A 57,671-nucleotide genomic window follows, 5' to 3' on the forward strand; every position below is an offset into this window, starting at 1 on the left:
GCATCCGGGTCCTCAGCATTGACGATGCCGTCGCCATCCTTATCACCCTTCGGACCATCCTCATCATCCTTATCGATGATGTCCGGGATACCGTCGCCATCCTTATCGGAGGTCGCATCCTCATCCGTGTTGGACTCGTCCTTATTCAGCTTGCCGTCACCATCGGCATCCTCGTCACCATCATCGGTGCCATCACCATCGGTATCCGGGTTGTACGGATCGGTGCCAGCAGCCTTCTCATCAGAGTTATTGACACCATCACCATCGATATCCGGATCCTCAGAATCCGGGATACCGTCACCATCAGTGTCCGGGGCTTCGATCATGCGCTCGGTGACAGTCAGCTTGAAGGTGACGGCGTCGGTAGCATCACCGTTCTTAGCCGTGACCTTGATATCCTCCCAGGTCTTCAGCTCAGCATCCGCAGGAACAGTGCCAACAATTGCCTTCTTAGCATCGTCGTACTTCAAGAAGTCCGGCAGATTCTCTGCAGAAACCTCAGCACCCTCAGAAGCCTTGACCGGGATGTTGATCTCTTCACCGCGCTGAACACTCTTATCCGGAACAGCATCAACGCTCACGTCAGCCGGAGGAACCGCCGGCTTGTCAGCCTCTTCAACCGTGACAGTAACGTCAACGGTGTCCTTGGAACCATCCGGGTAGGTCACCTCAACCGGAACAGTGATCTTGTCACCCGGCTTCGCATCCTCCGAAACCGGAACAGTGATCTCACCGGTGTTCGGATCAACCGTCACACCATCCCGAGCATTCTCACCCTTCTCGAACTTGGTGCCCTCCGGAGCCTTGGTCTCCTTGCCGTCCTTGTCCTTGAACGTCGGAGCCGGAACCGTCACATCCTCACCCGGCTTACCGGAACCGTCCTCGTAACCAGGCTCGAACTTATCCTTATCCTTCTCGGCAGGAGCCGGCGTATCCGGCTTGTCAGCCTCGTCAACCGTGACAGTAACGTCAACGGTGTCCGTAGAACCATCCGGGTAGGTCACATCAACCGGAACCGTGATCTTGTCACCCGGCTTCGCGTCCTCCGGAACCGGAACAGTGACCTCACCGGTGTTCTTATCAACCTTCACACCCTCCGGAGCACCCTCACCCGGGGTGAACTTCGTGCCCTTAGGCGCCTTGGTCTCCTTGCCGTCCTTGTCCTTAAACTCAGGAGCGTCAACCGTTACATCCTCACCCGGCTTACCGGAACCGTCCTCGTAACCAGGCTCGAACTTATCCTTATCCTTCTCGGCAGGAGCCGGCGCCTCGACGGTCACCTTGGCCTCGATGGTCTCACGGGAACCGTCCGGGTAGGTCACAACAACCGGGATCGTGTAGTCACCGGGCTTGGCATCCTTCGGCGGCGCAACCTCGATCGAACCATCGGGATTAACCGTGATCCACTCGGGCTTGTCGACCTTGTTGCCCTCCGGATCAGTCACCTGACCGCCCGGCTCGAAGCTGGTTCCTGCCGGAATCTCCTTGCCATCTTTGTCCTTCGGAGCTTCCACGGTGGTCTTCTCACCGGCAGGAGCAGTAGCGTCCTCATACTGCGGCTCAAATTCACCATTCTGACGAACCTCGTTCACCGCAATGAAGGAGTCCTGACCAACGACAACGTCGTAAGCATTGACCAGCTGCGCGACATAGGTGCCCGGGTTCTTGAAATCTTCAGGAGCCAGAGAGCAATTTGCAGCGTCCGCCAGGGTATCGACCGCGCAATCGTCGCCAATCTGCTTTCCATCCGGACCGATCCAACGGATCTTGTTATCACCAGAAAACGGCAGCGCACCCGTCAACTTGACCTTCGCCGGCTCAAGGTTGTTGATGCCTTCCGGAAGGTCTGCCGGGTTGAGGTAGGAATCGTAATTAACGATGTCCAAATTCGCGATGTCAGCCTGAACCTCAGCAAAGTTGATGTTGTACCAACGCTGGTTGGTGTAGCTCGGAATACCGACTGCGCCGCCCCAGTTCGGGTTCTCACCCGCATTGCCGTTCACCTTCTGGAAAACCGGCGTCGGGAAGCCACTGAAGGAGTTGAGAACCTTGCCATCATTCTCAGCCCAAATGTAGGTGTAGTTCTTCATGCGGTCGCCGACATCCTCACCCATGCGGATGGTGTAACGGCCTTCCGCATCGGTTACAGCGCCAACGGTCTTAAGGATCGGCTCCTTGCCGTTCGCCCGCATATTTTCAATCATGGCCTTGGTAGCAGCCGCCTGCTCACGGTACGGCTTATCGGCAATTTTTAGGCGCTTGTATTCAGCGATACCGTCGTCGGAAAGAACAGAGGCGTAGACCTTCGCACCCTCGATCGGCTGATCGCCGTCCCACTTGTAGAGCGGGCCGGTCTCGTTACGGTCCAGACCACCTTCCGCATCAGCCCACACCCTGCCGAAGTAGGAGTAGCGTGGCGCAGCCGTACCCTCAGGCTTGTGCCAGCCTTCCTCGTCCATGGAAAACTTCGGGCTCACCATGTAGGAGTTTTCCGAAACGCTCGGCGCGCGCTCCTCCAAGAACACACCGGTGCGCTGCATGTTGTAGTTCTCGAAGTAGAACGCACCGTTTGCGGTGCCCTGCGTAACAGGCGCCCAAGCGCCTGGGACACCGCCACCTGCCTGACGGACGTAGGTAAGGTCATTGCCCGTTTCCGCATTCTTCAGCGGCGAATCAACCCAAATGCGGTACTCCTGCCCACGAAGACCACGAAAAAGGTGCGGCTTGCCGTTCGCATCGACGAAAGAGAACTCACCACGCGGAACCTCACTGTCCGGGTGAGAAAGCACATTGCCGTCCTCGTCCTTCGCACGAAGATCGAAGGCGTAGCTGCCGGAGTCACCGCGAAGCTGGTGTGACTTCGTAGAGTAAATCGGAGAAATCGTGCCGTCACGGTCCTTAAACCGCATGTAAACCGTAACGTCATTGAGGCCCATGGTTCCCTCGAGGGAACTCGACGCACTGGTTTCCTTCAGGCCGACGAAACCAGAAAGCGTCGCCAGCGCGTTGGTCATGTCAACTGGCTTTTTGATGTAACCGTTGGCGATACCATCCGCTTCAATAATCTTGGTCGGATCAGTGACCGGGGTAGCAGCAACCGTGCCGGAGGTTTGAGCATTTGCAAGTGCCCCGAACTGAGGTGCTCCCACCGGTTGCACAGCCGGAGCAACAAGCGCCATCGACAAAGCCGCAGCCGCGATCGTCGTACCGCGGCGGCGGGTGATGTTCTTGAAGTTCATGACTTCCTTTCAGAAAAACAGTGAACACATATGAAGTTGCGGCTCGTGACTGAGGTTTTAAGCAAGGCGACACGGGCCGTACATGAGATGGAACGGTCTCACTCAGGACGAGTTACGAGCACCATACGTTTTCTCACAGTTATAAAAACTATCAGCGTCAAGAAACTGTCTCCACTCAAAAAGTTTTGACACGTCCAAAAGAAGTCACAACTCCAGTCACATCAACACCAAATAGCAGGTTGTTCGGCGGATATTTGTATTGATAGATTCTTCCGCGCGTCCACCGTTTAGGGGGAGCGAAGAAAAAGGGAGGCGTCGACAAGCACGCAATTGCTTATCGACGCCTCCCCTGCCCCCAACACAAAAATCACCGCCGACCCACTACCCATTCAGGTAGGGATCGGCGGTGATTCATTTCAACTCACCAGCCAGAGCCAGCGAGGACCGCTCACTCTTCACTGAGCGTTCTTGCCCTCAGCCGGAGTCTCAGCCTCAGCGCCCTTTCCGGAGCCATCCTTGCCCTCAGACCCGGAAGAACCCTTGTCCCCCTTGGGCTTGGAGGAAGAGCTGCTGTCCTCATCCTTGCCCTTGGAAGAAGAGCTGCTGTTCTCATCCTTGCCCTTCGAGGAAGAACCCTTGCCGAAGATGCTGGACACCTCGACATTGGTCTCGGTCTTGGTATTGCCCGGACCACACTTGGTAGCAATCGTCGTGATCGCAGCGATGCCGTAAGCAAGCACCGCCAGTCCGCCGAGAACCTGGTTCAGGTTCGTACCCGCACCCTTCAGCTGCGCGTCGAAGTCAGCGGCAGCCTTAGCCAAACGCGGATCCATAATGCCCAACTGATTCTGCAGAGCGGAGTTCGCATCCTGGATCTGACGACCAACCTGAGCCTGGATATCCTGCAGGCCCGGGATCGCAGTCTGGGATGCGATACCCAGCGGGATCAGAGCCAGCAACGGAAGACCGAAGCCAATCAGGGACTCGGTGCAACCCTCACGCTCAGAGGAACTGATCTTCTTCTCACCGACGGTCACGGTCTTGGCCTTGTTACGGGCACCGTCGCGGACCTCGATCTTGTCGCCCCGCGAGAGCGGCTTGTCCTCCGGAACCTTAACGGTCCAGTTGCCGTCCTTATCGGTCGTCGTCTTGATCTCTGTGCTATCCGGCAGGGTCACGATGATCCTCTCATCCGGACGATCACCCCTACCAGTGATCTCCTTATCACCCTCCTTCACCGGGTTCACGGTCGGAGCAGTCTCGTCCTTGATCTCAACCTCAATACGGTCGATCTCGTTACCCTTCGGATCCTTCACCACAACGACAACCTTGTCGCCAGGCTTCGCGTCCTCAGACGGGGTCACCGTGATGGTGCCGTCCTCGCCGATCTCAGCCTTACCCGGACCATCGGTCACATCAACCTTGGAACCCTCCGGAACATCACCAGAGCCATCCTTCTTCGGGATGTCAACCGGCTTGTTCGGAGTAGTCGAAGCATCATCCCAATCCGGACGCTTCGTACCCGGCTCCAGCGGCGTAGCCGGAATCTCGCCCTTGTCCTTCGGGTTGGAACCCTTCTCGATCTCCTCCTTATCGGAGATGCCATCGTTGTCGTCGTCATCATCCTCGGAATCCGGAATACCGTCACCATCGGTATCCAGCTCGAACTTCGCCTTAGCGTCATCCTTCGAGCCATCCGGGTACTCAACAGTCACCGGAACCTCGAACTCCTCGACGGTGTCCTTATCAAGCTTCTCCGGATCAGCCTCAACCGTGACCACACCGGTAGTCTTATCAACCTCTACCGTGTAACCCTCCGGAGCCTTGAAGGAATCCGGAATCGAGAACTCCGAGCCCTCCGGTGCATCAACCGTCTCGTCAGTGACATTGCCGTCTTTGTCCTGCTTCTTGAACACCGGCTTCGACTCCGCCGGGGTACCCGGAACAACCTTCTGATCCTCATAGATCGGCTCAAGATTCTGCGCGGAGCTCGGATCAATGGTCACCTCGATGGTGTCGAGCTCGTTGCCGTCCTTGTCCTTGACAACAACCGTGATGGTGTCGTCCGGCTTCGCGTCCTCAGACGGGGTCACCGTGATGGTGCCGTCCTCGCCGATCTCAGCCTTACCCGGACCATCGGTCACATCAACCTTGGAACCCTCCGGAACATCACCAGAGCCATCCTTCTTCGGGATGTCAACCGGCTTGTTCGGAGTAGTCGAAGCATCATCCCAATCCGGACGCTTCGTACCCGGCTCCAGCGGCGTAGCCGGAATCTCGCCCTTGTCCTTCGGGTTGGAACCCTTCTCGATCTCCTCCTTATCGGAGATGCCATCGTTGTCGTCGTCATCATCCTCGGAATCCGGAATACCGTCACCATCGGTATCCAGCTCGAACTTCGCCTTAGCGTGATCCTTCGAGCCATCCGGGTACTCAACAGTCACCGGAACCTCGAACTCCTCGACGGTGTCCTTATCAAGCTTCTCCGGATCAGCCTCAACCGTGACCACACCGGTAGTCTTATCAACCTCTACCGTGTAACCCTCCGGAGCCTTGAAGGAATCCGGAATCGAGAACTCCGAGCCCTCCGGTGCATCAACCGTCTCGTCAGTGACATTGCCGTCTTTGTCCTGCTTCTTGAACACCGGCTTCGACTCCGCCGGGGTACCCGGCTCGACAAGCTTGTCCTCGTACTCCGGCTCGACGGTGGTATCAGTATCAACTGCGACTTCAAACGGAGCGGAACCAACCGTCCTGGTGCCATCTTCCAGGACTGCAACAACCGGAACCTCAAACTTCGTGCCCGGCTTTGCATCCTTCGGGAAGGTCAGAGTCACTTCACCTGTGCTCTCGTCCAGGTCAACGGTGTAGCCTTCCGGCGCCTGGACGGTTTCCGGGATCTCAAACTTGGAAACCGGCGACGGAAGGTCACTGCCCTTCTCCGACTCCACTTCATCGGTGGTGGTGTTATCGAACGTCGGGACTCCAGACTTCAGCGGCTCACCGGCCTTTCCCTTCTTCTCCTCGTAGATGGGGGCCCAGCCCACGAGAACGGTGAAGGAATCAGCGGCAATGCGGCTTCCACGTGCATTACCCTCGGCGATGTCAATCGGGTAGAGGTCAGCACGGAAAGTCGTGGTCTTATCGATACCGTTCGGGAACAGATCTTCATCGCCAGTGTTCAACGGGAAGGACGGGAGCTCGCCGTTCGAACCAGCCTCCAACGGTTCACTCGTGGTAACAACTTCACCGGTGTCAGCGTTAACCCACTCGATCTCGTACTTGAGATTATTAGCGAACTTCGTCGGTACACCGTTGGTGTTCGTCTCAGCCACATCCCCCGGCTTCGCCCAGTTCTCAGCGGAGTCGTACGGGGTCACATCGAACGTCACGTAATCCGCGTACAGCGAAATGAACGAGGTGTTCAGGTGTTCACCCACCCTCACAACATTCCAACCATCGTTGGTGTTGTAGGAGCCCACATCGAGGTAGCCGTTAGTCTGCCACGGAGTCTGCACACCAAAGCCCGGAACATCCTCGGTGGAGACGAACAGCCAATCCCAGTTGACGTGCTTCGGCATCTTGTCACTGGAGTTGCCGAGGGCGCCCTTACGGAAGGTGCCGTAGTTCGGATCCGGCGCGACAGTACCAAGCAGGTCCCATGCAACATGCTCGGAGCCGTCCGGGAACGTGACCTTAGTGCCGTCGTTACGCGTCAGCGGGTTACCCTTGGAACCGCCGGTACCACGATCACCCTTTTCATCTTCGCCGAAAGTACCGTTGAACTGCAGCGTGTAGTTGTTGTCTGCACCTACCGTCGCCATGACAGTTTCGGCGATCCAGCGGTCCTTGCCGAACTTGCCGGTCACCGGATCCTTCTCGGTGTCCGTGGCCATCTCGCGCTTGATCCAGTTCTGCAGCGCAGCTTCGTCGTCACGCGACCATGCGCGACGGGTTCCCTTACGGATCTCGTCCACACCGAGGTCGGCGGGCGCCTCATTCATGATCTTGTTGATTGCGTAATCAGACAGGTAGGAACCGTAAATCTTCAAACCCTCAGCGGCAACGTCACCGCTGTTGAGGGTGTTCATCAGGTTCCAAGTGAATGCACCCTGGGTGTGGTCCTGCTCCCAGAACGCCTTGCCCTGCACCTGGCCACCCTGGCCAGAAGACTTCACCGGGTTCTCCACCGCCTGGTCCATCTTATGCATTACGTCATTCTGAGGCTTCTCGCCGTAGAAGAAGCTCACGTTGCTTACACGGTTCGAGCTGACCAGCCAGTGAGTGTTGGAACCTTGGGTATCAATCGTAGCTTCCTGAGGCCCCAAGAAACCGTTGTTATATCCGTAGACCTGCTGGAATGTTTCACCATCCGGGTTTTCTGCCCAGACCCGGATCTTCTCGTACTGCGGACCGTTGGGATCTGCATCAAACTCATGCAGACCGCCAAGGGCATCGAAGAACGGACGCATCTTAATCGCGAATCGCCCATCCGGACCGGTCACCGTGGTGTAGGTCGGCGAGGTGTAACCGTCCTTGTCCACCCACTCGGCGTAGACACGGACACCCTCCATCGGGATTGGACGGTAGTTCTTGGTGCCCGGGTGAACAGCCATGTTGCCGTTACGGGTGTTCAGCACGAAGCCCTGGATGGACTCAGTGTCACCCTGCGTGGTGCCGGACTCTACAGTGCCAGCCTTCTTTTTCGGCGGTTGGAAGGTGTAGCGCGGCTCACCAACAGATGTCTGGTAGATTCCGTCCGCATTCACACCCGGGTACTTGACACCGTTGCTATTTGCATTGGGCTGGCCAGCCTCATCCTTGGTGGAGGCGAATGCCGCCGGAACGGCACCCGGATTTGCCACCGGCTGCACAGCCGGCGCCACCAGCGCCAGGGACAAAGCCGCAGCTGCGATCGTCGTACCGCGACGGCGGGCAATATTTGTTTTCCGCATGAGTTTCCTTTCAAGAAACGTCAGTAGGTATTAGGAATTACAACTGGGACGCGCGCGTCTCGATCTATCTGCGCAAAGCGTCCTTCGATGAGATGCCTCGGCGCCACTCAGGACTAACTACGAGCACCATACGGTTTCTCACAGCCTTGAAAGTATCAGCGGAATGTTTTTAAATCGAGCTACTTTTCCGGAAACTAAGAGAACAACTCTTTTTAAATGTAACGACAATTAAAATAGCCAAAGGTCAGGACATGAGTAGCTTCACAAACATAAGATAAAAATAATTCGCATCTTAAGAAAGAAAATCCGCTGGTGCACCCATGAACACAATCAGGGGTGCACCAGCGAACCTCAAGGATCCTGGGGGACGCCAATATGCATGTAAGTATGCTGGTAGAGAACTGTTCCACCCTTCCACACCCCTTCACTATCGACGAAGGGCAGCGGGAGCGACGGGGGCAAGGAAGGGGAAACGACCGGTGAATCCGCCCTTCTACGACGTTTTATTGGCCTTATTCCTTCAAGTCGCCTCTATTCGGTACAAACCTCACTGAAACAGACATGACCGCACCGTTGCCATTTTTGCTTGCTTTGGAAATTACTCACACAAGCGATAGTGGACGGCCGAGACGTCGCAAAGCAAAAAGCGCCTCCTTCCAGAAGCGGAAGGGGCGCGCTGAACCGTGAGGTGCGGCGGGCGTGCGCGGTTAGCGCTCCATGACGTCATGGCGGACGATCGTCTGGTCGCGGCCGGGGCCGACGCCGATGTAGGAAATGGGTGCGCCGGAGAGTTCCTCGAGGCGCAGGACGTAATCCTGGGCGCGCTGCGGGAGTTCCTCGAAGGTGGTGCAGCCGGTGATGTCCTCGCCCCAGGCGGGCATGGTCTCGAAAATGGGCTCGGCGTGGTGGAACTGGGACTGAGTGAGCGGCATTTCGTCGAAGCGTTCGCCGTCGACGTCGTAGGCGACGCAGATCGGGATTTCGCCGATGCCGGTGAGGACGTCCAGTTTGGTCAGGAAGTAGTCGGTGAAGCCGTTGACGCGCGCGGCGTAGCGGGCGATCACGGAGTCGTACCAGCCACAGCGGCGCTTGCGGCCGGTGTTCACGCCGACCTCGCCGCCGGTCTCTTGGAGGTAGTCGCCCCACTTGTCGAAGAGCTCGGTCGGGAACGGGCCCGCGCCGACGCGGGTGGTGTAGGCCTTGACGATGCCCAAGCACGCAGTGATCTTGGTCGGGCCGATGCCGGAACCGACGCAGGCGCCGCCGGACGTCGGGTTAGAGGAGGTCACGAACGGGTAGGTGCCGTGATCGACATCCAGCATGGTGGCCTGGCCGCCTTCCATGAGGACGTGCTCGCCGCGGTCGAGTGCGGCGTTGAGCACCTGCTCCGCGTCGATCACCATCGGCTTGACGCGGTCGGCGTAGCCGAGGAAATAGTCCATGATTTCTTCGACTTCGATCGCCTTGCGGTTGTACATCTTCACCAGCATCTGGTTTTTGACGTCCAAGGCGGACTCGATCTTCTGGCGGAGGATCGATTCGTCGAAGAGGTCCTGCACGCGGATGCCCACGCGGGCGACCTTGTCCGCGTACGTCGGGCCGATGCCGCGGCCGGTGGTGCCGATCGCGCGCTTGCCCAAGAAGCGTTCCTGCACGCGGTCCAACGTCTGGTGGTACGGCGTGACCAAGTGCGCGTTGGAGGAAATGCGCAAGCGCGACGCGTTGGCGCCGCGGGCTTCCAGACCGTCGATCTCCTCGAAGAGCGCCTCAAGGTTCACCACAACGCCGTTGCCGAGCACCGGAGTGGCGTTCTCGCTGAGCACGCCAGCGGGAAGGAGCTTCAGCTCGTACTTCTCGCCGCCGACGACCACCGTGTGGCCGGCATTGTTGCCGCCGTTCGGCTTCACAACATAATCGACCTGGCCACCGAGAATGTCCGTGGCCTTTCCCTTGCCCTCGTCGCCCCACTGGGCACCGACAATGATGATGGCCGCCATAAAACGCTCCCTAATTCGCGCTGCGCGTCGCAGCTGTCGTGTGCGTGCTCATTGCGGGTTATCGCGCGCCGCTAACGACGAACACATCCCCGCAAAAGTCCAGCGTCATTGTAGCGCCAACGCACCTCGGACTTCGAAGTGAGCGTCAGGAACGGTGTTTTGGAGGCACGGCTCTTCCACAGGGAGCGAAAGGCGCTGAGTTGCCGGCGAGCTTTGGCGGGGATGTGCAGCGAAGGATGCGCGGGTATATGCGTAAAACGGATTGAGGGCCTTCGTGACCGTATCAACTGCTCGGTGGGCGGTTGCCTGCACAAATGTCGCGACACAATGGGGACTGTGGCCGCAGCATGCGTAGTACGTGGGACGCATACAAGCAGTGCCCTCAATGTCGGTCAGCGTGTTGGCAGGTCAACCAATATGAGAAAACCCCCGAGGGCAACCATGTTGAACATGGAACCCTTCACCGGGGGACTCCATGACTAATCGTAAGGGAAATCCTCACGTTCTTGCCCGCGACCCACGCGCTACTTTCTAATCCGCTTAAACCAACGCCGGGAAGACCTTCGTCTCCAGCAGAGGAGCCAGATCAACACCGGCGTCAGCGGGGTTGCGGGGGTCGACCCAGCTGAGCTCCTCGATCTCGGCGGCCGGCTGCGGGTCCACGGGATCGTCGCACATAAAGATCGTGCCTTCCACCTCGCGGCCTGGCTCGTTGGCGGCTGGGGCGCGGAAGGTGGCTAGAGGGGTCAGCGACGCGGCGTCGATAAGCACGCCGATTTCTTCGCGCACTTCGCGCACGGCGGTGTCTAGCGGTGCTTCCCCTGGTTCCGGTTTGCCGCCGGGGAGCATGAAGCGGCTTGTGCCTCGTTTACGTACGGCGAGAACGCGGCCGTCGGCGTCGCGGAAGACGACGGCGCACACACGGATCAGTTCGGTATCGGCAGACATGGGCCTCAATATACAAAGCACCACGCGCGGCTTGTAGCGTGAGCTTCATGCGGCTCATTCACTGCGCGTGCGGCACAGACACGGTTATTAAAGGCGCCGAGCACCACATTCTCCCACCCGTTCCCTCGCGGCGGGATCTGAAATTCTTGGACGCGATTGCCCACGAGGTCCTGCCCGTCGACCCCACGCCGTCACTGCAGGACATCGCCGCTTCGCCCAATGTCTCCCACCTCGGCGAACCCGCGCTCGCGCCGCAACAACCCAACGAGCGTCTGCGCATCATCGTCTCCGGCACCGACGCCGCGCTGTCCGCTGTACTCACGCGCATGATGCGCGCCGACTACCTGTGGGCCGAAATCGCGTACGTGCCCAGCGACCCCACCTCGCCCGCCGCAGTCGTGTGGGGCACCTCCGTGCCACTCGCGGTGGATGGTCCCGTGCACCCCATCCCGTGCATCCGCAACGACGCAGGACTCGTTGTCGCCGGCGCCGCCACGCTCACCCACGTCGATGGTGCCCCATATATAGGAGAGATCGTCGTCGACAACGACGTCCTTGTCCGCAGCGACGGCCGCGGCCGCGTATTCGGCGCGCGCCTTGTGCCCACCACACACGCGCCAGGACTCGCCGCAGCAGCCATCCGCAAGCCGCGTTTCCGCAGGCAAACGCTTATCGACGCCACCTTCACTCCCTCCGGACGCGCCCTCCAATCCGGCGGCCGCTCCATCCTCGTCACCGTCGACGGCATTCCCGCGAAACGACCCGTCGAGCGCGTCACCTTCTACCGTCACCTGCGCGATATCCAGGCCGTGCGGGAGTTGTGATCGGTGCGTGGGGGCGGTGTTCGGGCGCGGTTGGTTCGCCGTTGCTTCGCCTTTCGGGCACCGTTTTATCGCCCCGAAAACGACAGGCTTGAGGGGCATGTTCCCTGGCTTGCGGAAACGTGATTTATCTCACATTTTGCCGATTTCATGCGCGTCGTGGCCGATTTGTTACCTCACCGAGACTCAATCCCGCACCCATAGCCCCACCCGCACCTCTACGACCTCTATTTCTGCAGGCCAACGAGGGCGACCGCGACACTATAACCAAACTCCGATGGCCTGCCCTCAAACTTTCGATTGATCTGTCTCGTTTTCGGCCGGGCCCCTGCAGCGCCCCCGATCCGTCGTTACGTTGGGGTCTGTTCGATTCCGACAAAACATTTAAAGGAGATTCAGACATCATGGCTGATTTCAACCGCATCGAAGACCTTGCAAACGCAACCGCTTACGACGTGAACGGCGACAAGGTCGGTGGCGTCCAGGACGTGTACGTTAACGACACCACCGGCCAGCCGGACTTCGTCTCCGTCTCCCACGGTCTGTTCGGTGGCGGCGACTCCATCGTCCCGCTGCGCGGCCACACCCTCGAGAACGGCGACCTGCACCTGGCATTCGCTAAGGACCGCATCGAGGACGCTCCGGATCTCGACGAGAACGGCCACCTCACCAACGCTGACCAGGAGGCCTTCTACCGCCACTACGGCCTCGAGGGCGTCGAGGAGCGCACCACCTACGAGACCGGCGCTGCTGGCGCAGGTGCACCGGCCGCAGGTGCTGCTGGTGCAGGCGCTGCCGCTGGTGCAGGCGCTGCTGCTGGTGAGCGCACCGACGCTGACCGCGCTGCCGTCGCAGACCGCGAGGTTGCTGACCGCACCGATGCTAACGGCGAGATCATCCGCTCCGAGGAGCAGCTGAACGTCGGCAAGGAGCGCGTCCAGTCCGGCGAGGTCCGTCTGCGCAAGTACGTCGTCCACGAGACCGAGACCGTCGAGGTCCCGGTTGAGCGCGAAGAGGTCCGCGTCACCCGCGAGCCGATCACCGAGGCAGACCGCGCTAACTACGACGGCAACCTGGGCGAGCAGGAAGCTTCCGTCACCCTGCACGAGGACCGCGTCAACGTCTCCAAGGAGTCCGTCCCGGTGGAGAAGGTCTCCCTGGACAAGGACGTCGTCCGCGAGACCGAGACCGTCACCGAGGATGTCGCCAAGGAGCGCATCGAGACCGACGGCAACGTCGTCGACGAGACCCTGCGCGACAAGAAGTAAGTCGCTTTGCACTCCGCCTTTAGCGGAGCGCGTTAGCTAAATAAAGAACCCCGGCACCGCCTCGATCCCCTTTAGGGATCACGGTGCCGGGGCTCTTTCATGTCTTGTTCCACGCTGGGTCGCCTCAATCTTTGAATGACCAACGCATGAATGCGTCACCCACTCGGCGACGAAAAGTGGGTGCCCGCCACATTTGGATCTGCTTCTTTAGATGAGACCTGATTTTTCGGCGTTAAATCCTTCGCCGGGTGGCGCGCAATGGGCGCATCGCCTTTGGGGCTGCGCCATACGCGCCCGCTACCGTTCGTCGCTGTCGCTCTCGTCGTCGAAGAATCGATTCCGTACTTCGGGCGGGTAGGCCGGGGTGGCAGAGGTCGGCTTGAGAACGGCCACGGCGGACTCGCGGGACCAGCCGCACACCTGCAGCAAATCCACGATCAGGGAGCGCGACTGGGCCAGGATCGAGGACGCGGACAGCGCAGGCATGGTGGGCAGGGCTGAGTCGGAGGCCTTAGGGCTGACCCGCTCGGAGGCGCTGCCGGACTCGGCGCGAGATTCGGAGTCAGGGTCGGTGTCGGCCGCTGCCATAGCCTCCGCGGCGGCGGCGTTATTGGCGTCCTTGGCGGGGCCCTCGAACGGCGAGTACGGGCCGAACGGCGGCTGGGCGTTCACGTCGAGGACGTCCATGCCGGTTTCGGCGGCGAGTGCGCGCAGACGGTTGGTCAGTGCAGGCATGCCTTGGGCCTGACTGATTTTGGCGTTGACCTCGAAGATGGCGGACATATCGAGCGCGATGGAGGAAAGCTGGTCCAGGATCCAGAGCTGCTTCGGGGAGACAGTGTCCTGGTCTTCCACGAGGACAAGGGCACGCCGGGCAAGCACGCGGCTGGTGCGGATCGCATTGTCGGTGGGCGGGACCATGCGAGACAGGGACGTGACATAGCCGCGAGAGCCCCACAGGAACGGAGACAGCTGCGTGGATTCGCGTCCGGATTTGGTCGCGGACCTGATCGCGTCAATATCCGATTGGGTTCCGCGGATCGCTTCCAGTGCCACAGCCATTTCGGCGGGTTGCTGGTTGGAGATGCCGTGGGAGACGTCGTCAAGCACTGAGCTCAAAATCTTGAGTACCTTGGCGATCTCTTGCCGCGCTGTGGATAGCGGCGCGGACGGCAAAAGCGCGACGACGGCGAGGCCGACCGCGGAGCCGATGAATGCGTCGATGGTGCGGTCGAGGCCGGTGACGTCGGCGTCAGGCGGCATGATCGTGGTGATCAGGATTGAGCCGATCGCGACCTGGTTGGCCACGAGTGGCGATTTAGAGAAGAACGACGCGAACAGCAACGATCCGCCGACGGCGAGCGCGATCTGCCACCCGCCGGCGCCGAGCGGCGCGAACAGCAAGTCGCCAATGAGAACACCGAGAATGCAGCCGAGCGACATGTCCAGCGCGCGCGTGATGCGCTCCCCGCCGGACAAGCCGACGATGATGATCACGCTGATCGGTGCGAAGAACGGCAGCGGGTGCCCGACCCACTGGTGCGCAATGAAATATGCGATTCCGGCGGCGATCCCGACTTGGAGTGCGGGAAGAATGCGTTGGCGGACGCGGCGCACTCGTGCTTCGACGGAGTGCTCGACCGCCGCCATCCGCTCACGCGTGGTCATACGCTCGCGTGTGGTGTTTTTCTCCATGGGCATCTCAATAAAAGTAGAACAAAAGGCCAGGCCCCGAAAATGGGACCTGGCCTTCACTGTAGACGTGTTTACTTCGACGCGGTCTCGCCCACCGAGTTGAGGTTCTCGCACGCTTGGACGACAGGCTCGTGCTGATCGAAGACTCACCCGATTACCAGTTAGACACCAGCTACCAGCGCTACGTAGTAGGTAGGTTGAAACCAGGCCAGCCCCAAAGTTTCTGTCACCGAAATACCCTAGGGGCATCAATATCTGGCCGGCTCCGGGGTATGGAAGCCACACACCGTTGATTGGAAGGTTGTGACCATGATTGACCTGAATCCGTTGTTAGACCAGATCGACGCTGAGGAAGGGCTCGAGCCGCCCGCCGACGCGGACACGATCAACGCCCTCGTTCCACAGTTCAAAGACCTATTCGGAATCGAGCCACCCGAGGCTCTGCAGCAGCTGTGGCAACGCAGCAATGGCGTGTGGGTCAACGGCGCGCACATCTACGGAACACGGGATTTCGAGGAAGGTGAGGAGGGCCGGGCGGTCCACACCTCGGGCGTTCTGGAGTCGAACGAGCGTCTGCTCGAGGGGCTGCACTCGATATCGTCGCCGCTGCGGTTTATCGGTGAAGTGGACGATCAGCTGTTGGCGTATGACACGGATGATCAGAAGTGGAAGCTTGTGGACAGCATCGCGTGGGACCCCGACGTCGACGAGGATGTGCACGCCTCCTTCGAGGACCTCGTGGGCGATGTACTGCGCCGGGCGCTGGAGCTCTAAGGAGCAAGGCTTCAATAAAAGTAGAACAAAAAGGCCAGGCCCCGAAAATGGGACCTGGCCTTTACTGTGAGCGTGTTTACTTGGACACGGACTTGCCGACCGAGTTGAGGTTCTCGCACGCCTGGACGACACGATCAGCCATGGACTGCTCCGCCTTCTTCAGGTAGGAACGCGGGTCGTAGGTCTTCTTGTTGCCCACTTCGCCGTCGACCTTGAGCACGCCGTCGTAGTTCTGGAACATGTGCTCAGCCACCGGGCGGGTGAACGCGTACTGGGTGTCGGTGTCCACGTTCATCTTCACAACACCGTAGGACAGGGCCTGCGCGATCTTCTCCGGCTCGGAGCCGGAACCGCCGTGGAACACGAAGTCGAACGGCTTATCGCCAGCATTCAGGCCAAGCTTTTCGACGGCAGCTTCCTGCCCCATCTCCAGCACCTCCGGCTTCAGCTTCACGTTGCCGGGCTTGTACACGCCGTGAACGTTGCCGAAGGTGGCAGCCAGCAGGTAGCGGCCCTTCTCACCGGTGCCGATGGCATCGATGGTCTTCTCGAAGTCCTCGCGCGTGGTGTAGAGGTTCGCGCCGGCCTTAGCCTGCACGCCGTCTTCCTCGCCGCCAACGACACCGATCTCGACCTCGAGAATGATGTTGGCCTTGCGCGCCTTCTCCAGCAGCTCCTGCGCGATCTCGAGGTTCTCGTCGATCGGGATGGCGGAACCGTCCCACATGTGGGACTGGAACAGCGGCAGCTCGCCGCGGTCCACGCGCTCCTGGGAGATGGCGATCAGCGGACGCACGTAGTCGTCCAGCACTTCCTTCTGGCAGTGGTCGGTGTGCAGCGCGACGTTGATGTCGTACTTCTCAGCCACCTTGTGTGCGAATGCCGCCAGTGCCTCCGCACCCGCGACCTTGTTCTTCACGGACAGGCCCGAGCCGAACTCGGCGCCGCCGGTGGAGAACTGGATGATGCCGTCCGAGCCCGCCTCAGCGAAGCCGCGCAGCGCTGCGTTAATCGTCTCCGACGACGTGCAGTTGATCGCCGGGAACGCGAAGCCACCCTGCTTCGCGCGGTCGAGCATTTCGTTGTAAACCTCAGGGGTTGCAATAGGCATGGGGGTGTGGATCCCTTTCACTCGATGGTCACTCGGTGGTCACTCGTGTTGCCCGCGTGACTGTGGAAACCGCGCGGACGCTACGCATTCCAGTATGCCCGCGCCCGGGTTTTCCCGCATGAAGTTTCTTGGGGCTACTCCCCTTCGCGCTCCTTCCGCGCCTTGGACACCCGCGCGGCGGCCTCGAGGAGCATCCACCCGGAGAGCTGGACGGACAGGTCGCGCTCGGAGATCCGGGCCGTGCCCAGCGCATCGCTAATCGAGCTCGGTCCCAACGAATAGTTATGCGGCAGCTTCGCGTCGCGAGTCCAGCGCGCGGGGAAGATGGGCAGGCCGTCAACCTCGAGGCGGTGGTTCCACATCGATTCCGCACTCGCCATGACCAGGCGTTCAGCAGCGCGCTTGGCGCTGATACTGGCGGGGCTGTCCTCGGGCAGGCGCACCGCCACCTCGGCGAGGTAGCGCACCAGGATGCCCTTGAACAGACCACCGTCACCGTCGCCATCGACCGGGTTGTCGATCACGCCGCCCGGGGTCGCCACATGCATTGAGATCGCCTGCACCAAGGACCGGATGTGGGTGATGTAGTAGACCTGCTCCTCTGGCTTGTCTTCGAGCCCGAGCGCGATTTCCAGTGCTGCGCCGAGCACGGTTCCCTGGTTGTAGGTGTAGATGGTGGGGGTGTTGCGGGGGCCGTCGGCAAGCAAACGCATGCCGTCTTCCACGAGGCCGTCATCGGACATGAGGTTCTCGAAGATCCAGTCGATGAGTGCCCGTGCCTTGTCCATGCGGCCCGTGCGCGCGAGCATGATTGCGGCTGGCCCGTTTGCCGGCACGTTGAAGAAATTCTCGTCCGTACGCCACGGCAGCACCCCCAGCACAGAGTCAAGACCAGCGAGAATGTTGAATTCAAGGTCGTCGAGCTGTTTCGGCCGCGCCACCTTGTCCGACTGCGTCACGCGGTTGAGCGCCAGCGCGAGCCACGCTTTGTCGTCGTAGTAGCGGTTCTTGATCAGCTTGCCCAGATTGCGCAGGCGGATGCCGCGAATGGTGCGCACGATCGCCGCGCGGCGCGCCTTCGTTGACCGCCGCGCTTCCGCGTCCACCAGACAATCGAGGTAGTGCGCCTGCCACCAGTAATGCCAGTGGAAGAACACCTTTTCCTTCGTCGTCGGCGGCCAGCTCACCACCGCGAGGTTGGTGCGGGGCAAGCCCCACAGCTTCGTCGCATGCCGCTCCGTGATCGCCATTTCAGCGAGGTCCGCGCGGTGCGCCCAAGTTTCTGGCACAAGCCCTCCTTTACATCGCTTCTAGCTTATCGACGATCCCCTCTCCCCGTTACCCCTTCCATGCCCCATTCAGATCCCCGTGCTGGCGGATCCACGCATGCATGGCGATGCCCGCGGCGACACCGGCGTTGATGGAGCGCGTCGACCCGAATTGCGCGATCGAACACGTCATCACCGCCGCGTCCTGCGCCTGGTCCGTCACCCCCGGTCCTTCCTGTCCGAACAGAAGCAGGCACCGCTCCGGCAGCTCCGCCGTCTCCAATGGCACCGATCCGGGAGTGTTGTCGATCGCGACGATGGTCAGGTCATTTTCCTTCGCGTAGTCTGCGAGGTCAGCCACCGATTCGTGGTGCACGATGTGCTGGTAGCGGTCCGTCACCATCGCCCCGCGGCGGTTCCACCGCTTCCGCCCCACGATGTGCACCGCCTCCGCCAAAAACGCATTCGCGGTGCGGACGACCGTGCCGATATTCATGTCGTTCTCGAAATTCTCGATCGCCACGTGGAACGGGTGCCGTCGCGTGTCCAAGTCCGCCTTGATCGCCTCGAGTGACCAGTAGCGGTATTTGTCGACGACATTGCGTCGGTCGCCGTTGCGCAGCAGGTCTTCATCGAAGCGCTCGTCAGTCGGCCACTCGCCCTCCCACGGGCCAACGCCATGGCGGCCTTCCTGCCATTCGGTGGGGCCTTTCTCAGACTCGGACTGGCTGTGCTCGGCCTGGCTATGCGAGTCCAAGATCGTCCAAGCCCAGCAGGAAGCGGTAATCCAGTCCCGCGTCCTTCAACACGTCCGCAGCACCGGTCGCGCGGTCCACGACAGTCGCCACAGCCACGACCTCCGCGCCCGCCTCCTGGCACGCCTTCACAGCGGTGAGCGGGGAGTTGCCGGTCGTAGTGGTGTCCTCGACAACCAGCACGCGCTTGCCTTCGATGTCCGGCCCCTCGATGCGGCGCTGCATGCCGTGCTTCTTCGCTTCCTTGCGCACCACGAACGCGTCGATCGGCCGGCCATCCGCGTGCATCACGGCAGTAGCCACCGGGTCCGCGCCCAAGGTCAGGCCGCCGACGGCGTCGAAATCGAGGTCGCTCGTCAGCTCGCGCAGCAGCGCGCCGATCAGAGGGCTGGCCTCGTGATGCAGCGTCGCGCGGCGCAGATCGACGTAGTAATCAGCTTCCTTGCCCGACGACAGCGTCACCTTGCCGTGCACGACCGCCAACTCCCGGACCAGTTCCGCGAGGCGCTGCTTTTTGCCCATGTCATTCGTGTTCTCGCTCATGGTCACCCAGGGTAGTCCGCATTGCCGTCGCCGAAGATTGACGGGGGTTGGGGGCGGCGGGTGATGCGGGTGCCGTCGTTAAGCTGCTCTGGTGCTTCCCCCGTAGCGATCGCCTCGACGTCATCCCCGCCGACCGCGCGATATTCCATCGTGCCGCGGACGCCGCCCGTGGTGCGCGTGGGCATCTCCAGCGGCTCCTCCGGCCTTGCGACGACCGGCCGCGCCATCTCATTCTCCCCGCCACCCCCGTTGCTTTCCGCCTCGATCGGGTCGCCCATCTCGCGTGTGCGGTGCTCGAAGTGCAGGTGGGGCCAGGTGCGCGGCGGGAGGGTACGTGCGGCGTCGGCAAGCAGCGCGAGCGGCGCGAACACCGGCTCCCACTCCTGCGCACCCGCGGCGCCGTCGAGCTGGGCCAGCACCCATTCCGACTCGAACCACACCGCGCTGACCTGCTTCGGAAGAAGCTCCAGCGCCGTATTCACGCGGATGTCGAGCATCCGCTCCACCGGCCCCGCCTCCGAGCCGTACACACGGAACCCCTCGATCTCAGCGACGGCGACCAAGTCCTCGGTAGCCCCCGACGCAGTCGCCTTGCGACGCACGTCCACCACCACCCCACTTTCCATCCCCGTCCCCATCGCCACGACCGTCGTCCCGCCGATATCCGCGATCCTCGTCTCGTGCCCGAAACGCGTCCCCGTCAGCACGTCCGTCACCGGCTCGCCCGCCGACGCCGCACCGCGCCCCCACTCGTCCTGGAGGAACTCGTCCTCCCTCGCGTACTCGAAACCGTTCGCCTCCGCCCACTCCCGGCGTTCCTTGCGGCTGCGCTGCTTGGCCCCGGGGAGTTTGGTCGGTAGGTGCTTGGGCAGCTTGGTTGGCAGCTTCGACGGCAGCTTGGTCGAGAAAGCCTCGGTCAGCCCGGTCAGCGCGCTCCAGCGCGAGTGCGTTTTCTGGCTTTCTTCAGAGTTTTCCTCTGCTGTTTCCGGCTCCGTTTCTGGTTCTGGCTCCGTTTCTGGTTCCGGTTCCGGCTGCGGCTCTTCTTCCTCTTCAGCCTCCAGCTCGGGCTCCTTCTCCGGTTCTACTTCCGGCTGCGGCTCTGGTTCCGCCGGTGCTGCTTCCTCGCGCAGCACTGGCTCATCGCGCACATCCTCGACCGGGCGTGGGGCGGTATCGTTCTCACTGGTCCTGCTCTTATCCTGCGCATCTGCGCGCCACAAAATACCCGCCCCGGCAAGGGCGAGTGCGGACAGTCCCAGAAGTATGTAACCCATCAGTACAAAACTGTATCCCCCGACGTCCCCTGAACTGGGCAGGCGTGGCTAGTTGTCGCAGGGTTCTGCACCGGGGTGGGACTTGTGCGGTCGCTGCAGCGGCCCAGATCGGTCCTTAGGCGGTGGTTCCTAGATGTGAACCCCAAAAGTTAGTTTCCGCAGGTCGGCAAAATTGGCCGAAAAACTGCGACCTGGGGTAACTAAGTTTTGGGGTTAACATCTGCGGAGGGGTTAACATCTGCGGAGCTGCGGAGCTGCGGAGCTGCGGATCTGCGGACAGCACCGGGCTCGGCAGCCCTAAAGCCCCCGGAGCTGCCCAGCGCATAGCTGCACAGGTTAAATATCGCGCTCGACGGGGTTCTTCGGGTTGGCGGACCACTGGGACCAGCCGCCGATGAAGTGGGTCAGCACGGGCAGGCCAGCGTGAGCGAAGGCGGCGAGCAGTTTCGAGGAGTGGTTACCGGAGCCGGAGTAGACGATGGCTTCGGCGGGGTCCGTTGCATGGGTGATGCCGAACTTCGCCATGGTCTCGAGGATCTCCTCGACGGGCTTGATCAGGCCATCCTCGGTAAAGAGATCTTCGACAGGCACAGTGCGGGCACCGGGAATATGGCCGGATTTCAGGTCGAGGCGCTCGCGTTGGCCGACGAAGCGGGGGGTATCGCGGGCGTCGATAAGCATGCCCTTGAATTCACGCACGTCGTCGATTTCTGCGGTAGGAAGCTGGCCCGGCGCGACTTCGAGTTCGGTGCGGACGGAGACGGGGCCGGGGCCGGCGACTGTGTCGAAGCCGGCGCGCTCCCACGCGGGGAAGCCGCCGTCGAGGATATGCACGTCTTGGACACCTGACCAGCGCAAGGTCCACCACGCGCGGGCGGCGAACTCGCCGGAACCGGTGTCGTAGATGACGACTGGGCGGCCGGCCTCAATGCCCCACGAACGGAACGACTGCTGCAGGTGCTCCGTCGACGGAAGCGGGTTGCGACCCACCTGCGAGCCGGGCGTGCCCACGAGGTGATCGGCCGGGTTGCAGTACTGGGCTGTCGGGATGTGTTCGGACTGGAATTTCGACCACGCGTTGCCCTCGCGGGCATCCCACAGCGAGGCCAAAACGGTGAGCTTCTTGCCGGTACGGATCTGTTCACGCAGGTCTTCGGAGGACACGAATACGCTCATGGCGCCAAGTGTAGCTACGCCAACGAGATGATGCCCTGCGCCTGGAGGCCCTCAAGCCACTCACGGATACCCTCGCTCGGGGCATCCGCGCTTATCGACGCCCCCAGCATGCCCCCCGGCCCCACCTCCACCCGGCACCCGAACGCGAGCAGCGTCTCCGGGATGTCCGTCGGTTCCGGCGACTGAATCAGGATCCGGACTGTTTCCGCCCCGCCGCTGACTACCTTGCGGTTGACGTGGAACTGGCCGCCGACCTTCACACATTCGACGATGTCGCCGACGTTGATGCTCGTGTCCAAAAACGGCACGGACGCGACGACGAAGTGCCCGCCGCCCAGGTCGTGGGCAGCTAGTTCCTCGTTCTCAATCCCCGGCAGCGGGGTCCGGGTGACGATTGTCGTGGTCAGTGGCTCCATGCCGGAGATTGTATTAGAGGGACTCGTAGAGCTTGGTGCAGTCCGGGCAAACAGGCATTGTTTCGTGGTCGTGAAGGGGAACGAAACGGACACCGCACAAAGAACGCACCGCTTTAAAGCAGGTCGGCAAAATCATCGTCAACAGCATGCGCGGTCTCACGCTGACGCGCGAACTTCTCGGCGAGTTCGAGCTGATCTGCATGGCGCTGTCGGTTGAACTCCATAAGATCGCTGACGAGAATGCGACGGTGCGAACCGACCTTGTGTGACGGGATGTCACCGCGGTCAAGCAGCTTGCAAAGGTGAGTGCGGCTCATCTTGAGGTGCTTCGCCGCTTCATTCGGAGTCAGCTCTTGGTCGGCGGCGAGCATGTAAATAGTCTCGCCACTGCGAACATAGTCGAAGATTTCACGGAGAAGAGCTTTGACCATCGGAGGCAGATCCCGCTGGGTAGCGGCCTCCAGCTCCTTCATGTCTGCATCGCTGAACTGATCAGCGGACAAGGTCAGCATTGCGGTCTCCTCTCTCCGTAAACCATCTGACATAAGTAACTTAACTGACACAACTGACACTAGTCAACATTTTCGCCTGAACCAGCCGACGCAGTCGCATCAAACTGACTGCCACCAGTGACATCCAGCGCGTCATCGGTCACATCGACATTCACCGCGTCACCGTCGCGGATCGCGCCGGCGAGCACCTCCTTGGCCAGCTTGTCGCCGATCTCCTTCTGGATCAGGCGGCGCAGCGGGCGGGCACCGTAGGCCGGGTCGTAACCGCGGTCGGCGAGCCAGCGCTTGGCGGCGTCGGTGACGTTGAGGGTCAGGCGACGCTCTGCCAGGCGCTCAGTGAGGCTGCGCAGCTGGATGTCGACGATGCCGACGAGCTGCTCCTGGCTCAGCGGGTCGAAGACGACCACGTCGTCGAGGCGGTTGATGAACTCGGGCTTGAACGCGCGCTTGACCGCTTCCATGATCTCGTCGTGGGTGCCACCGGCGCCCAGGTTGGAAGTCAGGATGATGACGGTGTTGCGGAAGTCGACGGTGCGGCCTTGGCCGTCGGTAAGCCTGCCTTCGTCGAGCACCTGAAGCAGGACGTCGAAGACATCGGGGTGGGCTTTCTCTACTTCGTCGAAAAGCACGAGGCTGTACGGGCGGCGACGGACAGCTTCGGTGAGCTGGCCGCCGGCGTCGAAGCCGACGTATCCCGGAGGCGCACCGACGAGACGCGCGACGGAGTGCTTCTCGCCGTACTCGGACATGTCGATGCGGACCATCGCGGATTCATCGTCGAAGAGGAACTCAGCGAGCGACTTCGCCAGCTCAGTCTTACCCACGCCAGTCGGGCCGAGGAACAGGAAGGAGCCGATCGGGCGGTTCGGATCCGCGATCCCGGCGCGCGAGCGACGCACGGCATCGGACACCGCGACGACAGCCTCATTCTGGCCGACAACGCGCTCACCCAGCACAGACTCCATATTCAGGAGCTTCTCGGTCTCGCCCTCCATCATCTTGCCAGCGGGAATGCCCGTCCAGCTCGACACAACGTCGGCGATCACGTCCGGGGTGACTTCTTCCGTCAGCATCGTTTTATTGCTTATCGACGCCTCCCGCTCCGCCGCAGCCACCTCTTCCTCCAGTTCCGGAATGCGGCCGTAACGGAGCTCGGAGACCTTGGCGTAGTCGCCGTCACGCTCCGCGATCTCGGACTCGTTGCGCAGGCGCTCCAGCTCTTCCTTGGCGTGCTGGACCTTGTCGATCTCGCTCTTCTCGTTCTCCCAACGAGCCTTCATCTCGCCGAGCTTTTCGCGCTGGTCAGCGAGTTCGCTGCGCAGGGCCTTGAGACGCTCCTGCGAAGCCGCGTCCGATTCCTTCGACAACGCGATCTCCTCGATCTCGAGGCGGCGCACGACGCGCTCCAGCTCGTCGATCTCCTGCGGGGAGGAGTCGATCTCCATGCGGAGGCGCGAGCCAGCCTCGTCGACCAAGTCAATGGCTTTGTCGGGCAGGAAGCGGTTGGTGATGTAGCGGTCAGACAAGGACGCGGCAGACACGAGTGCGGAGTCCTGAATGCGGACACCGTGGTGCACCTCGTAGCGCTCTTTGAGTCCGCGGAGGATGCCGATGGTGTCTTCCACCGTCGGCTCACCGACGTAGACCTGCTGGAAGCGGCGCTCCAGGGCGGCGTCTTTCTCGATGTACTTGCGGTACTCGTCCAGCGTCGTCGCACCGACCAGGCGCAGCTCGCCGCGGGCGAGCATCGGCTTGATCATGTTGCCGGCGTCCATCGAGCCGTCACCGGTTCCGCCGGCGCCGACGATGGTGTGCAGCTCGTCAATGAAGGTGATGATCTCGCCGTCGGATGACTTGATCTCGTCCAGCACGGCCTTGAGGCGCTCCTCGAACTCGCCGCGGTACTTCGCACCGGCGACCATCGAGCCCAGGTCGAGGCTGATCAGGGTCTTGCCCTTGAGGGACTCCGGAACGTCACCAGCCACGATGCGGCGGGCGAGTCCCTCCACGATGGCGGTCTTACCTACGCCCGGCTCACCGATGAGCACCGGGTTGTTCTTCGTGCGGCGGGACAGGACCTGGACCACGCGGCGGATCTCGCTATCGCGGCCGATGACCGGGTCGATCTTGCCCTCGCGAGCACGCGCCGTCAGGTCGGTGGAGTACTTCTCCAGTGCCTGGAACTGGCCCTCCGGGTCCTGCGTGGTCACCTTCTGGTGGCCGCGGACGGACGGGAAAGCTGCCTTGATGGTGTCGTAGGTGGCGCCGCGCTTCTTCAGCAACTCGGCTGCCTCGTCGTCGCCGCGCGCGATACCGGCGAGCAGCACTTCGGTGGAGACGTATTCGTCGCCGAGCTCACCGGCGAGTTCCTGCGCGGCGTTCAGCGCGTTGAGGCCGTCACGGTTGAAGTTCGGGTTGGCCATGTTCTGGCCCTCGGCCTTCGGGTAGCCGTCGACGATCTCAGCGGCTTCCTTTTGCACCGTCGCCGGGTCAACGCCGGTCGCCTTGAGCACCGGTGCGGCGATGCCGTCTTCCTGTTCAAGGATCGCCTGGAGCAGGTGAGCTGGCCTAATGTCCGGGTTTCCGGCTGCGGATGCACGCTGCAGCGCCTGCTGCAAAGCCTCCTGAGTCTTGGTGGTGGGGTTGAACGAGCTCATGGGCGTCTCGCTCCTTTCCTAACTCTCGATTTGCTGTGCTTCTATTCGTCCGAACTTAGTTCGTCAATAGTCACAACGCCGCCGAAGTTGAGTCTGTTCCACTCAAGGCGAAAATGATGATTTCCATCGGTTTCGGTCAGTTTGAAGCCTCAGATCGTGCCTTTGTTCTGTCCTTCTGGCTGTTCTGTTCTTCCGGGAGGCTTTCCGTGTTTTTCGGCTCCACGAATAACAGCTGGCGCTCGAGGGACCTCCATATATATTGCTCCCGACGATTGCGGGCACTGCCGCCCTCAATAGCACTTACAGGGCCATTGCCCTGCGAAAAGGAAGCTCTCAATTGCGGACAACTTCCTGGCATCGCAAGACAATATCCGTCACCCCGGCATCTCGGCGGCGAGACTGTCCTCAATGAACACAATCAAAACTGCACGTCATATGCGCCACGACACGCAACGCGGGCGTTTGTGTCCGCAATAGCCTTCAGCGCATCTTCCACCTACAGAGTCCCCAACTGGAAAAGAGCGCCCACTGGAAAAGAGCGCCCACTGGCAGAGACGGACCGTCTCGTCGAAGGGGAGTCGCAATATAAGTCGCGGACGGAATAGCTGGTGGCTAGCCGTGGACATTGCTCACTGAAGTAGACACTCGCGCCGAGCGCACATGGCCTGTTCTTCCTAAATTCAGAATCGCACCAGAAAAACACGGTGCGCAGCCGGTTGTCGGCGAGCTACGTCAACCGCATCGGCGGGAATCAGTACCAAAAAGCGACAAGGAGAAAAACAGCATGCACGGCGATCTCATTCCGGAACTACCTCCCCATCCATCTGAGGCCGCGATTGAGGAAACGGAAAAATACCAGCGCAAAGAGAAAGTCGCTCATTTCTTACGCGGAGCGGAATTGATTCGGCTGTTGCAGATTGGGCGGCCGATGGAGGGAGGGGAGTTGGCGGGAAGGGTTGGCGTCGATAAGCGGACGCTGCGGAGGTATATCGCGCATTTGCGTGACCTCGGCTTCAACATCACCTCGAAGCCCGGCGCCAACGGCGGCTACACCATGGAGCATTGCGACACGGTTCCTCCGCTGACGTTCACGGACGACGAATTGGAGGTGATCATGCTGGCGCTAAGCTCCACCGGCTACCCAGGGGACGAGCTCACGGAGCGTTCGGGACAGTTGACGCAGCGAATCACACGACTGCTGCCTCCGCATCAAAGCGCAACACTGTCATCTGCGGGAGACCAGCGCTTCTTTCAGCTGATGACGTTCTGGGGAGCGTACAACAGGGAGCAGAAAGCCGAAGCAACCGGCAGCTAGCTGCTCATGGCTCCGGCGGGTTTCTTGACGGGAACCCACTTGAGGGCGAAGCTCATCACCAGGATGCCAACGGCGACGACGGTGGCGACCCAGCCGAATGGGCCGGTGAAGGAGGCGAGAACGGCAATGGGCCCGAGGATGTTCATGCCGATCTCGAAGGGGCCGAAACCGACATACGCCACGCCGTATTCGTTGAGGGTGCCGGACTTGAGCTTGGGGTCGACCATCTTGAGCAGGGCGATACCGGTGGCGACGGCGGCGGTGGCCCAACCCCAGCCGAAGATACCGCGCTCAATCCACTGTTCACCGAAGTAAAGCGGCGCCATGACGAGCAGATAGAAGAGACAGAAGATGATGCCGAGAACGAAGAGCAGGATGAGCGCCTGCCAGTAGGCGGCCAGCGCGGCGGGCGCGATGGAGGCGATGCCGAAGGCGATCATGTAGTCGGTGGCGGCGCCGGAGATAGCGGTGACGGTGTCTTTGTCCAGGTAGTTCGGCTTCTTGAACAGTCGCAACAGGCCACGGCCGATGAAGCCGATGACGAAGGACAGGGCGAACAGCGGGATGGAAACGTTCTCCCACCTGTTGGAGATCAGCGTGTTCACCATGTAGGCGACGAGCACGGTGAACACAATGAAACCGCTGTGGAGAGCGAGGGGCTCAATCGACGACGGGTTGGTCGTGGCTTTACCGATGGAGGGACGCTCAGCCTCGTCCTCGATATAGCCAGACCGCAGCTCCTTAGGCAGATCTCCCTGCAGCTCGGTGGTCTTGCCCTTTCGGATGCCCCAGTTGGAGACGATGACACCGCCGATGATGGCTACGAGGGTGCCCACGGTCGCGGCGGTGAAGCCGAGGGAGGAAGCGGCGGCGGCGCCGGCGGTGTCCTTGAGGGCGGAACCGACGGCGGCGGCGGTACCGAAGCCGCCGACGAAGCCGACGGGCAGCATCATGCCGAACCAGTCCTCGGTGCCGAATACCGGCTTGAACAGGTAGACCCCGGCAAGCACGAACAGGCCCCACTGGAACATGAACATGGTGGTGGAAAAGGCCCACATATTGCGCGCGCCCTTGGCCACGGACCCGCCGAGGTCCATGGAATACGCCATGGAGGCAAACACCACGGCGATGAGAATAGTGGTGTAGTCGCCGATCTGGTCGGAGAACGACGCGACTTTCAACACCTCAGGCCCGAGGATCAACCCGATGAGACCAGCGGTAATGGGTGCCGGCAGCAGGAGTTGCTGCAGCACACGGACACGCTGGCGGAGAATGTTGCCGATGATGAGGAGGACGGAGATCCACCCAACGTCGACAAGCAAGTCATAGACTGTGAATTCCATGAGCCGAACCTTTCGCGTGGGAGCTATCGCGGTTAGCTTAGCGTGCAGGCGCGACACATTACCCTTTGAAGCATGGACGAGCTTGTGAGTTTTTCGGAGACCGAGCGCAGTAAGCTGGAGCTACAGCTTTCAAGGAGCACAGAGGAAGCAGGCACGCTTATCGACGCCCTGCTCAACCCCTCCCTGTCCTCCACCACGGCTTTAGACCGCCGCCGTTTGGGCCTGCCGCCGGAGTCCTACGAGGAGCTGGTGAACCCGCTGGGTGAGGCGCTACTCAAGGCACTGTGGGACCGTCCGCACGACATCGAGCCGATCTGGGAGCAGATGACGCGCGGGCTATACGCGATGGCGGATGCCGCACGCGAGGCCGACCTGCAGGGCATTCCGGCGGCGACAGCGGCACAGGTCATTGGGGTGGAGGAGCTGCGCGGGAACGGAACGGACATGCTCGCCATCTACCTGGAGGCGCCGATGCAGGTGGAATACCTTCCGGGCCAGTCGCTTCCGGTGCTGGTGCCCGGCGCGTACGGGGAGCGTGGCGAGTGGCACGACCTTGCACCGGCACTGCCGTCCAATCAGTTCGGTCAACTGGTGTTCTATGTGCCGGACTCGTGGCGGCGGCCGGCGATCGGCGAGTACTGGACGTGCGGGAACGCGCGGGGCGAGCAGATGGTGTTGCCCGGACACAGCGTCATCAATGCGACGGGAAGCCGGCTGGCGGAGGTGAGGGCGGCGGTGTTTGGGGGCGTCGATAAGCGAATTGAGCTTGTTGTCGATGTCCGTGAACCTGCCCTGGAATCCTTGGCGAGCGCGGTGGATTGGCTGGCGTTGCGGCGCGTTTAAAGGATCGGGACGGCCGCGCGGCGGCGGCGTGCCTCGGCGGGGTCGATGTCGACGACGATGACCTCCTCGTCGAATCCGCCCTGCGCGAGGACGGTCCCGTTGGGCGCGACGGCGACGGAATGACCCACGCCGAGCGGGTCTGAATTATTTCGGGCCCCGGCGGAACCTTCCGGATTCGCCTGATCCGGAGCGATGATGAACACCCCTGCATCGAGCGCGCGGGCACGCGAAAGCGCGATCCATTCTCCCACCTTATTTTCACCTCCCGCCCAGCTCGTGGGCACGACGACGATGTCGGCGCCACGGCGCGCGAGCTGTTGGAAATGATCGGGAAAACGGATGTCGAAGCAGATCGCGGCACCGACCGTCACGCCCTCGTGGGTGAAGGTGACAAGCTCGGTTCCGGGCTCGACATTGTCCGACTCGCGGTAGTTGGCGGTGTCGAATGTGTGAATCTTGTCGTAGCCTTCGTGCAGCTCAGGCCCCGTGATCAACGCGGTATTGCGCACACGCCCGTCGCTTGCGGGCCGGAACATGCCCGCGACGATGGTGACGCCCAGCTCCTCCGCGAGCGTGCGCAACCCGGTCGCGAATGCGCCGTCGAAGTCCTCAGCCTGCTTGTGAAGCGGGCCGGATTCGAATGCTTGCGAAGACGCCTCGGGGCACACGATGAGCGTCGCTCCTTTGTTCGCGGCGTCGCGGATACGTTCGCTCAGCGCGGCGAGGTTGTCGGCGACGCGTTCTGAAGCGGTGAATTGCACGAGTCCAATACGCATGGGAACCAAGGGTATGTGGATAAGTTTTCAAATTCCACAGGTTCATACGGCCACCGTTGTGCATCAGTGCTGGCTGTCGTTGTGTTGAGGGCATGAACCACACAACGAATTTCGTTCAAGCACCGACCACCGACCTACCGACGCTGCCCACCTGGACCGATCCTGAGCTCACCGATTTAGCAACCCCTAGCCTGACCAGCGCCGCGCTCGCCGCCGCTCACAGCGCGTTAGCCGACGGCGTGGATGCCCGCACCGAGCGCGTGCGCACCCACGTCGAGGATTTAGCCGCATTCGTCACCGCCATCCGCGGGGTCGACGCCGACCACGCGTGTGCATTCAAGGCGGAATAATGCTGGTCACATCAGAACTTTCGGCCAGCGCAGACGCGTTGCGGCGGGCAGCGGGAACCGTGCGCTCGCGTATCGACGACACCGCCGCCACCCGCACCTCCATCTCCAACGCCGGTCTCGCCGGCGAGGCCGCGGACGCGGGCTTGGACAAGCTCGCCGACCTCGGACGCGCGTTGAGCAATCCCGCCGACACAATGGAGAAAATCGCGGAGATTCTCGAAGAAGCCGCTGTCGCCCAGCACATGGTCGACGTGAGCAAAGAGTCCCTGGCCGCGACATTCGTGCCACTGCATCTTCGCGTCGCCCACGAAAGCACGCTGGCCGCGTTGTCCTTATTGGAGCGCCTCCTCGACAAATCCTGCTCCGCCTCGATCTCCCAAGAATGCAAGCTCGAACACGAACAGGACTTAGACCGCCTCGTATTCCACTCGGACGAACCGTTGTCCCAGATCAGCGCGCGGCTTCTGGAAACCGCGCCTGCCTCAGTGCAAGACGTAGTCACTGATGCCGACGGGATTGTTCTCGAGGGCGGGCCCGATGGGTACAGCGTCATGATCGGCGTGGAATACGACGAAAACGGCGAGCCGATCCCACCGCAGTCAGTGACCACGGTGGTCTCCGGCGTGGGTTCGGGCGAGCCCGAGAAATTCGCCCTGGCCATGGAAGAGGCCCAAGCCGTCGCGGAAGCCACCGGCGGTGCGGTGGTGGTCTGGCAAGGCTACTCCGCTCCCCCGACACTGATTGAAGGCATGTCGCGCATTCCCGCCAGCGCCGGCGCGGACGATTTGGCGGCGTTTCAGTACGCCATGGAGGAGCGTTTCCCGGACTCGCGGAAAGTCGTGGTGGGCCACTCATACGGTTCGGTGGTGGCCGCCCGCGCCGCCGAAGAATATGGGTTGTTCGCCGACGAGCTCTATATCGTGGGTTCGCCCGGCGTCAGTGCCTCCCACGTCGACGACCTCACCTTATTCACCGATGACCCGAAGGTCACCGTCGCGGATTCGCCGACCGACCCGATCCTTTTGCTGCGCTCCCCGTTCAGCGCCCTGCACGGCACCGACCCGGGCACCGCACGCTTCGGCGCCGAACGCGTACCCGGGATCCGCGGCGGCCACACCGACTACTACGAAGACGAGGCATTCCTGCGGGCGCTCGGGGAATCGGCGCGGGGATAGCATGAGCTTCAGGACGCGAAGCCGGCGCATTCTACAGCACACAACAGCCGTCGGGGCGGAAAATGGAAAAAGCGTACACTAGGGTGCCGTAAATCTAAACGCATAAATGGAGGAAAAAATTGGCTAAGGATTTCGCGCACCAAATCGTGGAGACGCTAGAGCGCAACGGCGTCAAGCGCATTTACGGCCTCGTCGGCGACTCCCTGAACCCGGTGTCCGACGCAGTGGCTGATTCGAATATCGAGTGGGTTCACGTCCGCAACGAGGAGGCCGCCGCCTTCGCCGCCGGCGCCGAGTCCCTCGTGACGGGCGAGCTCGCTGTCTGCGCCGCATCGTGCGGCCCGGGCAACACCCACCTGATTCAGGGTCTTTATGATTCGCACCGCAACGGCGGGAAGGTGCTGGCCATCGCCTCGCACATCCCGAGCCAGGAGATCGGCTCCAACTTCTTCCAGGAGACGCACCCGGAGAAAATCTTCGCAGAGTGCTCCGGCTACTGCGAGATGGCTAACTCGGCGGAACAGGGTGCACGCATCCTGCACCACGCCATCCAGTCGACGATGGCGGGCAAGGGCGTGTCCGTCTTCGTCATGCCGGGCGATATTGCCAGCCAGGATGCCGCTGATGTGCCGCTGCTCGAGTCCACCATCGCGCGTGGCGACGACAAGCGCGTTTTCCCGGATGCCGGTGAGGCTGCTCGTCTGGTTCAGGCAATCAACGAGGCAGACACCGTCACGCTGTTCTGCGGCGTGGGTGCAGCGAATGCGCGCGAGGAAATCCTGCAACTCGCTGAGAAGATCAAGTCCCCGATCGGCCACTCCTTCGGTGGCAAGATGCACATCCAGTACGACAATCCCTTCGACGTGGGCATGAACGGCCTGCTCGGCTACGGCGCCTGCTACGAGGCATCGCACGAGGCCGACCTGCTCATCTTGTTGGGCACGGACTTCCCGTACAATGATTGGCTGCCCACCGACAATGTCGCGCAGGTGGATATCAAGGGCGAGAACATCGGCCGCCGCGCCAAGGTCAAGTACCCGGTCGTCGGCGACGTCAAGAGCGTCATTGAGAACATCCTTCCGCACGTCGACGAGAAGAAGGACCGCTCCTTCCTGGACAAGATGCTCAAGGAGCACGCGCACCTGCTCGAGACGGTGATCGAGAACTTCGGCACCAGGACGAAGACGAAGGCCACCCCGATCCACCCGGAGTACGCCGCACAGCTTATCGACGAGCTGGCCGACGACGACGCCATCTTCACCGTCGACACCGGCATGTGCAATGTCTGGGCTGCCCGCTACATCACCCCGAACGGCAAGAAGGACGAGCTGGCGTCCTTCCGCCACGGCACCATGGCTAATGCCGTCCCGCAGGCGATCGGTGCGCAGGCGGCGGACCGTGACCGCCAGGTGATCACCTTCTCCGGCGACGGCGGCGTGTCCATGCTGCTCAGCGAGCTGATCACCGTGCAGCAGCACAATCTTCCGGTGAAGATGATGGTGTTCAACAACTCCAGCCTCGGCATGGTCAAGCTGGAGATGATGGTCGCCGGCCTGAAGGAATTCCAGACCGACCACGCCCAGGTGAACTACGCCAATATCGCCGAGGCAGTGGGGATCAAGTCCTTCCGCGTGGAGAAGCCGACGGATCTGGAGAAGACCATCAAGGAGGCCTTCGCCTACGACGGCCCAGTCTTGGTCGAGATGGTCACTGACCCGGACGCTCTGTCCCTGCCGCCGAACTTCGACTGGACCATGATCAAGGGCTTCACCGAGTCCGCGGTCAAGACGGTGCTCGACGGCGGCATCGGCAACATGGTCGAGCTGGCCCGCTCGAACCTCCGCAACATCAAGGGCGCCGCGGCGATCGAGTTCTAGCGTCGCGCGCCCGGCATCGCGGGCAGGGCCACGATTCCGACCAGGCCCGCGATCGCCGCGATCAGAGCGAGGACCGCGAAGACGATACCGGCAGTACTCGACCCCTCTGAGACGTTCGCTCCCGGGGCAGTGCCAGAACGCTCGCTGGTATTGCCAGAGTTGTTTCCGTCCTCCAGATCTTTACCCTTGCTCGTCGGCGTGAGCACGCTGCGGGCAAGGGTTTTCTGCTGCGCGGATGCCTTCGGATCGGCAAGCACCTGCTTGAGCACCTCTTTGGCCTCAGCGGCGGTGTAGTCCAGAACGGGCACGGTGAGGGTCTCGCTGTACTGCTGCTCCCCCGACTCATTGATCACACGGAACGACACGGGCAGGGAGGAACCGCGGAAATCCGCGGGCAGGTTCACGGGGATGGAGACGGTGCGCTTGGGGGAGGCAGACGCGGCGTCGTCAAGCGGAATGCCTTTGACCGTGAATTTCTTGCGCCATGTCTTGCCGCCAGCGTAGCTGACTTCGAGCGTGAACGTGTGGTCCTTGCGGCCGAGGTTGCTGATCTCGCCGGTCAGCACGTTATTGTCGCGGTAGGTGGCCACGCCGTTGATGCGGTCGCGGCTGTCCACGAGGCGGAAACCGGCCTTGCCGTTGTTCTTGTCGGCGGACAGCGCCTGGAGCTCACGTATCGTTGGCACGTGCTCCGTATGCTTCGATTCAGGAGCCACCGCCCCTGTCGCGCGCCCGATCACTCCGTCGTAGAACTGCAAATTATCCCAGTCGGGCGGCACGGTGTAGTCACCGAGGTAGCACGGCTGGCCGGTGCATGCTGCGGGCAGCGTAGGTTTCGGGCGCGACACTTCGTTGGAGTACCCGAAATGGGAGAACTGGTACAGGTAGTTCATTGTCGAGTGGTACTCGGGCAGGTAATTCTGCCCCTCCGGGTCCGCGATCGACGCCACGCCGGTGTGGCTGAGCCCGAGATTGTGACCGAGCTCGTGGAGGATCGTGTTGCGCAGATGCTCGTCGTTGGTCATGTCCTTCGGCTTGGACACGAAGAACGCGCCGCCAGGTGTGGAACCGGCGCCCGAAGAATCGTCGCCAGGCATGATCTGATCGCCGATGATGCCGAGACGGAACACGGACTTTCGGCCGCCGAGCAGGCGGGTGCGGTCCGCCGCGAGTGCGCCTCCCACGTCGCCGTTTTCCGCGTAGTACTGCGAATATGACTCCGTCGGGCCGCCCTTGAGCTGCGTCGGATCGGTGGTGAAGTTGTTGTACCAGGTACCTGCGTCGATGTGGAGTTTGTAGCCGTTCTCGGCGAATTTCTTGACGAGGTCGTTGAGCGACTTGCGCGAGGGCCGGTACTCGTTCTTATTCGCCGTCGCGCACCCGACGAATGCGTTGAAACCACGCACGGAGCGTGCGTACGCGTCATCCGAGCATCCGGCCGTCGCAGCTTCCGGTTGCATCCAGTTGAGCTGCAGGAATAGATCCGGCTTCTCAGGGGTCGCGCCCCAGCGCGCGAGCTCGAGCTGCTCTGCGGAACCGGCAGGAGTGAACGCACCGCGCTCCCACTCATCGGGAATGCCGTCGCGGTCGCGGTCGATGGCTTTCGGCGCAGCCTGCGCGCTCACCGTGATCGAGCCCGTGAACGTCTCGCCCGGTTTCAGCGGACGGAACCAGCGTCCTCCCTGCAAGCGCGCGCCGCCGTCGCCAGCTTTCGCTTTCGTGCCGTCCTTGCCGTATTTCGCGTCCGACCACGACCCGTCGCCACCGGAAAAACCGGTGGCCTGGGGGTTTCCGCCGAATTCGACGGTGACGTCATAATCCGGGTCGGTCGATCGCGCCACGATCGGCTGCACACCGGCCGCCGCGTCGAACGACGGCGACGTGTACATTCCGGCGTGCGTCAGGTCAACCTGCATTGCCTGGATCTGCGACGTCGTATTTTTCATCGTCGCTTCGAGCGTCGCCCGCGCGCCATCGAAACGGTAGGTGCGCACGAGCTCGATGCCAGTTCGCTTATCGACGTTACGCAGCTCCACCACCTCCGCATTTCCCTCCCTGCGGGTCGTGGCCGTCGATGCGTCGGTAAACGATGGCTCATCGCCGAGGTAAATACGGCTATCCAGGCGCGTCCGCAGAATTCCGCCGTCTGCGAGCGGGTCCTGGAACGTCAACGTCGCGCGTCCTGTGCCCGATTTATCCACCTTCGCGCTCAGAACTTCCGGGCTGCCTGCCTGCGCATTCTGCCCTGCATCCTGGGTACCCGCCGCCGGTTCAGCGGATGCGGAATGAGGCACCACGACTGCCTGCGTGATCAAACTAGCGCTGGTCGCAAGCGCTACTGCGGTGATTCGGCGCATGTCACCACCCCTTCGGCAGGTAGGGGCGCAGCTGCTCCGGCAGGTAATCCTGCAGGATGCGCGCTGCTCCGGTGAACATTCCAATGATGCCGGTCACCACGGCGAGAACCCCGATGATGGCCGCCGTGCATTCCTTCGCGGAGCTGGTGCTCGATGCTTTCACCGCGCACATGCGGCCACCGTCGTTGCCCGTCAGCTCGAGCGGAACCTCCACGGTGCTCACCGATCCGTCCGGGTAGATCACTTCCACCACCGGGTCGACTGGTTCGGTGCCGCCGGTCGCACCCGTGAAGGTGAGCTCGCCTGTCTGCTCGTTCACTTCTGCATCCTTGAGAGAGCCGGCTTCAACCAGCGTGAAGCGCGTTCCTTCGGGGAGCTTTCCAGGGATGCTCGGGGTCACCGAGAGCACGTCGCCGTCTCCGGCCGCAGCTCTGACCTCCGGGAAGCTCACGCGGCGTTCGCCCGATTCCGCCTTACCGTCTTTCAGGCTCACCTCGGCCGTCAGATCGGACTGGGAGCCGTCGGCGTACAACGCGGCCGTCGTGAAGCGAAGTGGCTGGTGCTCGCCCTCTTTCGGCGCAGTGACCGACAGATCGCCGGTCGTCGCCTCGACCGACACAGTCCACCCGTTCAAATCTTTCACGGGCGTGTGTGGGTAGAACAGCACATCCTTCGGCAGATCACCTGCAACCTGGCGCACCGTGATGGTGCCGCCGGGCACGACCTCGCGGCCCGCCTCGTAGTGCGGCGTGAACATTTCGCTCTGTTGCTTGTTCTCCAGCTGGAATGCCGCGGTGAACGTGCCCTTGCTGCCGTCCGGGTAGGTGGCTATGACACCCACCGAGACCGTCTCCCCCGGCTTCGCCGTCGCCGGGGGAGTCAGCGTGACGCGGCCGAGCTCATCGACTTCCGCCATATCTGCGCTTTTCTCGTCCACGGCGAACGTGGTGCCCTTCGGCAACGGCTGGTTTTCGTAGCGGACACCGTCCACCACACGCGTGGCTGTCGGCGCCAAGGACGTGGCTTTTTCGCCGATCCGCGGGAAGCTCTTCGGGTACTTGATCGAGTACTCGCCCGAAATGAACTCCTCGTTGATCAGCGGAATTTCTTCGGACTGGCCGACTGGGTCACGCTCCACCACCGTCACCGGGACCGTCGACGTGTAGGTCGGGTAGGTGTACACCACATTCACGACTGTGCCCGGCTCGAAATCGAATTGGTACACACAGTTATTGATGCTGGCCTGGTCAGTGCAGCGGTGGAGGGAGGTGCCGGCGGTCAGGAGCGTGCCGTCGATAAGCGTTGCGTCTGTGGCAAGGACGAACTCGATGCCCGTCGGCCCGTATTCACTCGTTGCCTGCGCTAGGCCCCCCTGCGGGACCTGTTTCGATTCCCTCGCCAGCGCCTCTTGCGCCGCGACCGTGCTTGGAATACTAAGAGCGAGCGCCGTGGCGGTGGCGATTAGCCCACGGCGACGGAAGGAAACGTGACTCGGCACAGCGCGGGCCCTTTCGATGCGGCATTCAATTCAAACGGTGGATCTCCCACCGAGGAATTGTGCCAGAAACCCACGCTGCGCGGGTAATTCGATTCTGATTTAGCCTCGGTCGCGGCGCGCGGTACGCGACCACGTCACCACCGCCGTCGAACGCGGCACGTGGACGAGCTCCCCGCCGCGCCGTGGTGCGCGGGCGACCCGTTCACGGAGCCGCGCATTCTCGTCCTCGAGGTCGTCGATGCGCTGGGTCAGCTCAATGATCGTCTTGATGCCGGCCAAATTCACGCCCTCTTCCTGCGAAAGGCGCTGAATCGTGCGCAATCGCGAAATATCACGCTGCGAATAGCGGCGCCCGCCTCCCGACGTGCGCATCGGGCTGACCAAGCCCATCCGGTCGTACGTGCGCAGGGTCTGCGCGTGCATGCCGGTGAGCTCGGCGGCGACAGAGATGACGTAGTACTCGTCGACAGCGTCGTCTTTCTTATTCATCTACGCATCACCTCCCTACTGGGTGGACCCGGACCAACCGGAGCGCGGGTTGAAACCGGAGTCCTTCTCCGCCTGGGCGTAGGTGCGCAGCGCGCTCGTCGCCGTGGCGTCCAGGTTCTTCGGCACCTCGACCTCGACGGTGACCATGAGGTCGCCCGCGGTGCCCGACTTACGTGGCACACCGCGTCCCTTCACACGCAAAGTCCGACCGTTCGGCGTGCCCGCGGGGACCTTCACCTTCACCGGGCTGTCCAACGTCGGCACCGTGACAGCACCGCCGAGTGCCAGTTCCGCGAAGCTCACCGGCACCGTCACTTCCAGGTCATCGCCGTTGCGAGTGAACACCTTGTCCGGCGTCACCGTCACATTCACGAACAGATCGCCCGCCGGCGTGCCGTTCGGGCCTGCCTCACCCTGGCCGGCCAGGCGCACCTTCTGCCCGTCGATCACGCCGGCGGGAATCCGCACAGTGATCGACCGGGTGCGCCGGACCGTGCCGCTGCCCGAGCAGGTCTGGCACGGATCCTCAATGATCTGGCCGGTGCCGCCACAGCGGGTGCACGGCCGGGACATGCCGAACGCGCCCTTCTGCTCGCTGACAAAGCCGGAGCCACCGCAATCCGGGCACGTCGTGGTCTTGCCCGTCGCCGAACCAGAGCCGTGGCAATCGGTGCACGGTGCCTCGCCGGTCAGCTCGACCGGGATCGTCGTGCCCTTGACCGCTTCACGGAAGTCGAGCGTTATTTGCGTTTCGACGTCGGCCCCCCGCGTCGGCCGAGCACTCCTGCCAGTGCCGCCGCCGCGGTTAAAGAGGCCACCGAAGATGTCACCAAGACCGCCTTCCGCAGAAAATCCTCCGCCTTGTCCAAACGACTGTCCGAATCCTGCGTCGCCGAATCCGCCGGTCCCGAAGTCCGACGTGGTCGTCGTCGTGCGAAACCCGCCCGGAAACCCGGAACCTCCTTTCCCCCCGAAGCGCATGAAGCCTCCGGAGTTCATCATCGACTTGAATTCGTCGTATTCCTTGCGCTTCGTCTCGTCGCCGAGGACGTCGTACGCCTCCGCCACCTTCTTGAAACGCTCTTCGGCCTGCTTATCGCCCGGGTGGGAATCCGGGTGATTCTCGCGCGCCAGCTTGCGGTACGCCTTCTTGATCTCAGCCGCGCTTGCCGACGACGACAGCCCCAGGTCGCCGTAATAGTCCTTATTCGCCCATTCCTGCTGCATAGCCATGTGCGCCTCCTCCTTCCATTCCTATTCTGTTGTGTTCTGCGTCTATTTTCACTGCTAAAAACGTTTATCTATGTAAAACGCGGCCGAGGCGGGAATCGTCGACGTCGCTGATGTCTAAGCTTCCCTCCCCGGCCGCGGTAATGCGCTACTGAGTTTTACTCAGCGCTACCTTCCGGTGCGTCCCCGCCATCTTCCGGGTCCGCGATGATCACCATCGCGTTGCGGATCAGGCGGTCACCGACGCGGTAGCCCTTCCGCAGGACAGTGCCGATCACCTTCTCGTCGCCCTGCGACAGGTCCTGCACCGCCTCGTGGATCTCCGGGTCGAAGGCCTCGCCTTCCTCGCCAAAGGCCTGCGTCTTCTGACGCTGCAAGACTGCCTGCAGGTTGTCGGAAAACGCCTTCAGCGGGCCGTCGGCAAGATCGCCGTGCTGGCGGGCGAGCTCCAAATCGTCGATAAGCGGGAGCAGCTCCGTGATCACCTTGGCCTTGGCGTCATTGGCGATCTGCGTGCGCTCGCGCTCCGTGCGACGACGGTAATTCGCGTACTCGGCCGAGACGCGCTGGAGGTCCTCCGTGCGCTCAGCGAGCTGAAGCTCCACATCGGAGACCGCCCCGTCGCCATCGGCGTCTGGGTTGACCTCGCGCTCCACGTCATCCAACGCGTCGGCGAGCTCAGCGTCGAGCACCTCTTCGTTCGACAACGGGTCGTCCCCAGCCAGCGCCTCAGATTCCGCGGCCTCCTGGGCCAAGGTCTCCGACTGGTCCGGGCTGATGTACTCGTCGTCCGTGGCCTCGGGCGCGCCCGGGTTATCGGGCATCTGCTCGTTCGGGTTGGTCATCGGTGTGCCGCTCCTTACTTGTTGTCGGAGTCGTTGGAGTCGTTCTCGTCTTCCTCGACGACCTCTGCGTCCACGACATTGTCATCAGCCTCAGCCGTTGCGTCAGCCTGCGTTGCGCCGGCATTCGCATCAGCCTCGTAGATGGCCTTGCCCATCTCCTGCGACTCAGTGGTCAGCTTCTCGACGGCAGCCTTGATCGCATCCAGATCGTCGCCCTTCAGCGCCTCATCGACCTCGTCGGCAGCAGCCGTGACCTTGGTCTTGATGTCCTCGGAGACCTTGTCGGAGTTCTCGTCAAGGAACTTGCGGGTCTGGTACGCCATGGACTCCGCGTTGTTGCGGGTCTCCTGCTCCTCGCGGCGAGCCTTGTCCTCGTCAGCGTGGGCCTCGGCGTCCTTGACCATGCGGTCGATCTCCTCCTGGGAGAGGCCGGAGCCCTCCTGGATCTTGATCGTGTTCTCCTTGCCGGTGCCCTTGTCCTTCGCGGTCACGTGAACGATGCCGTTGGCGTCGATGTCGAAGGTGACCTCGATCTGCGGGACACCGCGCGGTGCCGGAGCGATGCCGCCGAGCTCGAAGGAGCCGAGCAGCTTATTCGCCGTTGCCATCTCGCGCTCGCCCTGGAAGACCTGGATCTGCACGCTCGGCTGGTTGTCCTCAGCCGTGGTGAAGGTCTCCGAACGCTTCGTCGGGATCGTGGTGTTGCGCTCGATCAGCTTGGTCATCACACCACCCTTGGTCTCAATACCCAGGGACAGCGGCGTGACGTCGAGCAGCAGGACGTCCTTGACATCGCCGCGCAGAACACCAGCCTGCAGAGCAGCACCCAGAGCCACGACCTCGTCCGGGTTCACGGACTTGTTCGGGTCCTTGCCGGTGAGCTCCTTCACCAGGTCGGAGACAGCCGGCATACGGGTGGAACCACCGACGAGCACAACCTGGTCGATGTCGCCGACGGACATGCCGGCATCCTTGATGACCTGGTTGAACGGCTCCTTGGTGCGGTCCAGCAGATCGGAGGTGATCTTCTGGAACTCGGTGCGGGTCAGGTTTTCGTCCAAGAACAGCGGGTTCTTCTCGGAGTCCACCGTGATGTACGGCAGGTTGATGGACGCCTGCTGTGCGGACGACAGCTCGATCTTCGCCTTCTCCGCGGACTCACGCAGACGCTGGAGCGCCATCTTGTCCTTGGTCAGGTCGATGCCGTGCTGGGACTTGAACTTGTCTGCCAGCCAGTCGACGATGCGCTGATCCCAGTCGTCGCCGCCCAGCTCGTTGTCACCGGCGGTGGCCAGCACCTCGACGACACCGTCGCCGATCTCGAGCAAGGACACATCGAAGGTGCCGCCACCCAAGTCGAAGACGAGAATGGTCTGTTCCTTATCGGCCTTCTCCAGACCGTAAGCCAGTGCAGCCGCCGTCGGCTCGTTGACGATACGCAGGACGTTCAGACCTGCGATCTGGCCGGCCTCCTTCGTGGCCTGACGCTGCGCGTCCTCGAAGTACGCCGGAACAGTAATGACCGCATCGGTGACCTCATCGCCGAGGTACGCCTCCGCATCGCGCTTCAGCTTCATCAGCGTGCGCGCGGAAATCTCCTGCGGGGTGTACTTCTTATCGTCGATGTTGACGTTCCAGTCGTTGTCGCCCATGTGGCGCTTGACGGAGCGGATGGTGCGGTCGACGTTGGTCACCGCCTGGTTCTTAGCGGACTGGCCGACCAGGATCTCGCCGTTCTTGGCGAAAGCCACGACCGACGGAGTGGTGCGCGCACCCTCCGCGTTAGCGATGACTACCGGCTCGCCGCCCTCGAGCACGGAAACAACAGAGTTCGTGGTGCCAAGGTCAATACCTACTGCGCGTCCCATTGTGTGAATGTCCTCCTGAGAATTCGGTTTATCGAGTGTTTTCACTTCGTTGAGTCGAGCCCGTTTCGCAGGTTGACTGCCATTCGCTCAACTTCTGGTAGCAACTGTACCACCGACGGGCGACACACTGTCACAAGGTTGAGCTTGACTCACTCAATCTCTACAACCCATACACACTCAAAGTTGTTCCACCTCCACTCAACTTTCTTTATTTGCGCTGGTGGAGCAGCTTTCGACGGGCCTCATTCTCGTTGTTAACCCCAAATGTGAGTTACCCCAGGACAGCACTTTGAGGCCGAAAACACCGACCTGGGGAAGCTAAGTTTTGGGGTTCACATCCTGCCTAGGCCCCCACCCCAAGCACACCGAGACAGCAGAAAACCCCGGACCCGAGGCTTCCGCGATGCGGAGCCCGGAACCGGGGTAAAGCAGAATCAGCTGATTATTTAGCGAAGTACTGGTCCACGATCGGACGCAGCGAGAAGCCAAGGAAACCGGTCAGCAGGAGAAGGCCAGCGAAGGCTGCACCAATGGCGACGCCCAGACCCTTCAGGGACATGGAGGAACCCGCCGGGACAGAGCTGGACTCATTCTTGCCCTCGGTGCAGGCCTTGAGGGACTTGTTGTACGCGGCGACCGGGGCGGCGACCTTCAGGACGTCATCCTGCACAACCTGCTTGGCAGTTTCAGCAATCTGGTCCGTGCCGCCCTGCAGGATCAAGGCCCAGACTGTGGCACCGGCGACGTTCTTGAGGTCCAGGCCGAAGACCGCCGCACGGTCCTCCGCCTCTTCCTGGGTGAGAGTGAGCGTGGTGTCGGTGATCTTGTCGGTCTTCGACGCCTTCATCAGTCCGACATACAGCCAGTAAGAGTCACCTTCGTAGGTAGCGAGACGACGCTGAGCCTGCGCGACAGTGCCCTTCGTGAACAGTCCGCCCTCAGCCTTGGCGGCCGGATCCTTCGCCTCAGCGGCGTACTCGCGAATGAGCTTGATGTCCGCGTTGCGCTCTTCCTGGGTGTACGGCTCGATTCTGGTGCCGGTCGTCTCAGTCTTCTTCTCCAGGTCAGTGAAAACCTGGTCAGCCATTTCGGTGTAGAGGTTCTTGTACGCCTCGTTGATGCGCGACTTGTCGTTCTCCGTGTAGGAGATGGTGCACTTTTCGGTCTCAGCGTTGTAGTCGACGGTATAAGCGTCAGCAGTGGGGACGGAGACAGCGCCGACGGTGACTGCGGCAGTGGTGGCAACGGTCAGCGCAATGCGACGGAACTTCATGGCGGGGTGGCCTTTCGGTAAAGGGCTGGAAGTGTTGTTTTTAAAATTACAACACGCGCTAAGCGGTTACCCACCTAGTGCACATATTTCATCCAGCTTTTATCCAGCCACCCCCGATGGCAACCCCGCTCCGGGCGCGAACTAGCGGATCACGCCGGCATTCTTCCAGAAGTTAGTGAAGAAGTCGTTGACCAGGGGGCCGACAGCGACGGCGATCAGGCCGAGCAGGGCCAGGCCGCCAAGCACACCGCCGGCGACGACACCGACGAACTGGTCGGTGTCCAGGCTGGAACCTTCCTTGATCTTGCCGGTCGAAGACTGCCTCTTCTCGCAGGACTCGAGGGCCTTTTCGTAGCTCTTAATGGTCGGCTGAATACGGGGACCGAGCTTGTTCAGGGCTTCGCCAGCCATGTCAGCCGCGTCGCTGATCTTGAGGCTGCCGCTGATAATGCCCCACAGGCCCGGCGCGACAAGATCACCAGTCTTGACCGCGCCAGCCCCCTTCATCTCCCCGGCTTCCGCAGGAGTGATCTTCAGGGTCTGATCCTCGAGAATCGGCTTGCGCGACTGACGCAGGTAAGTGCCGGCCATGTGGTACGGGCCAGAGTTCTTGCTGATATCCAACGTCGCAAGCTTCCGCTGGGCGTCGCCGACATCTTTCCCGTTGTACTTGGTGCCCAGGTGCCAGGCCAGCGGGTCTTTGTCCGGGTTTTCCTTCGCCCACGGGTACCAGACATCCGCGGAGGCACGGTCCTTCAGACGGTCGGCAGAAAGGTCCGCCATCGTTTCAAAAAGCAGCTGGTATGCACCGTTGATATTCTCCTGCTCCTTGGCAGTGAATTCAAGCGTGCACATCCCTTCGCTGTTCCCGGCTTCCTCGTGGGTCTGGTAGGTGTTCTCCCACGCATTCGCAGGAACAGCGACGCTCGCGCTGACCGCGGCGGTAAGGGCAACAGTGACAGTGGCACGACGCAGGAAACGAGACATGGCGGACAGTTCCTTTCGGTAGCAAACCTTTATTTGAAAAGCATGCTACGCAACGGCCATTGTTTTTTCAGGGAAATCAAAAATTTCTGCCCAGAATTTTCAACCTGGCCTCCCGCAGCCGCACTCCGCGCAGCCCACACTCCCTGCGGAACCGCATAATGACTGCTTAGCAGTGTTGTGTTTCGCGCCATCTCTGGCAGAATGCTTGTTCGTGACTGAACACAATCCCGCGCGCAACGCGCAGACTGACGGGGCGAGAGATTTCGCCACCACCCTCCTCGATTCAGTGGAGGCGCCCGCTACGGAGCCGACGGCAGCGCAAGTAGCGCAGGAGCTTTCCGACGAGCCCATCGACCGTGGCCGAGTCATCGCCTCCGACGGGCGAGCTGCAGCCGCCTGGGCGCTGCGCTTCATTGTCGTCGTGATTGCCACGGCAATCCTGTTCAAGCTGATCGGCTTTGTCTGGGTGGGTGTCCTGCCGACCCTGCTGGCGCTGATCTTCTGCACTGTCCTGTGGCCGCCGGTGCGTTGGCTGCGCAACCACAAGGTGCCTTCGGCACTAGCGGTCTTTTTGGTGTTGTTCGGCTTCTTCGGCATCATCGGCGGCATCTTCGCCGCGATGGCCCCGACTATCAAGACCCAGTCGGTGGAGCTCTACCACCAGGCTGAGCAGGGCATCAGGCAGATCTTGGATTGGTTGGAAAATTCCGCACCGTTCGACGTGGACACCACTCAGATCGAGCAGGCGATCAACCAGGCGGGCGAATTCGTCCGCGGCCAGGCCTCCAATATCGCTTCTGGTGTGGTGACGGGCATCGGCGCGGCGGCGTCGATCGGCACGACACTCGCCCTGATGCTCGTGCTGTCCTTCTTCTTCCTCAAGGACGGCGACAGCTTCCTGCCGTGGCTGCGCAAGTACACCGGCGTGAAGGTCGGCTGGCATCTGACTGAGGTGCTCATGCGCTCCTGGAACACCCTGGCAGGCTTCATCCGCACGCAGGCGATCGTGTCCCTGGTGGACGCCGTCTTCATCGGTCTCGGCCTGCTCATTCTCGGTGTGCCGCTCGCACCGGTGCTGGCTGTGATCACGTTCTTCGGTGGCTTCATCCCGATTATCGGTGCGTTCACCGCTGGCGCCCTCGCCGTGATCATCGCGCTGGTGTCCGGCGGCCTGACCAAGGCGCTACTGGTGCTCGGCCTGGTCATCCTGGTCCAGCAGATCGAGGGCAATGTTCTCCAGCCGATCCTGCAGTCCCGTTCGATGGGTCTGCACGCCGCGATCGTCCTGCTCGCGGTCGCAGTGGGCGGCACCCTGTTCGGCATTGTCGGTGCTTTCCTCGCGGTTCCGGTCGCTGCGGTCGCCGCTGTGTGGCTGCGCTACTGGGCAGAGATGGTCTCCCTGCGCACCGGCGAGATCACGGCCGACGATATTCAGATCGCCACGCAGCAGAGTCAGACTTTGGATTCACGCGAGGCGTACCTCGCCGTGCGCGACCACATGCGCTCCCTCGGCCGCCGCAAGGGCCAGGACCAGCTCGACGAGGAAGCCGGCAAGCTCGGTTCCACGAAGGTCCCGCGCGTCACGCGCGTGGGCAAGGACAGCCAGGAGGACACGTCCGCGCCGGGCGAGTCCCGCGCTATCGACGAGGAAGACCTCGAGAAGAAGCAGGACTAACCCACCAGGACTAGTTAGCCCTGAGCGAACGCCAGCCCACCGGCTGGCGTTTTTTCTTTACCCTGGGGCGTCATGAGCAACCAAGCACTTGAGAACAAGAAGATCGCGATCCTGGCCACCGACGGTTTCGAGGATTCTGAGCTGACGAGCCCGCGCGACGCCGTCGCCGAGGCAGGCGCCACCACCGTCGTCATCTCCACGGAAAGCGGCGAGATCGAGGGCAAGAAGGGCGAGAAGGTCACCGTTGACCAGACGACGGCGGAGGCCAACGCCGCAGATTTCGATGCTCTGATTCTCCCCGGCGGCACCAGCAACGCCGACCACATCCGCACCGACGAGGCGGCAGTCGCGTTCGTGCGCGAGCTCACCCAGGCAGGCAAGCCGGTCGGCGTGATCTGCCACGGCGGCTGGATCCTCACCGACGCAGATGCCCTCAAGGGTGTCACCATGACGTCCTACCCCTCCCTAAAGACTGACCTGTCCAATGCGGGTGCGACGTGGGTGGACGAAGAGGTGCGCGTCGATAAGCGAATTGTTTCTTCGCGCACCCCGGATGACCTGCCGTCATTCAACGCCGCGATCGTCGAGGAGTTCGCGAAGTGAAGCACCACTTTGAAGTAAAGGTCTCCGGCGGAAAGCTCGTCGTCGCGGATATCACCGACGACGGCGCGACGATCACCGACGCCAAGATTTCGGGCGATTTCTTCCTCGAGCCGGAGGAGGCGTACGACGCGATCAACGGCGCACTCGTCGGCGCGTCCGTCACGGAATCAGCCGACGACCTGCAGAAGCGTATCGACGACGCGTTAGCACCCCTCCCCGATGTCTCCCTCCACGGATTCTCCACCCGGGATGTCGCTATCACCTCGCGACGCGCGCTTCTCGACGCCAAAGACCTCACCGACTATGACTGGACCGTCATCCACTCCCCCGTTCTGCCGACCCCGGTGAATGTCGCTTTGGACCAGTACCTCCTCGACGAAGTCGCCGCCGGCCGCAAGGGCCCGATCCTGCGCTTCTGGGAGTGGGAGGACAAGGCCGTCGTCTTCGGCTCCTACCAGTCCTTCCAGAATGAGCTGGACCCGGAGGGCATTGAGAAGCACGGCATCGTGCCCGTGCGCCGCATCTCCGGCGGCGGTGCGATGTTCATGGAGGGCGGCAACTGCGTCACGTACTCCATGTACCTGCCCGACGACGTCGTCGCAGGCCTGAGCTACGTGGACAGCTACCAGTACCTGGACACCTGGGTGCTCGCCGGTCTGCAGTCACTCGGTGTGAATGCCTGGTACGTGCCCATCAACGACATCACCTCCGACGGCGGCAAGATCGGCGGTGCCGCCCAGAAGCGTGTCCAGGGCGCGATCCTGCACCACACGACCATGAGCTACGACATCAACGCCGACAAGATGATGGAAGTGCTGCGCGTGGGCAAGGTGAAGCTCGCCGACAAGGGCGTGCGCTCCGCCAAGAAGCGTGTCGACCCGCTCCGCCGCCAGACCGGTGTCTCCCGCCAGGAGGTCATCGAGACGCTGATGAACACCTTCGTCTCCCGCTACCCGGCCGAAGTCGGCGAGCTCACCGACGCGGACATCGCCGCTGCCGAGAAGCTTGTCGACGAGAAGTTCAGCACCGACGCCTGGACCCACCGCGTGCCGTAGCCAGCTCCGATCCCGGCCGCTAGCTGGACGCGGCCTCTTCCTCGACGGCAGCGGCCCGCGCGACCGCGGCGAGGACGATATTGATCTCCTTGGCGTGGTCGAAGGTCGCGCCCTCGAGCACCGCCCGGTCGATATCGCGCACCCGGACGCGCACGTCATTGAAGGGCACGCCCTGGATCTCGTCGAGGAAGACGCGGCGCAGCTCACCGGTGTTCTTCAGCAGCAGGATCACCATGGCCTCTTCGGGGCGCGGCTCCGCATGGCCGTGGAAGATATCGCGGTAACGGTCGCGCATGGCGGCCTCGATGGTCTCGTCCTTTTCCGGGAAGCGAGTCCACTTCAAGCCGAGGAAGCTTGCGCGCTCCTGGTCGAGCACGCCTTCCTCGATGAGGCGCTGCGCGAGCGCTTCCTTGTCGGCGAACTTACGGGAATTCAACGCCGAGTAGACTGTCTGGCCGTCTTTGGCCTCTAAGCGGGACACGCCGTGAGCCAAGGCCGGGTGAGATGCCGCACGCTTCGCTGCGCCCGCCGCGGCGACCGCGGTGGGAGATTTGCCGTCCTCGATCGTGGCCAAACCAGTGGCGACAAGATCGCACAGCAGCGCGCCGTTGAGGGCGATGCGCTGGTGGCTCACTCCGATCTCAAAACGGTCAGACTTGTTCGAGAGCAGGAGAAACAGTGCTTCACTAACGAGCATGGCGAGTGTCTTTCAGCTAGCGGATGAATGTGGCCTAGTTTAACCCCCACCCGCTGGCTTCCGCGCTTCAGCTAGCGCCGGGCAGTGACCGAGGTGGACTGTGGCGCAGTCGCTGCGCCGCCGGATGGACTGGCCCCCTCCTTTTCGGCGGCGGCGCGTGAATTCTCTCGGGCGCGCTTCCAGCCGCGGATGGCCAGGACGACACCAGCAACGATGACGACGACGCGGACGGCGACCAGGATGGAGGCGCCGGCGCCGAGGGCCTTGAACACGACTGGCAGATTGAGCGTGACGATCAAGGTGCCCACGATGCCGCCGAGCAGGATCGGGTTAAGGCGGGTGACCAGCCAAGCGGCCAGCGGTGCAGCGATGACTCCGCCGATGAGCAGGGCGACAACTGCAGCTAGGTTGGCCACGAGGTCTTCCCACATCCCGATGGCAAAGCCGGCGGTCGCGGCGGTGGTGACGAAGAACTCGGCGGTGGTCACGGTACCGACGATGCGGCGCGGTTCGCTGCGGCCGGCGGACAGCAGGGTCGAGGTTGTCACCGGGCCCCAACCGCCACCGCCAGTGGCGTCGACGAAGCCGCCGAAGATACCCAGCACCCCGAGGAACGGCTTCGAGTGCGGTTTTTCAGCGACTTTGCGGCGCACAATGCCACGGGAGAAACGCCACACCAGGTTGATGCCGATCGCGGCGAGAATGAGGGACATGATCGGCTTGGCGGCTTCCGTCGATAGGTTCGACAGGACGGTCGCGCCCGCGAACGCACCGATTGCACCCGGTATGCCGATCGCGGCGACCACCCGCCAATCCACGTTGCCGAATCGCCAGTGGCTCAAGCCAGAGACCAGGGTCGTTCCCAGCTCAGCGGTGTGCACCACGGCGGACGCCTGCGCGGGGCCGAGGCTGGCGAGCATGATCAACATGGTGGTGGAGGTGACGCCGAATCCCATGCCGAGGCCACCGTCGACAAGCTGGCCTGCGAGACCCGCGACTGCAATGAGAATGAGTGTGACCATGCGATTCATGCTTAGACCTTTGCGTGTGAGAGGGATTGCGCCGCCAGGTAGCGCGCGGCGACGATGTGCGCGAGATCCGCGCCTAACGGTGCGGAGATGGTCCCGGGCCACATTCGGCACACCCGGTCCAGCAGCAACCCCCTCGTGACAAATAGCGGTAATAAATGAGCGTTTTCATCCGCGACGGCCGCAATTCCGTCCGCGCCGACGAGCCCACCGTGACCAGTCGCAGGAACGGTAGTCACGGACATGCCAGTGAGCTTTTCGACGTCCCGTCCCAGCTCAATCGTCTTCCCCGCCGCCTTTTCATTGGAGGTGCCGACGGGGTAGAGGATGATGTGGGAGGCGCGGGGGGCGTCGATAAGCGCGCGTGCCGCGAGCACAGCCGCGACGTCGCGTCCCTGACCAAGTCCTGCGGCCGGAATGAGTTCGAGCCCTGTTTCGGCGGTCGCTTCGGCAATCGCCTCGGGCACGTCATGGGTGGCGTGGAAAGCCTTGGTGAACAGCGTGGGCACGACCACGGCGCGGGTGTGTCCGCGCTCGGCGAGCACGCGTGCGGCCGCCGTGAGGTCGGGGGCGTCGAACTCGAGGTGAGCGTCGATTCCCGTCACCCCCAGCTGGCGCGCCGCTGCCTGCGTGAGCTCGCTGACTCCCAGCTTCGCACCTGGGTGGCGCGAGCCGTGCGAGAGCGTGATCAATGCCGTCATGCTGTTACCTCAATCGCGTTCCCACGAGTCCCGCGGCGAGCGTGTTTCCGCTGGCCTGGTCGATGAGCAGGAAATTGCCCACGGCTCCGCGCGCGGCGTACTCCTCGACGGGCAGCTCCTGCGCCGTCTGGATGGTCACGTGCGCGATGTCGTTGAGGCCGAAGGATTCCGGCGACGTCTCGTCGGAGTTGGTCTCCGGAGTGCCGTCAATGTCCAGGACGCGGTCGACGCTGGCCACGCGTGCGCGCACGAGCGAGGTGCCGTAGCGCAGCTTCACAGCCTTGCCTGCCGTGACGTCCTTGTCGGTAAGTCCCACGACCGTGCCTTCGAATTCGCGGACGAATTCCGGGTATGCGTTTTCCCCTTGTGCGGCACCGCACAGCAGGTCGCCGCGGGCCAGGTCGATGTCGTCGGCCAGGCGCAGTGCGATCGAGTCGCCCGCGTCCGCGGTGGTCGCGCCGTCGAGACCGTCGGCGGTGTCGATGTGCGTGACCGTGGTCGTCTTTCCGTTCGGCGCGGTGACGGTGTCGCCGACGCTGACTGTGCCGGCATTGACCGTGCCGGCATATGCGCGGTAGTCGGTGGCGTGCTCGCGCAGGACGTACTGGATATTGAAGCGGAACGGCAGATCCAGCGCGCGGCCGGAGTGCACCGGAATGGTCTCCAGCAGCTCGAGCACGCTCGGACCTCCGTACCACGGAGTCTCGCTAGAGCGCTCCGCGACGTTGTCGCCCTTCAGCGCCGAGATCGGCACAGCGTGCGGCTCAGCGATGCCCAGTGCGGCAGCGCGCTGCTCGAATTCGGCGCGGATGCCCGCGAAGACATCCTCCGAGTAGTCCACCAGGTCGATCTTGTTCACGGCCAGGATCACCGTCTTCACACCGAGCAAGCTCGCCACGGTGAGGTGGCGGACGGTCTGGGGCTTGATGCCGTTGCGGGCGTCGACAAGCAAAACGACGACCTGCGAGGTGGACATGCCCGTGACCGTGTTGCGCGTGTACTGCTCGTGGCCCGGGGTGTCCGCGAGGATGAACGTGCGCTTGTCGGTGGCGAAATAGCGGTAAGCGACGTCGATGGTGATGCCCTGCTCGCGCTCGGCACGCAGGCCGTCGACCAGCAGCGACAGGTCGAGCCCCTCGAAACCGCGGTCGGCGGACGTGCGCTCGACGCTGGCCATCTGGTCAGCCAGCACCGACTTCGTGTCGTGCAGCAGGCGGCCGACGAAGGTGGACTTGCCATCGTCGACGGAGCCGGCGGTGCACAGGCGCAGCGTGGCGCGGTCCGCGAGCACGTCGCTCGCGGCGGGAGAAGAGATTGTGGGTGCGCTCATCAGAAGTAGCCCTCCTTCTTGCGGTCCTCCATGGCGGACTCGGACAGACGGTCGTCGGCGCGGGTGGCGCCGCGCTCGGTCAAGGTGGAGGTGGCCAGCTCGGCGAGCACCTCGTCGATGGTGGTGGCGTCGGATTCGACGGCGCCGGTGCAAGACATGTCGCCCACGGTGCGGTAGCGCACGCGGCGGGTCTCGATCTTTTCGCCCTCGCGCGGACCGCCCCAGTCACCGGCGGTCAGCCACATGCCGTCGCGGTTGAATACCTCGCGGTCGTGCGCGAAGTAGATGGCGGGCAGTTCGATATTGCGCGCGCCGATGTACTCCCACACGTCCGACTCAGTCCAGTTGGAGATGGGGAACACGCGGACATTCTCACCCGGTAGCTTCTCGCCGTTGTACAGATCCCACAGCTCGGGGCGCTGGCGGCGCGGGTCCCAGCCGCCGAAGGAATCGCGGACGGAGAAGACACGCTCCTTGGCGCGGGCGCGCTCCTCGTCGCGGCGGGCGCCGCCCAAAACGGCGTCGTAGCCGACCTCGGCGATGGTCTCCACCAGCGGGACGGTCTGCAGCGGGTTGCGGGTGCCGTCGGGGCGCTCCACGAGGTCACCGCGGTCAATCCAGTCCTGGACATGGGCGACGCGCAGGCGTGCGCCGGTCTTTTCCACCAGGTCATCGCGGAAGGAGATGACCTCCGGGAAATTGTGCCCCGTGTCCACGTGCAAAAGCTCGATCGGCGGCGTGGCCGGCGCAAAAGCGCGGCGAACCAGCTCGTAGACCACACACGAGTCCTTGCCGGAGGAGAAAAGCAAGCCAATCTTGTCGAACTGGCCCGCTACCTCGCGGATGATGTGGATGGACTCGTTCTCTAAGTCCCGCAGATGCGGGGAGAGTACCTGTTCCTTGGTCGTCGTCATATCAGTCGTAGCCTCTGTCTTTTTCTTTAGCTCTGTCTCGCTCATTCGTGGAGCCCGCATTCCGTCTTGGAGCTGAACGCCCACCGCCCGGCGCGGGGGTCTTCACCCTCGGCGACCGGCATCGTGCAGGTGGAGCAGCCGATCGACGGGTAGCCCTGCTTCGTCAGGGGGTGAATGATGAGCTGCTTGCGGTCGATATAGTCGTCGGTGTCATCCAGCGACCACGTGATCAGCGGGGAGATCTTCAGCCGTCCCGTCGCATCGAGCGACAGCGCGGGGGCTTCAGCGCGCGTCGGGCCGTCGGCACGGCGCAGGCCAGTCACCCAACCGGCGTACGGCGACAAACTCACAGCCAGCGGCTCGACCTTGCGCATGCGGCAGCACGCCGTCGGGTTCGTGCGGTACAGCGCGCGGCCATAAATACGGTTCTGCTCCTCGCGCGACAGGATCGCTTTCGCGCGCACGAGCTTCTGGTCCGGGTAGCGCTCCTCCACCTTGTCGGCCACCTCGAGGGTCTCGTCGAAGTGGTACTCGGTGTCGAGGAAGAGGAAATCAGCCTCGGGCAGAAAATCCTTCGCAAGTTCCGCTAGCACCGTGTTCTCCATGCTCAGCGTCACTGCGAGCTTCCCTGGGGCGTATGTGTGGGCCCATTCGAGAATCTCTTGCGCGGAGGCGTTGTAGAGGTCGTCGGCCCAGTCGTCGACAAGCTTCGCGTTGGTGGCCGCAATGTCCGCATCCAGCGGCTCCGTCTCCTTCGGCCCCTCCGGACTGATCTCGGGGTCGCGCACATTCGCGCTCGGCCGATTCAAAAAGTCGACCATTATTTCTCCTTCCTCAACACCGCGTCGTGCCCGTGGTGCGCGAGCGAAACCTGGAGGGCTTCCTCCGTGGATTTCGCCGGCGCCGGGGCGTGTTCCGGGGCGTCTTGCCCGTAGAACTTCACCTCGAAGATACGGAGGCATTCGGTGCATTTCCACGCGAAATCACTCGTTTCGTCAGGAAACAGCCCCTCGCCCGCGCAATACGGGCAGTGTGCTGGAAAATTGCGGTTCGCGTTCGGTTCGCGCCGAAATCTCACTTCAGGTCCTCCTCGTCGGCGCGCAGCACCCAGTCGCGGAAAATCTCGCCCTCATTTCGCTTACCGACGAAATTTCCCACCACCCTGCTCACGTATTCCCCCAATTCGGACGAGAGCACCTTGTGACCGCGGATCTTGCGGCCGAAATTGGCCTCCTGGTTGCCGTCGGGAGTCTCGCGCGTCACCGTTCCGCCCAGGTGAACCTGGAAACCTTCGACCTTATTGCCGTTGCCGTCATCGACCATCTGGCCCTTGAAGCCCATGTCGGAGACCTGCGTGCGGGCACACGAGTTCGGGCAGCCGTTGAGCGTGATGGTGATGGGGGAATCGATGTCACCGAAGCGGTCCTCGAGCTCGTCGACAAGCTCGATGCCCCTCGCCTTCGTCGTGGTGTGCGCGAGCTTGCAGTATTCCAGGCCCGTGCACGTGAGCATGCCGCGGCGGAATTCACTAGGGGCGGAGTACAGCCCCATCTCCTGCAGGTCATCCGCTAGTTCTTCTGCTTTTTCTGGATCAACATCCAGAAAAAGGATCTCCTTGAACGGCGTCAGCCGCAGACGCGTCAGCCCGTACGACTCCGCCACATCAGCGATCGCAATGAGCTGCTCGCCCGTCAGGTGCCCCATCGTGGGCTTCACACCCAGGTAGACCTTGCCGTCAATTTGCTCGTGCACGCCCACGTGATCGCGGTCGATGACATTCATCGGCGCGCGCGGGCCGTCGGGAAGCTTGTAGCCCAAGTACTCGTCCTCGAGCACCTGGCGGAACTTATCGACGCCCCACTGCGCCACCAAGAACTTGAGCCTCGCCCGATTCCGCAGCCGGCGGTAACCGTAATCCCTGAAGATGCGCACCACCGCAGCCCAGACTTCCGGCACCTCGTCCAACGTGACGAACACGCCGAGCGACTTCGCCAGCATCGGGTTCGTCGATAAGCCACCCCCGACGAAAAGCTCGAAACCGGGCCCCAACTCCGGGTGCTCCACGCCGATGAACGCGACGTCATTGATCTCGTGGATCACGTCTTGGCGCGCATTGCCCGAGATCGCCGTCTTGAATTTGCGCGGCAGATTCTGGAATTCCTCGCGCAGCACGTATTCGTTCTTGATCTTTTCGATCGCCGGCGTCGCGTCGATGATCTCGTCCTTTGCCACGCCCGCTACCGGCGAACCCATGATCACGCGCGGCACGTCGCCGCACGCGTCCCACGTGTTCAGCCCGACGGACTCGAGCTTCTCCCAGATCGCCGGCACATCCTCGATGCCGACCCAGTGCAGCTGGATATTCTGGCGGTCCGTCAAGTCTGCCGTGGAACGGCAGTAGTCGCGGGAGATCTCCCCCACCGCGCGCGCCTGGTCCGTGGAGCACTGCCCGCCGTCGAAACGCACGCGCGCCATGAAGAATTCGTCCTGCAGCTCAAGATTGTCCTTGCCCGTGTGCTCGCCGCCCAAGTTTTGCTTGCGCTGCGTGTACAGACCCAACCACTTGAAACGCGGGTAGAGATCCTCATTCGGAATCGACGCGAAGCCCTGCTTCGAGTACGTGTCGATCACCCGCTGCTTCACCTCCAGCACCGACTCAACCTGCTTCAACTCCTCATCATGATTGAGCGGGGTTCTGCCGTCGACCTTCCACTGGCCCTCCGGCTTCGGCGTGCGGGCCGGGCGCTTGCGCGCTGGACTTGCGCCACTCCCATTCCTGGCGTTCGCAGTCTTCGTGGTGGCTGCCATGCTGCCTCCTCCTGGTCGTCCTCACGGCACCGTACAAAGCCCCGGGAGCGGAGCCTGTTCGCGAACCGATCTGTCTATCTGGCACCGTGGCCGTAATCACTGTGACGAACGCTACATATACCACTCAGTCTAAACCAGTGCAGCAACCCCATTTCCATCACTGGGCTGCGAAATGTATTGAATGTAAATCTCAGCAAAACCTTGATCATCGACCCGCAGTGATTACCCTTACAGACCAAGCGGTCTACCTGTTTTTGGTCGCCCCCACACCACCGAACCCAAGAGAAGGAGAGCACAATGACCCACGATGACGCCGTCAACGCAGCCCACCATGTAGCCGTCATCGGCCACGGACCCGCAGCCATTGAAACCTCAGACCTTCTCATCTGCATGGGCGACCACTTCGTCGACCTTTTCAGCTCAGCCCCCGCACCGACCTGCCTGATCCGCTTCGGCTCGACACACCGCGCCCCCACCACGGGCACCAACCTCGTCCCCCGCCTACGCCTATTCGGAAACGTCCAGGTCGGCTCGGCTGCCACCGCCATCAGCGTCGGCGAACTGACCCGCTATTACGACACCGTGATCACTCGGAGTCTGTCATGCCCCGCGTGTTCTTCTACCAGCTGCCGGTGGAGGATTACGACAATGCGAAGAAGCGTTACGCGGACCGCACGACCGGCCCGGACGACCGCTGGCAAGCTTAACCACCCAGCAAAGAGCTCCCCACCCATCACGCGGGCGGGGAGCTCTTCTCGTCTCAGTTGTTCTTAACGGCGGAACATCATGTTGACGTAGTTGTACAGGTACTGATCCACGCGGTTGAACGCGATGGAGGAGCCACGGTACGCGATGTAATCGAAGATATTGTCAAACCACCAGTACATGAGAAACCCTTTCGTTCAGTAAGGAAACAGCGCCCCAATTGTCAGCCAGAATGCGCGGCCTTTCAACTCCAAAGAGAAATTACAAACAATCACGCTTATCGACGTCGCGTCCCCAGCTGTAGGCTGTTACCGCCACCGTTTGCAGCGAGGGGATTTTTCATGGAATTAGTGCGCCTGACCGGGAGGTTCAGCAGACCCTACGCAGGTTTGATCGCCGCGGTGGTCGTGCTGCAACTTCTGTCCACGTTGGCCACGTTATTTTTGCCGGACTTGAACGCGGACATCATCAATAACGGTGTCGCACAGGCCGATGTGGCATACATCCGGCGCACCGGCCTGCTCATGCTGGCGGTCTCGCTGGTGCAGGTCGCCGCGGCTGTGGCCGCGGTGTGGTTCGCCTCGGCGGCGGCGATGCGCACCGGCCGCGATATCCGCCGAGCCGTCTACGACAATGTCAGCAGCTTCACCTCCGAAGACATGTCGCACTTCGGCGCGGCGACGCTGACCACCCGAGCTACGAACGACGTGCAGCAGGTGCAGATGACAACGCTGCTGTTCTTCAATTTCATGGTTACCGCCCCGATCATGGCGGTGGGCGGCGTGATCATGGCGCTGCGTCAGGACGCGGGAATGTCGTGGCTGGTCATCGTGGCTGTAGCGGTGCTCGCTGTCGTGGTCGCCGTCATCGCGGCGCTGCTCATGCCGCTGTTCCGGAAGATGCAGCAGAAACTCGACGCCATCAACGGGCTGCTGCGCGAGCAGATCGCCGGCATCCGCGTCGTCCGCGCCTTCGGCCGCGAGGACTTCGAGACGGAGCGCTTCACCGACGCCAACACCGCGTTGACGAAGCTGAGCCTGAATATCGGCCGCGTCTTTGTCACGATGTTCCCCGTCATCATGCTCATCCTGAACCTCGCCACCGCGGCGGTCCTCTGGTTCGGCGGCCACCGGGTGGATCAGGGGCTCGTCGAGGTCGGCTCGCTCACCGCATTCATGCAGTACCTCATGCAGATCCTCATGGCGGTGATGATGGGCGTGTTCATGCTCATGATGCTTCCGCGCGCCATTGTCTGCGGCCGCCGTATTGCGGAGGTGCTGCACTACGAACACACCACCCCGCCGGAACAACAGGCGGATGCGCCCGCAGCTAAGCCCGGCGTCGTCGAATTCCGCGGCGTCACTTACCGCTATCCCGGCGCCGAAGAACCCGTGCTCAAAGATGTCGACTTCACCGCGCGCCCCGGTACCGTCACGGCAGTCATCGGCTCGACAGGTTCGGGGAAGTCGACACTCATGGGGCTCATCCCGCAGCTCTACTACCCCACTTCCGGGCAGGTCAGCGTGGGCGGCAAGGTGGGCATGGTCCCGCAGAAGCCGTGGCTGTACCGCGGCACCATCGCCTCCAACCTCCGCGTGGGCAAGCCGGACGCCACCGACGAGGAGATGTGGGAAGCGCTGCGCACCGCCCAGGCGCACTTCGTCGACGACCTGGACATGCCCATCGCCCAAGGCGGCACCAATGTCTCCGGTGGCCAGCGCCAGCGGCTGTGCATTGCGCGCATGCTCGTCGCACGGCCGGACGTCTATCTCTTCGACGATTCGTTCTCCGCCCTCGATGCCGTCACCGAAGCCAAACTGCAGCGGGCCATGACCAGCTACACGGCGGATGCCACGGTGCTGGTGGTGGCGCAGCGGGTGGCGTCGATAAGCAACGCGGACCAGATTCTCGTGATGGAAGCTGGCGAGATCGTCGCACGCGGAACCCACGACGAGCTGCTGCGCACAAGCTCCACCTACCGTGAAATCGATGCGAGCCAGAAGGCGGTGACAGCATGAGCGAACAGCTGACCGACGACCAACTGGCCGCCTATGAAGAAAGCATGGCCGGGGACGACTACTCCAATAAGGCTCCCCGGAAAGCCAAGCAGTTCTGGCCCTCCGCGAAGCGCCTGCTCGGCCTGTTGGCCCCCTACAAAATCGCGCTCATCTTCGTCTTCCTGATGAACGCGGGTTCCGTCCTCCTCGCCGTGTGGGCGCCGCGCGTGATGGGGCACGCGATGGACGTGATCTTCGCCGGTGTTGTGTCAAAGCAGCTGCCGGAAGGAACCACCGCCGAACAGGCCGTTGAAGGCTTGCGTGCGGCAGGCCAGGACCGTTTCGCGGACATGGCCGCGGCCATGGATCTGAACCCGGGCCACGGCATCGACTTCGACAGGCTCCGTGAGCTCATCATCATGGTGCTGGCTTTCTATTCGATCGCCGCGCTGCTCATGTGGGCGCAGGGAGCGATACTGAACAAGCTGACCATTCGCGCCGTATATGGTCTGCGCGAACGGGT

The 57,671-nt window shown here is 62.3% G+C and carries 46 protein-coding genes (1 of these 46 running past the window's edge); 13 read left to right on the plus strand and 33 right to left on the minus strand.

The annotated features are described in order from the left end of the window. From ACUY2Y_RS10150 to ACUY2Y_RS10165, 4 genes are all read right to left on the minus strand, one after another. A partial coding sequence (locus ACUY2Y_RS10150) for a YPDG domain-containing protein (protein WP_448326197.1) occupies positions 1 to 3,239 on the minus strand: 3,239 nt, incomplete at its 3' end. Between the two features lie 455 nt (positions 3,240 to 3,694). Continuing rightward, the gene (locus ACUY2Y_RS10155) at positions 3,695 to 8,194 is read right to left on the minus strand and encodes a YPDG domain-containing protein (RefSeq protein ID WP_448326198.1); all 4,500 of its coding nucleotides are present in this window, start codon (positions 8,192 to 8,194) and stop codon (positions 3,695 to 3,697) included. Between the two features lie 707 nt (positions 8,195 to 8,901). Continuing rightward, positions 8,902 to 10,191 (minus strand): adenylosuccinate synthase, encoded by a 1,290-nt coding sequence (locus ACUY2Y_RS10160; RefSeq protein ID WP_448326200.1) that lies wholly within the window; start codon positions 10,189 to 10,191, stop codon positions 8,902 to 8,904. Positions 10,192 to 10,731: 540 nt separating this feature from the next. After that, positions 10,732 to 11,139 carry an NUDIX hydrolase gene (locus tag ACUY2Y_RS10165; protein ID WP_448326201.1) on the minus strand — a complete coding sequence of 136 codons (408 nt, stop codon included), beginning with the start codon at positions 11,137 to 11,139 and terminating at the stop codon, positions 10,732 to 10,734. Positions 11,140 to 11,186: 47 nt separating this feature from the next. Between ACUY2Y_RS10165 and ACUY2Y_RS10170 the strand changes: the two genes are divergently transcribed. Together ACUY2Y_RS10170 and ACUY2Y_RS10175 are read left to right on the plus strand one after the other, a co-directional pair. After that, positions 11,187 to 11,963, plus strand: a complete 777-nt coding sequence (locus ACUY2Y_RS10170; protein ID WP_448326202.1) for a hypothetical protein — start codon at positions 11,187 to 11,189, stop codon at positions 11,961 to 11,963. Between the two features lie 401 nt (positions 11,964 to 12,364). After that, positions 12,365 to 13,228, plus strand: coding sequence for a PRC and DUF2382 domain-containing protein (locus ACUY2Y_RS10175; RefSeq protein ID WP_448326204.1), 864 nt, complete (start codon positions 12,365 to 12,367; stop codon positions 13,226 to 13,228). Between the two features lie 297 nt (positions 13,229 to 13,525). Here ACUY2Y_RS10175 and ACUY2Y_RS10180 read toward each other — a convergent pair whose 3' ends face one another. Beyond that, positions 13,526 to 14,929 (minus strand): FUSC family protein, encoded by a 1,404-nt coding sequence (locus ACUY2Y_RS10180; protein ID WP_448326205.1) that lies wholly within the window; start codon positions 14,927 to 14,929, stop codon positions 13,526 to 13,528. Positions 14,930 to 15,232: 303 nt separating this feature from the next. Here ACUY2Y_RS10180 and ACUY2Y_RS10185 point away from each other — a divergent pair, with 303 nt between their 5' ends. Further along, the gene (locus tag ACUY2Y_RS10185; RefSeq protein ID WP_448326207.1) at positions 15,233 to 15,697 is read left to right on the plus strand and encodes a hypothetical protein; all 465 of its coding nucleotides are present in this window, start codon (positions 15,233 to 15,235) and stop codon (positions 15,695 to 15,697) included. A gap of 76 nt (positions 15,698 to 15,773) precedes the next feature. Here ACUY2Y_RS10185 and fbaA read toward each other — a convergent pair whose 3' ends face one another. From fbaA to clpB, 10 genes are all read right to left on the minus strand, one after another. Beyond that, the gene (gene fbaA, locus ACUY2Y_RS10190; RefSeq protein WP_210574019.1) at positions 15,774 to 16,808 is read right to left on the minus strand and encodes a class II fructose-bisphosphate aldolase; all 1,035 of its coding nucleotides are present in this window, start codon (positions 16,806 to 16,808) and stop codon (positions 15,774 to 15,776) included. A gap of 134 nt (positions 16,809 to 16,942) precedes the next feature. Then, the gene (locus tag ACUY2Y_RS10195) at positions 16,943 to 18,097 is read right to left on the minus strand and encodes a glycoside hydrolase family 76 protein (RefSeq protein WP_448326209.1); all 1,155 of its coding nucleotides are present in this window, start codon (positions 18,095 to 18,097) and stop codon (positions 16,943 to 16,945) included. 49 nt (positions 18,098 to 18,146) lie between these two features. Next, positions 18,147 to 18,833, minus strand: coding sequence for a TrmH family RNA methyltransferase (locus ACUY2Y_RS10200; RefSeq protein ID WP_448326211.1), 687 nt, complete (start codon positions 18,831 to 18,833; stop codon positions 18,147 to 18,149). Next, entirely contained in the window at positions 18,820 to 19,374 is a 555-nt protein-coding gene (pyrE, locus tag ACUY2Y_RS10205) for an orotate phosphoribosyltransferase (protein ID WP_448326213.1), read from the minus strand. The genes ACUY2Y_RS10200 and pyrE overlap by 14 nt, the downstream gene beginning before the upstream one ends. A 2-nt stretch (positions 19,375 to 19,376) precedes the next feature. Then, positions 19,377 to 20,648, minus strand: a complete 1,272-nt coding sequence (locus tag ACUY2Y_RS10210; protein ID WP_448326215.1) for a hypothetical protein — start codon at positions 20,646 to 20,648, stop codon at positions 19,377 to 19,379. Between the two features lie 336 nt (positions 20,649 to 20,984). Next, entirely contained in the window at positions 20,985 to 21,824 is an 840-nt protein-coding gene (locus ACUY2Y_RS10215; protein ID WP_448326217.1) for a sulfurtransferase, read from the minus strand. A gap of 14 nt (positions 21,825 to 21,838) precedes the next feature. Continuing rightward, positions 21,839 to 22,240: a DUF4265 domain-containing protein gene (locus ACUY2Y_RS10220; protein WP_448326219.1), complete on the minus strand. Its 402-nt coding sequence runs from the start codon at positions 22,238 to 22,240 to the stop codon at positions 21,839 to 21,841. Between the two features lie 13 nt (positions 22,241 to 22,253). Then, positions 22,254 to 22,442 (minus strand): DUF3039 domain-containing protein, encoded by a 189-nt coding sequence (locus ACUY2Y_RS10225; RefSeq protein WP_448326221.1) that lies wholly within the window; start codon positions 22,440 to 22,442, stop codon positions 22,254 to 22,256. Next, positions 22,354 to 22,752: a helix-turn-helix domain-containing protein gene (locus ACUY2Y_RS10230; RefSeq protein ID WP_448326223.1), complete on the minus strand. Its 399-nt coding sequence runs from the start codon at positions 22,750 to 22,752 to the stop codon at positions 22,354 to 22,356. The genes ACUY2Y_RS10225 and ACUY2Y_RS10230 overlap by 89 nt, the downstream gene beginning before the upstream one ends. A gap of 59 nt (positions 22,753 to 22,811) precedes the next feature. Next, positions 22,812 to 25,409 (minus strand): ATP-dependent chaperone ClpB, encoded by a 2,598-nt coding sequence (gene clpB, locus ACUY2Y_RS10235; RefSeq protein WP_448326225.1) that lies wholly within the window; start codon positions 25,407 to 25,409, stop codon positions 22,812 to 22,814. Positions 25,410 to 26,034: 625 nt separating this feature from the next. On the opposite strand from clpB, the gene ACUY2Y_RS10240 reads away from it, so the two are divergent. Beyond that, positions 26,035 to 26,724 (plus strand): helix-turn-helix transcriptional regulator, encoded by a 690-nt coding sequence (locus ACUY2Y_RS10240; RefSeq protein WP_448326227.1) that lies wholly within the window; start codon positions 26,035 to 26,037, stop codon positions 26,722 to 26,724. On the opposite strand, the gene ACUY2Y_RS10245 is transcribed toward ACUY2Y_RS10240, so the two are convergent. After that, a complete protein-coding gene (locus ACUY2Y_RS10245) occupies positions 26,721 to 28,067 on the minus strand; it encodes a sodium/glutamate symporter (RefSeq protein WP_448326229.1) in 1,347 nt (448 codons plus the stop codon). The genes ACUY2Y_RS10240 and ACUY2Y_RS10245 overlap by 4 nt on opposite strands. 72 nt (positions 28,068 to 28,139) lie before the next feature. Here ACUY2Y_RS10245 and ACUY2Y_RS10250 point away from each other — a divergent pair, with 72 nt between their 5' ends. Then, positions 28,140 to 28,910: a hypothetical protein gene (locus ACUY2Y_RS10250; RefSeq protein ID WP_448326231.1), complete on the plus strand. Its 771-nt coding sequence runs from the start codon at positions 28,140 to 28,142 to the stop codon at positions 28,908 to 28,910. On the opposite strand, the gene ACUY2Y_RS10255 is transcribed toward ACUY2Y_RS10250, so the two are convergent. Next, entirely contained in the window at positions 28,907 to 29,686 is a 780-nt protein-coding gene (locus ACUY2Y_RS10255; RefSeq protein WP_448326233.1) for a nitrilase-related carbon-nitrogen hydrolase, read from the minus strand. The genes ACUY2Y_RS10250 and ACUY2Y_RS10255 overlap by 4 nt on opposite strands. Positions 29,687 to 29,778: 92 nt before the next feature. Here ACUY2Y_RS10255 and ACUY2Y_RS10260 point away from each other — a divergent pair, with 92 nt between their 5' ends. The 3 genes from ACUY2Y_RS10260 to ACUY2Y_RS10270 all read left to right on the plus strand — a co-directional run bounded on the left by ACUY2Y_RS10260 (position 29,779) and on the right by ACUY2Y_RS10270 (position 33,088). Beyond that, complete coding sequence (locus tag ACUY2Y_RS10260; RefSeq protein ID WP_259902322.1) at positions 29,779 to 30,036, plus strand: hypothetical protein; 258 nt, start codon at positions 29,779 to 29,781, stop codon at positions 30,034 to 30,036. Then, a complete protein-coding gene (locus ACUY2Y_RS10265; RefSeq protein ID WP_448326235.1) occupies positions 30,036 to 31,211 on the plus strand; it encodes an alpha/beta hydrolase in 1,176 nt (391 codons plus the stop codon). Before ACUY2Y_RS10260 ends, ACUY2Y_RS10265 begins: the two co-directional genes overlap by 1 nt. Positions 31,212 to 31,330: 119 nt before the next feature. Next, a complete protein-coding gene (locus ACUY2Y_RS10270; protein ID WP_448326237.1) occupies positions 31,331 to 33,088 on the plus strand; it encodes a pyruvate dehydrogenase in 1,758 nt (585 codons plus the stop codon). On the opposite strand, the gene ACUY2Y_RS10275 is transcribed toward ACUY2Y_RS10270, so the two are convergent. The 8 genes from ACUY2Y_RS10275 to ACUY2Y_RS10310 all read right to left on the minus strand — a co-directional run bounded on the left by ACUY2Y_RS10275 (position 33,085) and on the right by ACUY2Y_RS10310 (position 43,635). After that, positions 33,085 to 35,445, minus strand: a complete 2,361-nt coding sequence (locus ACUY2Y_RS10275; RefSeq protein ID WP_448326238.1) for a hypothetical protein — start codon at positions 35,443 to 35,445, stop codon at positions 33,085 to 33,087. The two genes, ACUY2Y_RS10270 and ACUY2Y_RS10275, sit on opposite strands and share 4 nt — an antisense overlap. A 1-nt stretch (position 35,446) precedes the next feature. Beyond that, complete coding sequence (locus tag ACUY2Y_RS10280; RefSeq protein ID WP_448326240.1) at positions 35,447 to 36,943, minus strand: YPDG domain-containing protein; 1,497 nt, start codon at positions 36,941 to 36,943, stop codon at positions 35,447 to 35,449. A 99-nt stretch (positions 36,944 to 37,042) separates the two neighbouring features. Then, entirely contained in the window at positions 37,043 to 37,432 is a 390-nt protein-coding gene (locus ACUY2Y_RS10285) for a heat shock protein transcriptional repressor HspR (protein ID WP_448326242.1), read from the minus strand. A gap of 15 nt (positions 37,433 to 37,447) precedes the next feature. After that, positions 37,448 to 38,665: a molecular chaperone DnaJ gene (dnaJ, locus tag ACUY2Y_RS10290; RefSeq protein WP_448326244.1), complete on the minus strand. Its 1,218-nt coding sequence runs from the start codon at positions 38,663 to 38,665 to the stop codon at positions 37,448 to 37,450. Between the two features lie 155 nt (positions 38,666 to 38,820). Beyond that, positions 38,821 to 39,507 (minus strand): nucleotide exchange factor GrpE, encoded by a 687-nt coding sequence (gene grpE, locus ACUY2Y_RS10295; protein WP_448326246.1) that lies wholly within the window; start codon positions 39,505 to 39,507, stop codon positions 38,821 to 38,823. Between the two features lie 14 nt (positions 39,508 to 39,521). Next, the gene (gene dnaK / locus ACUY2Y_RS10300; protein ID WP_448326248.1) at positions 39,522 to 41,375 is read right to left on the minus strand and encodes a molecular chaperone DnaK; all 1,854 of its coding nucleotides are present in this window, start codon (positions 41,373 to 41,375) and stop codon (positions 39,522 to 39,524) included. A 442-nt stretch (positions 41,376 to 41,817) separates the two neighbouring features. Next, positions 41,818 to 42,648, minus strand: coding sequence for a hypothetical protein (locus ACUY2Y_RS10305; RefSeq protein WP_448326249.1), 831 nt, complete (start codon positions 42,646 to 42,648; stop codon positions 41,818 to 41,820). Positions 42,649 to 42,789: 141 nt separating this feature from the next. Then, positions 42,790 to 43,635 carry a hypothetical protein gene (locus tag ACUY2Y_RS10310; RefSeq protein ID WP_448326251.1) on the minus strand — a complete coding sequence of 282 codons (846 nt, stop codon included), beginning with the start codon at positions 43,633 to 43,635 and terminating at the stop codon, positions 42,790 to 42,792. Between the two features lie 211 nt (positions 43,636 to 43,846). Here ACUY2Y_RS10310 and ACUY2Y_RS10315 point away from each other — a divergent pair, with 211 nt between their 5' ends. From ACUY2Y_RS10315 to ACUY2Y_RS10325, 3 genes are all read left to right on the plus strand, one after another. Continuing rightward, a complete protein-coding gene (locus tag ACUY2Y_RS10315; protein WP_448326252.1) occupies positions 43,847 to 45,310 on the plus strand; it encodes an AI-2E family transporter in 1,464 nt (487 codons plus the stop codon). A gap of 72 nt (positions 45,311 to 45,382) precedes the next feature. Continuing rightward, on the plus strand, positions 45,383 to 45,913 hold the full coding sequence (locus tag ACUY2Y_RS10320; RefSeq protein WP_448326253.1) for a type 1 glutamine amidotransferase domain-containing protein: 531 nt from the start codon (positions 45,383 to 45,385) through the stop codon (positions 45,911 to 45,913). Beyond that, the gene (locus tag ACUY2Y_RS10325) at positions 45,910 to 46,968 is read left to right on the plus strand and encodes a lipoate--protein ligase family protein (protein ID WP_448326255.1); all 1,059 of its coding nucleotides are present in this window, start codon (positions 45,910 to 45,912) and stop codon (positions 46,966 to 46,968) included. The genes ACUY2Y_RS10320 and ACUY2Y_RS10325 overlap by 4 nt, the downstream gene beginning before the upstream one ends. Before the next feature lie 19 nt (positions 46,969 to 46,987). Here the strand turns inward: ACUY2Y_RS10325 and ACUY2Y_RS10330 are convergent, their stop codons facing one another. The 8 genes from ACUY2Y_RS10330 to ACUY2Y_RS10365 all read right to left on the minus strand — a co-directional run bounded on the left by ACUY2Y_RS10330 (position 46,988) and on the right by ACUY2Y_RS10365 (position 54,446). After that, complete coding sequence (locus ACUY2Y_RS10330) at positions 46,988 to 47,665, minus strand: GOLPH3/VPS74 family protein (protein ID WP_448326257.1); 678 nt, start codon at positions 47,663 to 47,665, stop codon at positions 46,988 to 46,990. Between the two features lie 71 nt (positions 47,666 to 47,736). Continuing rightward, positions 47,737 to 48,687 carry a sulfite exporter TauE/SafE family protein gene (locus ACUY2Y_RS10335; RefSeq protein ID WP_448326294.1) on the minus strand — a complete coding sequence of 317 codons (951 nt, stop codon included), beginning with the start codon at positions 48,685 to 48,687 and terminating at the stop codon, positions 47,737 to 47,739. Positions 48,688 to 48,698: 11 nt separating this feature from the next. Continuing rightward, positions 48,699 to 49,394: a sirohydrochlorin chelatase gene (locus ACUY2Y_RS10340; protein ID WP_448326259.1), complete on the minus strand. Its 696-nt coding sequence runs from the start codon at positions 49,392 to 49,394 to the stop codon at positions 48,699 to 48,701. A gap of 4 nt (positions 49,395 to 49,398) precedes the next feature. Further along, positions 49,399 to 50,724, minus strand: coding sequence for a sulfate adenylyltransferase subunit 1 (locus tag ACUY2Y_RS10345; RefSeq protein ID WP_448326261.1), 1,326 nt, complete (start codon positions 50,722 to 50,724; stop codon positions 49,399 to 49,401). Beyond that, positions 50,724 to 51,638 carry a sulfate adenylyltransferase subunit CysD gene (gene cysD, locus ACUY2Y_RS10350; RefSeq protein WP_210573979.1) on the minus strand — a complete coding sequence of 305 codons (915 nt, stop codon included), beginning with the start codon at positions 51,636 to 51,638 and terminating at the stop codon, positions 50,724 to 50,726. Before cysD ends, ACUY2Y_RS10345 begins: the two co-directional genes overlap by 1 nt. A gap of 41 nt (positions 51,639 to 51,679) precedes the next feature. Further along, positions 51,680 to 52,459, minus strand: coding sequence for a phosphoadenylyl-sulfate reductase (locus ACUY2Y_RS10355; RefSeq protein ID WP_448326263.1), 780 nt, complete (start codon positions 52,457 to 52,459; stop codon positions 51,680 to 51,682). Beyond that, positions 52,459 to 52,716, minus strand: coding sequence for a hypothetical protein (locus ACUY2Y_RS10360; RefSeq protein WP_448326265.1), 258 nt, complete (start codon positions 52,714 to 52,716; stop codon positions 52,459 to 52,461). The genes ACUY2Y_RS10355 and ACUY2Y_RS10360 overlap by 1 nt, the downstream gene beginning before the upstream one ends. Continuing rightward, positions 52,713 to 54,446: a nitrite/sulfite reductase gene (locus tag ACUY2Y_RS10365; protein WP_448326267.1), complete on the minus strand. Its 1,734-nt coding sequence runs from the start codon at positions 54,444 to 54,446 to the stop codon at positions 52,713 to 52,715. Before ACUY2Y_RS10365 ends, ACUY2Y_RS10360 begins: the two co-directional genes overlap by 4 nt. 1,046 nt (positions 54,447 to 55,492) lie before the next feature. Between ACUY2Y_RS10365 and ACUY2Y_RS10370 the strand changes: the two genes are divergently transcribed. Continuing rightward, a complete protein-coding gene (locus ACUY2Y_RS10370; RefSeq protein WP_448326269.1) occupies positions 55,493 to 57,169 on the plus strand; it encodes an ABC transporter ATP-binding protein in 1,677 nt (558 codons plus the stop codon). Beyond that, positions 57,166 to 57,671 carry the 5' portion of an ABC transporter ATP-binding protein gene (locus ACUY2Y_RS10375; protein WP_448326271.1) on the plus strand. The gene runs 1,441 nt beyond the window's last position, so the window shows 506 of its 1,947 coding nt (coding positions 1-506); the start codon lies at positions 57,166 to 57,168; the stop codon falls past the right edge of the window. Before ACUY2Y_RS10370 ends, ACUY2Y_RS10375 begins: the two co-directional genes overlap by 4 nt.

The organism is Corynebacterium sp. 20-84, assembly GCF_053479455.1.

What these genes read in the sequence shown, in the direction of transcription:
- ACUY2Y_RS10225 (WP_448326221.1), bottom strand. Translation starts at nt 22,442, where the DNA reads ATGCAGATCAGCTCGAACTCGCCGAGAAGTTCGCGCGTCAGCGTGAGA.
- ACUY2Y_RS10185 (WP_448326207.1), top strand. Translation starts at nt 15,233, where the DNA reads ATGATTGACCTGAATCCGTTGTTAGACCAGATCGACGCTGAGGAAGGG.
- ACUY2Y_RS10330 (WP_448326257.1), bottom strand. Translation starts at nt 47,665, where the DNA reads ATGCTCGTTAGTGAAGCACTGTTTCTCCTGCTCTCGAACAAGTCTGAC.
- ACUY2Y_RS10220 (WP_448326219.1), bottom strand. Translation starts at nt 22,240, where the DNA reads ATGGAGCCACTGACCACGACAATCGTCACCCGGACCCCGCTGCCGGGG.
- fbaA (WP_210574019.1), bottom strand. Translation starts at nt 16,808, where the DNA reads ATGCCTATTGCAACCCCTGAGGTTTACAACGAAATGCTCGACCGCGCG.
- clpB (WP_448326225.1), bottom strand. Translation starts at nt 25,409, where the DNA reads ATGAGCTCGTTCAACCCCACCACCAAGACTCAGGAGGCTTTGCAGCAG.
- ACUY2Y_RS10210 (WP_448326215.1), bottom strand. Translation starts at nt 20,648, where the DNA reads ATGGGTTACATACTTCTGGGACTGTCCGCACTCGCCCTTGCCGGGGCG.
- dnaK (WP_448326248.1), bottom strand. Translation starts at nt 41,375, where the DNA reads ATGGGACGCGCAGTAGGTATTGACCTTGGCACCACGAACTCTGTTGTT.
- ACUY2Y_RS10265 (WP_448326235.1), top strand. Translation starts at nt 30,036, where the DNA reads ATGCTGGTCACATCAGAACTTTCGGCCAGCGCAGACGCGTTGCGGCGG.
- ACUY2Y_RS10230 (WP_448326223.1), bottom strand. Translation starts at nt 22,752, where the DNA reads ATGCTGACCTTGTCCGCTGATCAGTTCAGCGATGCAGACATGAAGGAG.
- ACUY2Y_RS10255 (WP_448326233.1), bottom strand. Translation starts at nt 29,686, where the DNA reads ATGCGTATTGGACTCGTGCAATTCACCGCTTCAGAACGCGTCGCCGAC.
- ACUY2Y_RS10180 (WP_448326205.1), bottom strand. Translation starts at nt 14,929, where the DNA reads ATGCCCATGGAGAAAAACACCACACGCGAGCGTATGACCACGCGTGAG.
- pyrE (WP_448326213.1), bottom strand. Translation starts at nt 19,374, where the DNA reads ATGAGCGAGAACACGAATGACATGGGCAAAAAGCAGCGCCTCGCGGAA.
- cysD (WP_210573979.1), bottom strand. Translation starts at nt 51,638, where the DNA reads ATGACGACGACCAAGGAACAGGTACTCTCCCCGCATCTGCGGGACTTA.
- ACUY2Y_RS10365 (WP_448326267.1), bottom strand. Translation starts at nt 54,446, where the DNA reads ATGGCAGCCACCACGAAGACTGCGAACGCCAGGAATGGGAGTGGCGCA.
- ACUY2Y_RS10345 (WP_448326261.1), bottom strand. Translation starts at nt 50,724, where the DNA reads ATGAGCGCACCCACAATCTCTTCTCCCGCCGCGAGCGACGTGCTCGCG.
- ACUY2Y_RS10250 (WP_448326231.1), top strand. Translation starts at nt 28,140, where the DNA reads ATGGACGAGCTTGTGAGTTTTTCGGAGACCGAGCGCAGTAAGCTGGAG.
- ACUY2Y_RS10170 (WP_448326202.1), top strand. Translation starts at nt 11,187, where the DNA reads ATGCGGCTCATTCACTGCGCGTGCGGCACAGACACGGTTATTAAAGGC.
- ACUY2Y_RS10175 (WP_448326204.1), top strand. Translation starts at nt 12,365, where the DNA reads ATGGCTGATTTCAACCGCATCGAAGACCTTGCAAACGCAACCGCTTAC.
- ACUY2Y_RS10305 (WP_448326249.1), bottom strand. Translation starts at nt 42,648, where the DNA reads ATGAAGTTCCGTCGCATTGCGCTGACCGTTGCCACCACTGCCGCAGTC.
- ACUY2Y_RS10320 (WP_448326253.1), top strand. Translation starts at nt 45,383, where the DNA reads ATGAGCAACCAAGCACTTGAGAACAAGAAGATCGCGATCCTGGCCACC.
- ACUY2Y_RS10215 (WP_448326217.1), bottom strand. Translation starts at nt 21,824, where the DNA reads ATGAGCGTATTCGTGTCCTCCGAAGACCTGCGTGAACAGATCCGTACC.
- ACUY2Y_RS10245 (WP_448326229.1), bottom strand. Translation starts at nt 28,067, where the DNA reads ATGGAATTCACAGTCTATGACTTGCTTGTCGACGTTGGGTGGATCTCC.
- ACUY2Y_RS10160 (WP_448326200.1), bottom strand. Translation starts at nt 10,191, where the DNA reads ATGGCGGCCATCATCATTGTCGGTGCCCAGTGGGGCGACGAGGGCAAG.
- ACUY2Y_RS10340 (WP_448326259.1), bottom strand. Translation starts at nt 49,394, where the DNA reads ATGACGGCATTGATCACGCTCTCGCACGGCTCGCGCCACCCAGGTGCG.
- ACUY2Y_RS10335 (WP_448326294.1), bottom strand. Translation starts at nt 48,687, where the DNA reads ATGGTCACACTCATTCTCATTGCAGTCGCGGGTCTCGCAGGCCAGCTT.
- ACUY2Y_RS10355 (WP_448326263.1), bottom strand. Translation starts at nt 52,459, where the DNA reads ATGGTCGACTTTTTGAATCGGCCGAGCGCGAATGTGCGCGACCCCGAG.
- ACUY2Y_RS10165 (WP_448326201.1), bottom strand. Translation starts at nt 11,139, where the DNA reads ATGTCTGCCGATACCGAACTGATCCGTGTGTGCGCCGTCGTCTTCCGC.
- ACUY2Y_RS10155 (WP_448326198.1), bottom strand. Translation starts at nt 8,194, where the DNA reads ATGCGGAAAACAAATATTGCCCGCCGTCGCGGTACGACGATCGCAGCT.
- ACUY2Y_RS10370 (WP_448326269.1), top strand. Translation starts at nt 55,493, where the DNA reads ATGGAATTAGTGCGCCTGACCGGGAGGTTCAGCAGACCCTACGCAGGT.
- grpE (WP_448326246.1), bottom strand. Translation starts at nt 39,507, where the DNA reads ATGACCAACCCGAACGAGCAGATGCCCGATAACCCGGGCGCGCCCGAG.
- ACUY2Y_RS10260 (WP_259902322.1), top strand. Translation starts at nt 29,779, where the DNA reads ATGAACCACACAACGAATTTCGTTCAAGCACCGACCACCGACCTACCG.
- ACUY2Y_RS10275 (WP_448326238.1), bottom strand. Translation starts at nt 35,445, where the DNA reads ATGCGCCGAATCACCGCAGTAGCGCTTGCGACCAGCGCTAGTTTGATC.
- ACUY2Y_RS10310 (WP_448326251.1), bottom strand. Translation starts at nt 43,635, where the DNA reads ATGTCTCGTTTCCTGCGTCGTGCCACTGTCACTGTTGCCCTTACCGCC.
- ACUY2Y_RS10285 (WP_448326242.1), bottom strand. Translation starts at nt 37,432, where the DNA reads ATGAATAAGAAAGACGACGCTGTCGACGAGTACTACGTCATCTCTGTC.
- dnaJ (WP_448326244.1), bottom strand. Translation starts at nt 38,665, where the DNA reads ATGGCTATGCAGCAGGAATGGGCGAATAAGGACTATTACGGCGACCTG.